This window comes from Sedimentibacter saalensis (assembly GCF_007830175.1).
GTDB classification, from domain to species: domain Bacteria; phylum Bacillota; class Clostridia; order Tissierellales; family Sedimentibacteraceae; genus Sedimentibacter; species Sedimentibacter saalensis.
The window spans coordinates 519,043-576,713 of record NZ_VLKH01000001.1; the positions used below are offsets into that span (position 1 = coordinate 519,043).

Annotated in this window: 55 protein-coding genes, 3 tRNA genes and 1 riboswitch (2 of these 59 only partly in view); of the genes, 11 read left to right on the plus strand and 47 right to left on the minus strand. The window is 37.2% G+C overall.

The genetic code is table 11. The annotated features are described in order from the left end of the window. On the minus strand, positions 1 to 1,509 hold the 5' portion of the coding sequence (locus LY60_RS02345) for a putative polysaccharide biosynthesis protein (RefSeq protein ID WP_145079433.1). 87 nt of this gene lie to the left of the window's left edge; only the first 1,509 of its 1,596 coding nucleotides appear in the window; its start codon is at positions 1,507 to 1,509; its stop codon lies beyond the left edge, outside the window. A 238-nt stretch (positions 1,510 to 1,747) separates the two neighbouring features. On the opposite strand from LY60_RS02345, the gene recD2 reads away from it, so the two are divergent. Further along, positions 1,748 to 3,994: an SF1B family DNA helicase RecD2 gene (recD2, locus tag LY60_RS02350; protein WP_145079436.1), complete on the plus strand. Its 2,247-nt coding sequence runs from the start codon at positions 1,748 to 1,750 to the stop codon at positions 3,992 to 3,994. Between the two features lie 2 nt (positions 3,995 to 3,996). After that, entirely contained in the window at positions 3,997 to 4,716 is a 720-nt protein-coding gene (locus LY60_RS02355) for a ComFC family protein (RefSeq protein WP_145079439.1), read from the plus strand. 318 nt (positions 4,717 to 5,034) lie between these two features. On the opposite strand, the gene LY60_RS02360 is transcribed toward LY60_RS02355, so the two are convergent. Genes LY60_RS02360 through LY60_RS02370 form a run of 3 tightly spaced genes read right to left on the minus strand, consistent with a single transcriptional unit; the run spans position 5,035 to position 7,619 of the window. Continuing rightward, a complete protein-coding gene (locus LY60_RS02360) occupies positions 5,035 to 5,607 on the minus strand; it encodes a 5-formyltetrahydrofolate cyclo-ligase (protein ID WP_145079442.1) in 573 nt (190 codons plus the stop codon). 7 nt (positions 5,608 to 5,614) lie between these two features. Then, positions 5,615 to 6,232: a site-2 protease family protein gene (locus LY60_RS02365; protein ID WP_019229232.1), complete on the minus strand. Its 618-nt coding sequence runs from the start codon at positions 6,230 to 6,232 to the stop codon at positions 5,615 to 5,617. Positions 6,233 to 6,284: 52 nt separating this feature from the next. Further along, positions 6,285 to 7,619: a hemolysin family protein gene (locus tag LY60_RS02370; RefSeq protein WP_019229231.1), complete on the minus strand. Its 1,335-nt coding sequence runs from the start codon at positions 7,617 to 7,619 to the stop codon at positions 6,285 to 6,287. 168 nt (positions 7,620 to 7,787) lie between these two features. On the opposite strand from LY60_RS02370, the gene LY60_RS02375 reads away from it, so the two are divergent. After that, positions 7,788 to 8,366 carry a DUF5317 family protein gene (locus tag LY60_RS02375; protein ID WP_145079445.1) on the plus strand — a complete coding sequence of 193 codons (579 nt, stop codon included), beginning with the start codon at positions 7,788 to 7,790 and terminating at the stop codon, positions 8,364 to 8,366. Between the two features lie 38 nt (positions 8,367 to 8,404). On the opposite strand, the gene LY60_RS02380 is transcribed toward LY60_RS02375, so the two are convergent. The 10 genes from LY60_RS02380 to LY60_RS02425 form a co-directional block, all read right to left on the minus strand. After that, positions 8,405 to 9,328: an SPFH domain-containing protein gene (locus LY60_RS02380; protein WP_145079447.1), complete on the minus strand. Its 924-nt coding sequence runs from the start codon at positions 9,326 to 9,328 to the stop codon at positions 8,405 to 8,407. A gap of 9 nt (positions 9,329 to 9,337) precedes the next feature. Then, entirely contained in the window at positions 9,338 to 9,769 is a 432-nt protein-coding gene (locus LY60_RS02385) for an NfeD family protein (protein ID WP_019229228.1), read from the minus strand. Between the two features lie 64 nt (positions 9,770 to 9,833). Further along, positions 9,834 to 11,402 carry a M23 family metallopeptidase gene (locus LY60_RS02390; RefSeq protein WP_170226080.1) on the minus strand — a complete coding sequence of 523 codons (1,569 nt, stop codon included), beginning with the start codon at positions 11,400 to 11,402 and terminating at the stop codon, positions 9,834 to 9,836. Between the two features lie 83 nt (positions 11,403 to 11,485). After that, positions 11,486 to 12,295 carry an RMD1 family protein gene (locus tag LY60_RS02395; RefSeq protein WP_145079453.1) on the minus strand — a complete coding sequence of 270 codons (810 nt, stop codon included), beginning with the start codon at positions 12,293 to 12,295 and terminating at the stop codon, positions 11,486 to 11,488. 7 nt (positions 12,296 to 12,302) lie between these two features. After that, a complete protein-coding gene (locus LY60_RS02400) occupies positions 12,303 to 13,127 on the minus strand; it encodes an RMD1 family protein (RefSeq protein WP_145079456.1) in 825 nt (274 codons plus the stop codon). A 139-nt stretch (positions 13,128 to 13,266) separates the two neighbouring features. Then, positions 13,267 to 14,223 carry an ABC transporter permease gene (locus tag LY60_RS02405; RefSeq protein WP_145079459.1) on the minus strand — a complete coding sequence of 319 codons (957 nt, stop codon included), beginning with the start codon at positions 14,221 to 14,223 and terminating at the stop codon, positions 13,267 to 13,269. After that, on the minus strand, positions 14,223 to 15,317 hold the full coding sequence (locus LY60_RS02410) for an ABC transporter permease (RefSeq protein ID WP_145079462.1): 1,095 nt from the start codon (positions 15,315 to 15,317) through the stop codon (positions 14,223 to 14,225). Before LY60_RS02410 ends, LY60_RS02405 begins: the two co-directional genes overlap by 1 nt. After that, positions 15,310 to 16,845: an ABC transporter ATP-binding protein gene (locus LY60_RS02415; protein WP_145079465.1), complete on the minus strand. Its 1,536-nt coding sequence runs from the start codon at positions 16,843 to 16,845 to the stop codon at positions 15,310 to 15,312. The genes LY60_RS02410 and LY60_RS02415 overlap by 8 nt, the downstream gene beginning before the upstream one ends. Before the next feature lie 88 nt (positions 16,846 to 16,933). Beyond that, the gene (locus LY60_RS02420) at positions 16,934 to 18,118 is read right to left on the minus strand and encodes a BMP family ABC transporter substrate-binding protein (RefSeq protein ID WP_145079468.1); all 1,185 of its coding nucleotides are present in this window, start codon (positions 18,116 to 18,118) and stop codon (positions 16,934 to 16,936) included. 202 nt (positions 18,119 to 18,320) lie between these two features. Continuing rightward, positions 18,321 to 18,422: riboswitch (purine riboswitch) on the minus strand. Between the two features lie 129 nt (positions 18,423 to 18,551). Continuing rightward, a complete protein-coding gene (locus LY60_RS02425; protein WP_145079471.1) occupies positions 18,552 to 19,304 on the minus strand; it encodes an exodeoxyribonuclease III in 753 nt (250 codons plus the stop codon). 135 nt (positions 19,305 to 19,439) lie between these two features. On the opposite strand from LY60_RS02425, the gene LY60_RS02430 reads away from it, so the two are divergent. Continuing rightward, positions 19,440 to 20,711, plus strand: coding sequence for a DUF1576 domain-containing protein (locus tag LY60_RS02430; RefSeq protein ID WP_246145346.1), 1,272 nt, complete (start codon positions 19,440 to 19,442; stop codon positions 20,709 to 20,711). 2 nt (positions 20,712 to 20,713) lie between these two features. Then, a complete protein-coding gene (locus LY60_RS02435; RefSeq protein ID WP_145079474.1) occupies positions 20,714 to 21,058 on the plus strand; it encodes a hypothetical protein in 345 nt (114 codons plus the stop codon). Between the two features lie 313 nt (positions 21,059 to 21,371). On the opposite strand, the gene LY60_RS02440 is transcribed toward LY60_RS02435, so the two are convergent. The 4 genes from LY60_RS02440 to tadA all read right to left on the minus strand — a co-directional run bounded on the left by LY60_RS02440 (position 21,372) and on the right by tadA (position 24,859). Further along, positions 21,372 to 21,560 (minus strand): 4-oxalocrotonate tautomerase, encoded by a 189-nt coding sequence (locus LY60_RS02440; protein WP_019229217.1) that lies wholly within the window; start codon positions 21,558 to 21,560, stop codon positions 21,372 to 21,374. 39 nt (positions 21,561 to 21,599) lie between these two features. Further along, positions 21,600 to 22,688 (minus strand): alanine racemase, encoded by a 1,089-nt coding sequence (locus LY60_RS02445; RefSeq protein WP_145079477.1) that lies wholly within the window; start codon positions 22,686 to 22,688, stop codon positions 21,600 to 21,602. A gap of 230 nt (positions 22,689 to 22,918) precedes the next feature. After that, a complete protein-coding gene (locus LY60_RS02450) occupies positions 22,919 to 24,175 on the minus strand; it encodes a TRAP transporter substrate-binding protein (RefSeq protein WP_212633440.1) in 1,257 nt (418 codons plus the stop codon). A 225-nt stretch (positions 24,176 to 24,400) separates the two neighbouring features. Then, on the minus strand, positions 24,401 to 24,859 hold the full coding sequence (tadA, locus tag LY60_RS02455) for a tRNA adenosine(34) deaminase TadA (RefSeq protein WP_145079483.1): 459 nt from the start codon (positions 24,857 to 24,859) through the stop codon (positions 24,401 to 24,403). Positions 24,860 to 25,049: 190 nt separating this feature from the next. On the opposite strand from tadA, the gene LY60_RS02460 reads away from it, so the two are divergent. Beyond that, the gene (locus LY60_RS02460) at positions 25,050 to 26,117 is read left to right on the plus strand and encodes an S-layer homology domain-containing protein (RefSeq protein WP_145079486.1); all 1,068 of its coding nucleotides are present in this window, start codon (positions 25,050 to 25,052) and stop codon (positions 26,115 to 26,117) included. Positions 26,118 to 26,268: 151 nt separating this feature from the next. Here LY60_RS02460 and LY60_RS02465 read toward each other — a convergent pair whose 3' ends face one another. From LY60_RS02465 to LY60_RS02545, 17 genes are all read right to left on the minus strand, one after another. Beyond that, a complete protein-coding gene (locus LY60_RS02465) occupies positions 26,269 to 27,039 on the minus strand; it encodes an ABC transporter permease (protein ID WP_145079489.1) in 771 nt (256 codons plus the stop codon). Continuing rightward, on the minus strand, positions 27,040 to 27,798 hold the full coding sequence (locus LY60_RS02470) for an ABC transporter ATP-binding protein (protein WP_145079492.1): 759 nt from the start codon (positions 27,796 to 27,798) through the stop codon (positions 27,040 to 27,042). Positions 27,799 to 27,813: 15 nt separating this feature from the next. Next, positions 27,814 to 28,164 carry a DUF1048 domain-containing protein gene (locus LY60_RS02475; protein ID WP_019229210.1) on the minus strand — a complete coding sequence of 117 codons (351 nt, stop codon included), beginning with the start codon at positions 28,162 to 28,164 and terminating at the stop codon, positions 27,814 to 27,816. Positions 28,165 to 28,173: 9 nt separating this feature from the next. Further along, positions 28,174 to 28,521, minus strand: coding sequence for a DUF1048 domain-containing protein (locus tag LY60_RS02480; RefSeq protein WP_145079495.1), 348 nt, complete (start codon positions 28,519 to 28,521; stop codon positions 28,174 to 28,176). Next, complete coding sequence (locus LY60_RS02485) at positions 28,521 to 28,826, minus strand: PadR family transcriptional regulator (RefSeq protein WP_281291811.1); 306 nt, start codon at positions 28,824 to 28,826, stop codon at positions 28,521 to 28,523. Before LY60_RS02485 ends, LY60_RS02480 begins: the two co-directional genes overlap by 1 nt. Before the next feature lie 367 nt (positions 28,827 to 29,193). After that, positions 29,194 to 30,930 carry a hypothetical protein gene (locus tag LY60_RS02490; RefSeq protein WP_145079501.1) on the minus strand — a complete coding sequence of 579 codons (1,737 nt, stop codon included), beginning with the start codon at positions 30,928 to 30,930 and terminating at the stop codon, positions 29,194 to 29,196. Beyond that, positions 30,911 to 31,807: an ABC transporter ATP-binding protein gene (locus LY60_RS02495; RefSeq protein ID WP_170226082.1), complete on the minus strand. Its 897-nt coding sequence runs from the start codon at positions 31,805 to 31,807 to the stop codon at positions 30,911 to 30,913. The genes LY60_RS02490 and LY60_RS02495 overlap by 20 nt, the downstream gene beginning before the upstream one ends. Positions 31,808 to 31,817: 10 nt before the next feature. Next, the gene (locus LY60_RS02500; RefSeq protein ID WP_145079507.1) at positions 31,818 to 32,189 is read right to left on the minus strand and encodes a GntR family transcriptional regulator; all 372 of its coding nucleotides are present in this window, start codon (positions 32,187 to 32,189) and stop codon (positions 31,818 to 31,820) included. A 328-nt stretch (positions 32,190 to 32,517) separates the two neighbouring features. Beyond that, positions 32,518 to 33,441, minus strand: coding sequence for an AEC family transporter (locus LY60_RS02505; protein WP_145079510.1), 924 nt, complete (start codon positions 33,439 to 33,441; stop codon positions 32,518 to 32,520). A 351-nt stretch (positions 33,442 to 33,792) separates the two neighbouring features. Next, positions 33,793 to 34,728, minus strand: coding sequence for an ATP-binding cassette domain-containing protein (locus LY60_RS02510; protein ID WP_145079513.1), 936 nt, complete (start codon positions 34,726 to 34,728; stop codon positions 33,793 to 33,795). Next, entirely contained in the window at positions 34,721 to 35,791 is a 1,071-nt protein-coding gene (locus LY60_RS02515) for an ABC transporter ATP-binding protein (protein ID WP_019229202.1), read from the minus strand. The genes LY60_RS02510 and LY60_RS02515 overlap by 8 nt, the downstream gene beginning before the upstream one ends. An 8-nt stretch (positions 35,792 to 35,799) precedes the next feature. Further along, positions 35,800 to 36,768, minus strand: coding sequence for an ABC transporter permease (locus LY60_RS02520; protein ID WP_145079516.1), 969 nt, complete (start codon positions 36,766 to 36,768; stop codon positions 35,800 to 35,802). Continuing rightward, positions 36,768 to 37,709, minus strand: coding sequence for an ABC transporter permease (locus tag LY60_RS02525; protein WP_145079519.1), 942 nt, complete (start codon positions 37,707 to 37,709; stop codon positions 36,768 to 36,770). The genes LY60_RS02520 and LY60_RS02525 overlap by 1 nt, the downstream gene beginning before the upstream one ends. Positions 37,710 to 37,783: 74 nt before the next feature. Then, positions 37,784 to 39,685, minus strand: a complete 1,902-nt coding sequence (locus LY60_RS02530; protein WP_145079522.1) for a peptide ABC transporter substrate-binding protein — start codon at positions 39,683 to 39,685, stop codon at positions 37,784 to 37,786. A 78-nt stretch (positions 39,686 to 39,763) separates the two neighbouring features. Beyond that, positions 39,764 to 39,840 (minus strand) — tRNA-Arg (locus LY60_RS02535). Positions 39,841 to 40,134: 294 nt separating this feature from the next. After that, positions 40,135 to 41,295, minus strand: a complete 1,161-nt coding sequence (locus tag LY60_RS02540; RefSeq protein WP_145079526.1) for a D-alanyl-D-alanine carboxypeptidase family protein — start codon at positions 41,293 to 41,295, stop codon at positions 40,135 to 40,137. Between the two features lie 152 nt (positions 41,296 to 41,447). Beyond that, positions 41,448 to 42,386 (minus strand): alpha/beta fold hydrolase, encoded by a 939-nt coding sequence (locus tag LY60_RS02545; RefSeq protein ID WP_145079528.1) that lies wholly within the window; start codon positions 42,384 to 42,386, stop codon positions 41,448 to 41,450. Positions 42,387 to 42,618: 232 nt separating this feature from the next. Between LY60_RS02545 and rsgA the strand changes: the two genes are divergently transcribed. Next, entirely contained in the window at positions 42,619 to 43,695 is a 1,077-nt protein-coding gene (rsgA, locus tag LY60_RS02550) for a ribosome small subunit-dependent GTPase A (protein WP_145079531.1), read from the plus strand. Between the two features lie 320 nt (positions 43,696 to 44,015). Here rsgA and LY60_RS02555 read toward each other — a convergent pair whose 3' ends face one another. The 3 genes from LY60_RS02555 to LY60_RS02565 form a co-directional block, all read right to left on the minus strand. Further along, positions 44,016 to 44,849, minus strand: coding sequence for a deoxyribonuclease IV (locus LY60_RS02555; RefSeq protein ID WP_145079534.1), 834 nt, complete (start codon positions 44,847 to 44,849; stop codon positions 44,016 to 44,018). A gap of 100 nt (positions 44,850 to 44,949) precedes the next feature. After that, on the minus strand, positions 44,950 to 45,366 hold the full coding sequence (locus LY60_RS02560; protein ID WP_145079537.1) for a VOC family protein: 417 nt from the start codon (positions 45,364 to 45,366) through the stop codon (positions 44,950 to 44,952). 88 nt (positions 45,367 to 45,454) lie between these two features. Continuing rightward, positions 45,455 to 46,003, minus strand: coding sequence for a gamma carbonic anhydrase family protein (locus LY60_RS02565; protein WP_145079540.1), 549 nt, complete (start codon positions 46,001 to 46,003; stop codon positions 45,455 to 45,457). Positions 46,004 to 46,143: 140 nt separating this feature from the next. Between LY60_RS02565 and LY60_RS02570 the strand changes: the two genes are divergently transcribed. Continuing rightward, positions 46,144 to 46,731, plus strand: coding sequence for a DUF2238 domain-containing protein (locus LY60_RS02570; RefSeq protein WP_145079543.1), 588 nt, complete (start codon positions 46,144 to 46,146; stop codon positions 46,729 to 46,731). 1 nt (position 46,732) lies between these two features. Here the strand turns inward: LY60_RS02570 and LY60_RS02575 are convergent, their stop codons facing one another. The 3 genes from LY60_RS02575 to LY60_RS02585 form a co-directional block, all read right to left on the minus strand. Beyond that, entirely contained in the window at positions 46,733 to 47,284 is a 552-nt protein-coding gene (locus LY60_RS02575) for a prolyl-tRNA synthetase associated domain-containing protein (protein ID WP_145079546.1), read from the minus strand. Beyond that, on the minus strand, positions 47,281 to 48,552 hold the full coding sequence (gene serS / locus LY60_RS02580; RefSeq protein WP_145079549.1) for a serine--tRNA ligase: 1,272 nt from the start codon (positions 48,550 to 48,552) through the stop codon (positions 47,281 to 47,283). Before serS ends, LY60_RS02575 begins: the two co-directional genes overlap by 4 nt. Positions 48,553 to 48,772: 220 nt before the next feature. Beyond that, positions 48,773 to 49,327: a helix-turn-helix domain-containing protein gene (locus LY60_RS02585; protein ID WP_145079552.1), complete on the minus strand. Its 555-nt coding sequence runs from the start codon at positions 49,325 to 49,327 to the stop codon at positions 48,773 to 48,775. A 307-nt stretch (positions 49,328 to 49,634) separates the two neighbouring features. Here LY60_RS02585 and LY60_RS02590 point away from each other — a divergent pair, with 307 nt between their 5' ends. Continuing rightward, the gene (locus LY60_RS02590; RefSeq protein ID WP_145079555.1) at positions 49,635 to 51,869 is read left to right on the plus strand and encodes a HelD family protein; all 2,235 of its coding nucleotides are present in this window, start codon (positions 49,635 to 49,637) and stop codon (positions 51,867 to 51,869) included. A gap of 84 nt (positions 51,870 to 51,953) precedes the next feature. Beyond that, positions 51,954 to 52,024: transfer RNA gene (locus tag LY60_RS02595), tRNA-Gly, on the plus strand. 34 nt (positions 52,025 to 52,058) lie between these two features. Here the strand turns inward: LY60_RS02595 and LY60_RS02600 are convergent. Next, positions 52,059 to 54,404, minus strand: a complete 2,346-nt coding sequence (locus LY60_RS02600; RefSeq protein ID WP_212633441.1) for a PAS domain-containing sensor histidine kinase — start codon at positions 54,402 to 54,404, stop codon at positions 52,059 to 52,061. Between the two features lie 102 nt (positions 54,405 to 54,506). Further along, positions 54,507 to 54,579 (minus strand) — tRNA-Thr (locus tag LY60_RS02605). A 158-nt stretch (positions 54,580 to 54,737) separates the two neighbouring features. Here LY60_RS02605 and LY60_RS02610 point away from each other — a divergent pair. Next, complete coding sequence (locus LY60_RS02610; protein WP_145079561.1) at positions 54,738 to 55,061, plus strand: hypothetical protein; 324 nt, start codon at positions 54,738 to 54,740, stop codon at positions 55,059 to 55,061. Positions 55,062 to 55,102: 41 nt separating this feature from the next. Here LY60_RS02610 and pyrE read toward each other — a convergent pair whose 3' ends face one another. From pyrE to pyrF, 4 genes are all read right to left on the minus strand, one after another. Next, the gene (gene pyrE, locus LY60_RS02615; protein ID WP_145079785.1) at positions 55,103 to 55,669 is read right to left on the minus strand and encodes an orotate phosphoribosyltransferase; all 567 of its coding nucleotides are present in this window, start codon (positions 55,667 to 55,669) and stop codon (positions 55,103 to 55,105) included. 76 nt (positions 55,670 to 55,745) lie between these two features. Further along, positions 55,746 to 56,648, minus strand: a complete 903-nt coding sequence (locus LY60_RS02620) for a dihydroorotate dehydrogenase (protein ID WP_145079564.1) — start codon at positions 56,646 to 56,648, stop codon at positions 55,746 to 55,748. Further along, on the minus strand, positions 56,648 to 57,385 hold the full coding sequence (locus LY60_RS02625) for a dihydroorotate dehydrogenase electron transfer subunit (protein ID WP_145079567.1): 738 nt from the start codon (positions 57,383 to 57,385) through the stop codon (positions 56,648 to 56,650). Before LY60_RS02625 ends, LY60_RS02620 begins: the two co-directional genes overlap by 1 nt. An 8-nt stretch (positions 57,386 to 57,393) precedes the next feature. Then, a protein-coding gene (gene pyrF, locus LY60_RS02630; RefSeq protein ID WP_145079571.1) for an orotidine-5'-phosphate decarboxylase crosses the window boundary here: on the minus strand, positions 57,394 to 57,671 show its 3' end. 586 nt of this gene lie beyond the right edge of the window; only the last 278 of its 864 coding nucleotides appear in the window; its start codon lies beyond the right edge, outside the window — the gene reads right to left on this strand; it ends in the stop codon at positions 57,394 to 57,396.

Sequence of the window (57,671 nt, forward strand, 5' to 3'; positions counted from 1 at the left end):
CACAACATAGACTACCACTGCTGCTCCTATTGATCCTAATGTAGCAAGATTCTGGCTTCCTAAAACTGACCTTAAAATTCTGAAAGATATGCTAACTGCTGCTGCCATAGCTGCTGCTGAAAGAAGAGGCCTTGCTGAAACTTTTATTAAACTTATCTTTATTTTCGTGCTTCTGTTTATATCCCACCAGTTTAAGAGTGCTACAACCAGGTATGATATGGTTGTGCTTATGGCAGCTCCTCTTATGTTAATTGACGGCATTCCTATTAGTATGTAAGAAAAAACAACTTTTACAACCAATCCCACAGCCAGGTTCTTCACAGGATGGAACTGTTTGTTCACAGACTGCAAAATTGCCGTAAACGACTGAACCAATGTGAGGAATATTACGCTTATTGCCATTATTTCAAGAAGAGCTCCTGAGCTTGCATGCTTTGCAGGTCCGATTGATGGATACAACAGTGCTATTATTGGCTCTGCGAGCATAAAAAGACCAATGCCGCAAGGAAGCCCTATGATCATGGATATTTTAACGCCTGCATTTGCAGTGTCATTTAGTTTCTCATACTGTTTTCTGGTGAATGTTTCTGTTATAACAGGCACAAGGCTCATTGCAACTGCAGTTGAAAAAACCTGCGGAAAGTTGATGAGCGTCTGTGCTGTCCCGCTCAGTTCGCCGTACATGTCAACAATTTCTAAGCTTGTGTACCCGATTGCACCAAGTCTGTTTGATACTATGTATGAATCTATCATTCCCATGAGAGGAGCAATGGATGCACCTATGGTAATTGGCACCGCTATGTACAAAAGACCCTTTACCACATTCCACACAGGTTCTTGTTTATTGTTAGATGAAAGTTTGATTTCTTCCTTGATGCTTTTCCTGCTCAGGAAAAACATGACATAAATCAATACCAGTGCTGCCAGTCCGCCTGCAGATGCTCCAAATGTTGCTCCGGCTGCTGCTTCTTCCAGTCCTCTGCCCACAAGGGTATAAGCAAGGTACAGACCTACAGAAACTCTGAAAACCTGTTCTATTATTTGTGACAGAGCTATTGGCATCATGTTTTGTGATCCCTGGAAGAACCCCCTGTACGCCGATAAAAGAGGAACGGCAAACAACGCAGGAACAAGAGCTATCATTGAATAGTATGAACCAGGAAATCCAAGGAATGTTACAAGACTTCTTGCAAACACAAGAACAACAACCGATGAAACAAGTCCTATTAAAAAGAGTCCCCATCTTGATACCTTGTATACCTGGTAAGCTCCTTCATAATTCTGAAGAGCTCTTTTTTCTGAAACCATTTTTGCTATTGCTGTTGGAAAACCTGACAAAGACACAACCAGCAGCAGGTTATAAATGTTGTAGGCAGGCTGGTAATAGCCTATTCCTTCTGTTCCTATTAAATTAGTGAGGGGAATTCTGTATACAGCTCCCAAAATTTTTACCAACAGCCCTGCAACACTAAGTATTGCAGCGCCCTTAACAAAATTTTCTTTAGACATAACAATTCCTTTCCTGCAAATATATTTATACTTTAATATATTATTGCACACAAATGTTTATTTTTCCTAAATTTTATAATATTTTAATCTTATGCTGAAATTTAGTTTACCACAGTTTTACTGCCTTTTAAAGAGAAATTTGTTGAATCCATCATTTTATAGGATTGACATTAATTTTGTTTTTTATATCATTAGTTTGTGATATAATTTTGTAAGGTTAAACATAAAGGAGCAATTGATGGAAACACTGAAAGGTACAATCATTGAAACAATTTTCCGCAATAGTGAAAACGGCTATACTGTTGCGTTAATGGAGGCTGACAATGACATTATAACAGTGACCGGGGTTTTTACTGCCGATGTTACAAGTGAAACCATAGAAGTTTACGGCAAAAAGGTGAAGCATCCCAAGTATGGCGAGCAGTTTCAGGTGGACATGTACAACACCGTCCTTCCATCAAGTCTCGTCCAAATTGAAAACTACCTTTCCTCAGGACTCATTAAAGGAATAGGAAAATATACAGCAAAAAAAATAGTGGAGGTCTTCAAGGAAGACACATTCAGCATAATTCAAAAAAATCCTGAAAGGCTCACTGAAGTTGAAGGTATAGGCGAAAAAAAGGCCGATATGATTGCCAAAAGCTTTGCAGAACAATCAGACATCAAGGAAATCATGATATTCCTTCAGAGCCATGACATAAGCACAAGCTACAGCGTAAAAATCTACAAGGAATACGGCAAAAATACAATAAATAAGATTGCTGAGAATCCATACAGATTAACTGAAGACATTTACGGCATTGGATTTAAGCTTGCAGATAAAATTGCAGCTTCTCTGGGTGTTGAAAAAACTTCTCCTTACAGAATATCCTCAGGAGTCAAGTATGTTCTCAAGGATTTCGCCTCAAGAGGAAATACATATGTACCATACGAAATTCTTTTAAACAGCACACTGGCGCTTCTTGAAACAAACGGTGAAGGCATAGAGGATGAAATAAGGAACATGGCTTTTAACGGCGGCATTCACATTGAAAAAATTTACGACGAACAGGTTGTTTATTATGTCCCTTACCACACAGCAGAAGTAAATGTATGCAGAGACCTTATAAACCTTGCGCGCACGGATTTTGGCATGTCTGAGGAAGACATACTGCCTTTTCTTGATGCAGCACAGGAAGAATCTTCAATTGTTCTTACGGATATGCAAAAAGAAGCAGTACTGCAGTCAATTTTAAACGGCGTCACTGTCATTACAGGAGGACCGGGAACAGGTAAGACAACTATAATACTATCTATACTAAGGATTTTTGAAAAAATGGGAAAAAAGGTGTTTCTTTGCGCACCAACAGGCAGAGCAGCCAAGAGAATCACAGAATCCTCTGGAAGAGAAGCACGAACAATTCACCGCATGCTTGAGTATGCTTACGGCGAAGATGACAGCAACCTTTCGTTCAACAAAAATGAAGAATCACCTCTGGAATGCGATGCAGTGATAGTTGATGAGGTATCCATGGTTGACATACTGCTCATGAACAACCTATTAAGAGCTATAAAACGAGGAACAAGGCTTATTCTGGTTGGAGACGTGGATCAGCTTCCATCAGTTGGAGCAGGAAATGTGCTATCAGACATTATTAATTCAAGCACCATTAAAACCATACGACTGGACACAATATTCAGGCAGTCAGCAGGAAGCATGATTGTACAAAATGCCCATCTCATAAACAAAGGGGCAATGCCTTTGTACAACAAGAAGGACTGTGACTTTTTCTTCATGAGGGAAGGCCGCAGCGACGACCTGACGGACCTGGTAGTGGATCTATATGAAAACCGCCTTCCATTGAAGTATGGCTTCAACCCCTTAAAGGACATACAGGTTCTTTCCCCCATGAAAAAAGGAGATGCAGGTGTGATTGAACTCAACAAGAAACTTCAGGCTGCAGTTAATCCTCCTTCAAAAATAAAAAAAGAAAAATTGTACGGCAAGTACACATTCCGGGTAGGCGACAAAGTCATGCAGATTAAAAATAACTATCAGGCTGAATGGAAAATAACCCACAAGGATGGTACCACCATAACAGGAGAAGGAATTTACAACGGAGACATAGGATATGTAATTTTCATAGATGAAACAGAACAGCAGCTGTTTGTGCAGTTTGAAGAAGAAAAAGAAGTTGCATATCCTTTCAGCCAGCTTGATGAACTGATACTTGCATATGCCACCACTGTCCACAAAAGCCAGGGAAGTGAGTTTCCCGTTGTAATAATGCCAATTGTGTGGGGACCACCCATGCTTCTTACAAGAAACTTGTTTTACACTGCCATAACAAGGGCAAAAAAACTTGTTGTTCTTGTGGGAATTGAAAAGTACATGCGCGACATGGTCAACAACAACAAAATCGATAAGCGCTACTCTGCTCTTGATTACAGGCTGCGCTCGGCAGTTGAAACATATGCAATGCTGTCCGAGGGCTTTATGGAGTAATTATGAAAGATTATGTTGAATCGTTTCTGGAGCTTTTGTACCCCGAAAAAAACACATGTTTCTTTTGTGAAACTCATGATGAAGCAATATGTGACAGGTATATCTGCAAAGACTGCGAAAGAACAATGAAAAAGATTGTTCCTCCCATATGCATAAAGTGTTCAAAGCCCATTGACCTGAATTCTCATGAAGAACTTTGTTCTGACTGCAGAAAACATGATCACAGCTTTGAAATGTCAAGGTCTGTCTTTTTCTATGAGGGCACTGTGAAAAAGGGAATATATTTGTTTAAATATTACAACAAGCCATATTTCTACAGGTTTTTCGGAAAGTGCCTCGTTGATTTCATGGAGGATACAAGCTATGGTAGATTTAATCTTGTTGTTCCTGTCCCCCTTCACCGCTCGAAACTGAGGAAAAGAGGATACAACCAATCGGAACTTCTGGCCAGGTACATTTCAAATAAAACAGACATGCCTTATGGGGATGTATTAAAAAGAATAAAGAAAACGCCTAAGCAAAGTCAGGTGACAAAAGAAGACAGAAGAAAAAACCTTATTAATGCATTTGATGTCAAAAAAAGCATGGCTGGACTGCTCACAGGAAAGAATGTACTTTTAGTTGATGATGTGTTCACAACAGGCTCCACAGCAGATGAATGCTCCAAGACTCTCATAAAAAACGGCGCATCCAAAGTATATGTAATCACAATAGCAAGATAATAAAAAATCAGGCGCAAGCCTGATTGGTCCATGACAAATTTATATTTGGATGTTGTCATTCTGAGAGCTTGCTCGAAGAATCTCATGTTTTCAACAAAGATGAGATCCCGCAGTTTCGCACACAAATTTATTAATTCGCTAACGCTCACATAAATTTGGTGCTCATTGCGAATAACCTACCGCTATTTTTCAGAAAAACACCTGAAAAATAGGGTTAGGGCAACTTTCACTATCGTTCAGGATGACAGCGTCAAAGTTTGTCAATATTCTAAATCAGGCGCAAGCCTGATTTTACATTTAATTCTTAATTCTTCATTCTTAATTTTTATACATGTTCTTTTCTGTAATTATCATATCCATCTTAATATCGTGCTCTTCCGATGGAACTTCGTCAAGCACCTGAAAATCATATGCTACTGCAACTGCCTTTGCACCATCTTTCAAGCTGCACAATATGCGGTCATAATATCCCTTTCCAAAACCAATGCGGTTTAAATTCTTGTCAAAAACAACTCCAGGTACAACAACAAGGTCAAACTCCTCCGGCTTCACCGGCAGAATTTTATCTTTTGCAGGCTCATAATAACCAAACTTGCTTTTAACCAGATCTTCCTCTACGCTTTTAAGCTCTGATGGAATAATGGCTGTATTAACAGTGTCCGTGTAAGGAATCACTACTCTCTTTTTTTCCTGAAGCATTTTCTTAATGAGAGTCATTGTTTCCACTTCATTATTAAAAGCCATGTATACAAACACTACCCGGGCTTTTTCGTATATGTCCAATGCAGTTAACTTTTCTATTATCACAGCGCTTTTTTCTGAAGAATCATCCTTTTCCATGTTGTTTCTGATGTTAAGCATTTTCTTTCTCAAATCGCTTTTATTTTCCATGGCTCTCCTAAAAAATCAATGTTATCAGCATATTGTAGACAAAATTTATTCCAGGGCTTATGATGAGGCTCACACCGTTGAATACAATCAAAAGAAGCATTGCAAATCTCAGGTGATCGTAATATTTGTAGTAGAAGTTCCACACCTTTGCTCCCCCAATGCTCCCCAAAATATGGTGGCCGTCAAGAGGCGGTATTGGAATCAGGTTAAACATCATGAGAACAAGATTTATGATAACAGTGTTCTGCAAAACTTCCCAGATTATTTGTCCAAGCTGGTTGTAAGGCAGGTAATTGTCTGCAAGTTTAAGAAAAAACACAAACAGTGCTGCTGTCAACAGGTTTGCCAGAGGTCCTGCTATGGACACAATGGCGTCATCTCTTCTGGGATTCTTAAAATTTCTTGAATTGATCATAACAGGCTTGGCCCATCCAAATCCAAAAAGCAAGAGGCATAAAAAACCCATGGGGTCAATGTGATGTATTGGATTTAATGTGAGTCTCCCTTGAATTCGCGGGGTATCATCCCCCATTTTTACGGCGGCATAGCCATGAGAAAATTCATGAATTGAAATTCCAAGCAAAATCCCAGGCAATACCAATAATTTATTTATTAAATAGTTCATAGTTCCTCCTTGTATTATAATAATACAAGATTTAACTTAAATATATCTGAAATTAATCAACATAATCAGTCGGATCTTGATTTTTATAAACAATGGCTGTTTCCAGCCTTCTTCCCTTTATTTCAGTAATTTTGATTTTAAGTCCGTACTCATCCATCTCCATTGTGCTTCCGTCTTCCGGAATGATTCCCAGAACTCCGAAAACAAGACCTCCAAATGTGTCAAAGTCCTCATCAGGCAACGGGATGCCCAGCTGTTTTGATACATCGTCAAGATAAGCAGAACCCTTTATTTTCCACGTGTCTTCATCAATTTTTTCTATTGTTGGTTCTTCCGGTGTGAGGTAATCATCGTCGAAGCTTCCCACTATTTGTTCAATCAAATCGTCCATTGTGATGACACCGCTCATTCCGCCGTATTCATCAAACACAACTGCAAAATGATTCCTTGTTTTTTTCATGTTTTGAAACATTACATCTGTTCTGACTGTTTCAGGAACATAATATGCAGGCTTCACAGCTTTGTCCAATACGTTTTGTCTTGATTTGTCCTTGAGTCTGAAATAATCCTTCACATTCAAAACACCAATTACATTGTCAGCGCTTCCGTCGCACAGAGGATATCTTGAGTGTCTGCTTTCAGTAATTTTCTGCTCCCATTCTTCATCGGTTTCATCAAGCCACAAAATGTTCACTTCAGTCCTGTGAGTCATTACTTCTTCAGCGGTCTTGTTATCAAATTCAAAAATATTCTGTATCATTTCCTTTTCGCTGACATTGATGGAACCCTTTTCACTTCCCACATCAACCATCATTCTTATGTCTTCTTCTGTAACTTCTTCATCTTCCGAGTTGGGGTCAATTCCAATGAGTCTCAATATGCCGTTTGTGGATGCAGTCAAAAGCCATACAAGCGGTTTAAATACCTTTGATATGAAATAGAGCATTCCGGACATAAAAAGTGCCATTTTTTCAGCATTTTTCATGGCGACTCTCTTTGGAACAAGCTCTCCGAACACTAGAGTAAAATATGACAATATCAGTGTTATAACAATGACAGAAATAGTATTCAATGTTGAAGCAGGAATGTTAAGACCTGTTTCTATGAGAAAATCCGTGAGTTTGCTGGCAAAATTGTCCGCAGCAAAAGCACTTCCGAAAAATCCGGCAAGAGTTATTCCAACCTGGATTATTGATAGAAATTGCGACGGCTGCAGCGTAAGCCTGCTGAGTTTTATGGCGCGTTTGTCCCCTTCTGCTGCCATTTTTGCCATTCTGTTATCATTCATTGAAATGACGGCAATTTCTGCAGAAGCAAACACCGCGTTGACAGAAATAAGTATTACCTGTAAAATAAGTGGACCCAATATGGAGCCTTCTTCTAACAAAGTAAAAACCTCCTAAGTTTAACTAAATATTAAAAAAATAATAACATATATATTATAACCAGTCAATATTCATTTATAATAGCCCTATTTTTCAATTTTATTAAATAAAAGTTGATATATACTGTTTAATATTGTAAAATTATAGTATCTGATTACATGGAGGCAAACATGTTTTTTGAAGCTTTGATTTTAGGAACAGTAATAGGATTAATAAGAAGAGGAAAAATATCACGACTGGCATACGTTCATTTCTCCGGACGGCCGCTCATTTTTATTTCTGCTGTCTTGTATCTTGGAATAATTATTATGAATCTTGGTCTTTATGACTACAGCTCATTTCTTTATTCGGGATTTCTGCTTGCTTCATTTGTTTTAACACTTATATTCTTAATATTGAACATAAGCATGAAGTTCATGTTCATTCCACTTGGGGGATTGTTCTTAAACCTTCTGGTATTCCTGGTAAACGGCCTTAAATTTCCCCTTGAGGCAGAAGCTGCTTCAAGAATTTACGGTGCTGAAATTTATGACTTGTTAAACAACGGAAAAATTTTATTTTTCGTCTCCGCAGAAAATGCACGTTTGAGCTTTCTCGGCAATGTCATTCCTGTAGGCAGCTTGTTTGTAGCAAGCATAGGTGACATAATAGCCGCCATAGGAGTAACACTGGTTGTGCAGGCTATAGTATCTGACAAGTTCATTCAAAACAGAAGCAGGATCACATTTTCAAAAAATATATTTCGTTAATAAAATAAAAACAATGCGCCGGTCCGGCGCATTTATTTTTATTTTTCTTTCATTGTTTCAGAAAGTGCCGTTGCAAGTCCTGCAAGTCCCTGCAGTTCAGACGGTATGATAATTTTTGTTGCCTGGCCGTTTGCAGCCTTTTCAAATGCTTCAAAGCTCTTCAATGTAAGTACTTCCTTGTTCGGCATTGCTTCTCTTATCATTACAATACCATCTGCAGTTGCCTTCTGGATGCTTAATATTGCTTCAGCCTCTCCTTCTGCTTCTCTTATAGAAGCTTCCTTCTTAGCTTCAGCTCTTAATATTGCAGCTTGTTTTTCTGCTTCAGCTTCAAGAATGAGAGATTCCTTTTTACCTTGTGAAACAAGTATTGCAGCATTTTTCTGACCTTCTGCAATAAGAATAGACTCTCTTTTTTCTCTTTCGGCCTTCATTTGTTTTTCCATTGCATTTTGAATTTCTTTAGGCGGTATGATGTTTTTAACTTCAACACGATTTATTTTAATACCCCATGGGTCAGTTGCTTCATCAAGTACAATTCTCATTTTAGTGTTTATTATTTCTCTTGAAGTAAGTGTCTGGTCAAGCTCCAGGTCACCTATGATGTTTCTCAGCGTTGTGGCAGAAAGATTTTCAATTGCTGCCATTGGTCTGTCAACGCCGTATGCGTAAAACTTAGGATCTGTTATCTGAAAAAATATAACTGTGTCTATCTGCATTGTTACATTATCCTTTGTGATAACCGGCTGAGGCGGAAAATCCACTACCTGTTCTTTCAGAAGAACCTTCTTTGCTATCTTGTCTACGAGCGGAAGTTTCACATGAATTCCAACTCCCCATGTTGCCTGATATGCCCCAAGACGTTCAATAACATATGCATTTGCCTGTGGAACAACTCTTATGTTTGTTGCCACCAGCACAATCAAAACGAACAATAAAAATATAAAACCTATATAACCCATAATTCCCTCCTATTTTCTTTCAACTATGAGCTTTACGCCCACAATTTTCTTTATAACAACCATTTCACCTTCTGCTATTACTTCATCGTTCAATGAACGAGCAGACCACACCTGACCTCCGACCTTCACTGTACCCTCATTGTTTATGTTGTTGATTTCAGTTACGACCTTAACATATTCTCCAATAAGGCTTTCAGCATTGGTCCTTGTTTTTCCCACCTTAAGCTTTTCAACAAAAAATGGCCTTGTAAGAAACAAACATAATATAGATACCAGAAGGAACACAACTATCTGTATTTCTATGCCTGCCCCGGCAAAATATACAACCCACGCAGCCACCCCTCCAATGGCAAACCAGATTGTGGTGAGACCCATTGTAAAAGCTTCAATTGCCAAACACGCAGCTATTATCAGAAGCCACGCCCAACTAATATATTCCATAACATTCCTCCTCTGCCTATATTATATACCACATTTCAATGAAGGTAAACATTTTTAACCGTTATTAATCAATTATACCGCTCAATGTCTGATAAGGATTTACATAAGAGTTATAAATACTCACTGCATAATGAAGGTGCGGCCCTGTAGAAAATCCTGTTGTGCCTACAGTTCCAATGACATCTCCTTTTTTAACCTCTTGACCCTTTAACACATCTATGGTGTCCAAATGGTAGTATGAAGTGAAAAGACCCATGCCGTGATCTATTACAACAGTGTTTCCGGGAGACAAAAGACCTTCCATTGCAAATGTTACAATACCGTTGTTTGGGGCAGAAACTTCTGTTCCCTTGGGTGCTGCAATATCTAGGCCTGAGTGCCTTGAAGATGACTTTTCATTATTTACATATCGTATTTCAGCGAAATCTGTTGTGAGTTCTCCTTCAACAGGCATTGCAAATGTGCCTTCCCATAGCTTTTTGTCTGATGACACAGTCCTTGCCGGCTTAACCAGTTCAGCAAATTCAAGGATGGCAGCACTGTCGTTGTTTGACTGGTTAAGATTTTCATCCACAGTAAGATACTGAGTTTTGAAGGACTTTTCTTTTACAATCAATGTTTTTTCGATTTCATATTCTACAGCTTTGTCCTTCATTACTTTAGCCGAGAGCTTGTATTCTCCTGCAGCTGTATTTAAGTCAATGGGACTTATGTACACATTTTTATCTTTATAAAGATAATTTTTAATATCAACCTTTACAGCATCTGTCTGAATTGAAACTGTCTCATCTGCATTTAAGTTATTAACCTGGACTATCAAAATATTGCCCGGGTAATTTTCTCTGGTGACTATGGAAACATCCACATTCTTGTCAACAGTGGCAGTGAAGCTTGATGTGCTGCTGCCGTAAAAATCTGAATTCTGCTTCATGAACCACTGTGCCTGGCACTCTATGTAATACTCTCCGTCTGATGCTGCCTTTTGCAGAACTTCTTCAACTGATGAACCTGCAGCCACAAGATTTCCCTCAGAGAAAAGCCTTATTACCTGGCTGTCTGGATTTGTCTCATATTTAAATTCAATGAGGTCAGCATCATGAATTAAAAGTTTCCCTCCATTGATTTGTGAAGTCTTAAGGATCCCTTGTTTCTTCACAAAACGGCCTTCTATGTTTTTATATGTCCAGTCGTACTTAATGTCCGGAGTAACATTTTCGCCGTTTAGTACAACGTGTGAGTCATAAATTGTATTGTCAACATATATATATGAAAATATTTCATTCAAAAAAAGCAGATGTGCTTCCTTATCCCTGATTTTATACAATTCATCATTCTTAGTTACATATGCAGCCTGATTTTTCATGTCAAAATACAATGTGTGCACATCTTTGTCAGAGCCTGAAATAAGGTTGATTTCAAAAGGAAAATAACCAGTTGTATCCTTTTCGGTTTTTTCTGCTTTATTCAGGGCATCCATGATGGATTTTGCATCCACGCTGTCTTTTTCAATCAAAGTGCTCTCATTTGTAACAGTGTTCACAGCTTCTATCCGGTCTATGTTTGAAAGGGATAGCTTACAGCTTGCTGCAAACAAAGCGGAAAACAGAAGCAAAATTAAAATTATTTTTTTCATAATACCTCCTTTTCCGTTAGTTTTTGATATAAACAGTGTTTTATACATTATATTTTGTGAGCTGAATTTTATTCATTTGATTGTTATTTAAACAAATGCATGAGAGGAAACAGCCCCAACAATATTATTTCAATTTTCAATACCCTCATGTAAGCCTGATTGTCGCCAAAGTCGAAATACTCTCCTGTTATGGAATCAAGCACGTCTGTACGGCTTGAAAACGACGAGTATCTTTCATTCAACTCATAAAAATTGCTCATTTTTTCGAATATACGCCTGGATTCAATTGTATTGCCGAATTCAGAAGGTCTGTCGAGAATTCTGGCACTTTCAACTGTCATGTACTTAAATCTAATGCACTTTGCAATTGTGGGAATAACTTTTTTCCTGTCTGTCCTCATCCTTCCCTTGTTAAGATGAATAATAAAATTGTCAGCTTCATCCAGCACTGTTGACAGTTCAGATTCAATTTTGCTCAACTCCGTTGATTTTGCAAGTATACTTGCAACTATATCATCAATGATTTTGTTGTACTGGACTTTTTCTTCGTCATCCTCCCACAAAGCTGCATAACCGTCATCACCCACAATAATAGTATGGGTTTCATAAAAGCGCGTCAACAATTCCATGCGGGTATCTGTAAGTTTGTTGAGGTACTCCATGAACACATGTGATTCGTTTATGTCAAAATTTAAAAATGTAATGCATCCGTATCTGTAAAGGTAAACTGCCTTATTTGGAGAAGCGTACTTAAGAACTTTTTCAACTTCATTGCTGCCGATTTTTACGAATTCCCTCCATCCCGCATCCTGCTTTATGTTGAAATAAGTAGCCAGCTGCATTATGGGAAGCTTCTTGCCTGCTTTGAATGAATAAAAACTTAATGTCTTCATATTTCACCTACTTGAACAAATCAAGGACCATTAAAACAACTTCTATAACAATCAATATTACTACAATCCACTCCATGAACAATCCCCTCATAGAATGGCTTATGGCTCCAAGACCATCCACAATGCTTTTCAATATTTCAGTCTTGCTCTTAATTACTTCATAGCGGTCATTCAGCTCAAAAAATTCAGACATTTTTTCATAAAAATGTGCGGCTTCGCTGTTTGTCCACGTAATATCAGGTTTATCAAGTATCATTATGTATGCTATGGTGTTGTATTCATGTCGTACAATCCTGGATGTTGTCTTTGCAAGTTCCTTGTTTCCAATATTTAGTTTTCCCTTTTCCAGGTTATCTATTTTTCCTTCTATGTTATCAAGAATTTTTACAAGCTGATGCTCGATTCTTTCCAATGCCACAGATTTTGCAATTATAATTGAAATGAGTTCAGCATAAAATAGTTCCTTGTCCGGTATCTGAACATAGCTGTCAGTAAACTCCATTTCCTCGCCTTCTGTAAAGTGGAGGTTGTAATCATCCTTGAACGTATTGTAGTGCTCTATGTCAATTTCCGGTTTAATGCTCTTAAGGTATTTCATCAATATTTCAGTGTGCTTCTGATTTGAATTTACAAAAACAATGCTTCCAAATGAAAACACCAGCACCTTCTCATCTTCACCGGGACTTTCACCTATTATTTTTCCAAGAACGGCATCCTGAAGTATCAAGGGCTCCTCCCATGTATACTTTTTCTTGATTCCGCACTCCACAGCAATTTTGTTAAGATCGATTTCATTAGTTATGGCATAGGTTTTAAACTCTAAATTGTTCATAATGCACCTCTTTCTATCGGTATCAATATTATATATACCCCGATTTTTGTTAACTATAACATTACTTCCATATAATTCATTTTAATTCAATTTTGAAATATATGCAACAGGAACCTGGCATATGCCAGGTTCCTGAATGTTATCTTTCTTCTCTGAAATAATTGACGCCACAGCTTGCAGGCTGTGAGTTTTCCTTTGATTTTCTTATTGATGTTATTACAAGCACCAGAGCAGTGATTACGAAGGGCAGCATGTCATAAAACGCACTTGGTATTGTAATCCATGTCTTTGGAAAATAATATTTTAAAATGTTGAAGGCTCCGAATATAAATGAACCGAAAATTGCCTTTGTAGGACTCCAGGAAGCAAATATTACAAGGGCCACAGCAATCCATCCAAGACCATTTACTGAGTTGCTCATCCATACTCCTCCGCAGATTATCATGGAGCTGTAAGCTCCTCCTATTCCGCAGATGCCTCCTCCAAGGAGGATGTTAATATACTTTATTTTTGTTACTTTTATTCCGGCTGCATCGGCTGCTGCCGGGTTTTCTCCAATGGCCCTTAAATTAAGTCCCATTTTTGTATGGTTGAGATAAATTCCGCAAAGTATTGCCGCCAGAATTCCAAGATACACAAAAGGGTTGTACTGGAAAAACAGCTGTCCCACAACCGGTATGCTGCTTAATCCTGGAATGTTTATGTTGCTTATGGTAGCAGTAATCTTTTCCGGAAGCTTCAACGAGCTGCTTGCTGAATTCACAAGCATGTATTCTCCCACAAAATTTGAAAGACCTGTTCCAAATATAGTAAGGGTAAGACCTGTAACGTTCTGATCAGCCATGAATGTCACCGTAAGAACTGCATATATTAACGCTCCAAGCATTCCTGCAGCAAAAGCTGCAATTAAGGCAAAAATGAAGCTGTCAGTCAGCAGCCCTGCCATGAAGCCTGCACAGGCACCCATAGCCATCATGCCTTCAACACCAAGGTTTAAATGGCCAGCCTTTTCGCTCATTATTTCGCCCAGAGTTCCGAACAACAGAGGTGTTCCTGCAAATACTGCAGCTATTAAGAAGTTTAAAAACATGTTCATTAACGGGCACCTCCTTTTCCTCTTACAATGAATCTATATCGGATGAAGAATTCACATCCAAGTATGAAAAACAATATTATTCCCTGAAGTACAGCAGCAGAGTATGTTGAAACGCCATATGTTGACTGCATTACGCTGCTTCCTTTTTCAAGCACGCTGAACAAAAATGATACCCAGAGTATGCTTACGGGATTTAAGTTTGCAAGCCATGCCACAATGATTGCTGTAAATCCTACGCCTCCTGCAACTGAAGAAGCCAGCGTCATGTCAGAACCTGCTGACTGTATCATCCCTGTTATGCCGGCAATTCCTCCGCTTAAAATCATGGTGCGCAGAATTATTTTCTTAACGTTCATACCTGCATATTTTGCAGTGGACTGACTTTCACCAACAACGCTTATTTCATAGCCGTGTTTTGTATATTTTAAATACACATACACAACAATCACCAGTATAATTGCAATAATCCATCCGAACTGCACCCCCAGAACCTTGTCGATCTGAGCATTAGCTTGAAAACGTGCAATTTTAGGAAATCCTGAAGAACCCGGGTCCTTCCAGGGGCCATCCCTGAGAAATGATATTATATGAAGCGCTATATAGTTGAGCATCAGTGTGAACAAAGTTTCATTTGTTTCAAATTTTGATTTGAAGTATGCAGGCAATAATCCCCACAAACCTCCTCCGATAAATCCTGCTGTAAACATTACTGCAAGCAGCAGGGCATGAGGCCAGTCGCTGTGAAACAGAGCAAAATATGATGAACATATTGCTCCCATAATAATCTGTCCTTCGGCTCCTATGTTCCAGAAGCGCATTTTAAATGCCAGCGTAACTCCAAGAGATGATATCAAAAGCGGTATCATAAATTTTACTGTTGCCTGTATTGCCATTTTGCTTCTGAATGCACCCGATATAATAGTTCCGTAAAGTTCTACCGGATTAAATCCTATTAACAGTATGAACAGACCTCCTGCAAGAAGAGCCAACGCAAAAGCAATTATTCTAAGCTTCATTGTTTCCCTTTTTGAACGTTCTGCAATTTTGACAGTACGAATAAGGGGTTCTTTTGTTCTTTTCATTTTCTCACTCATCCTGATCCACCCCTTCCATGCTCTTTCCTGTCATCATGAGTCCTATTTCTTCTTTTGATGTTGATTTTGCATCAACAATTCCTTTGACTTCACCGTGGCATAGAACCATTATTCTGTCTGAAAGCTCCAAAAGAACATCAAGGTCTTCTCCTATGAACAATATTGCAACTCCCTTTTTCTTTTGTTCGTTAAGCAGGTCATAAATAACGTAAGATGAATTGATATCAAGCCCTCTAACAGGATATGCAGTAATGAGCACGTTGGGGTTTGATTCAATTTCTCTTCCCAGAAGGACTTTCTGAACATTTCCTCCTGACATCATTCTTACAGGAGTGTCAACATTTGGTGTTACTATTTCCAGCTTCTTTTTCAATTCTTCCGACAGTTTTCTGGAAGGTTTCTTGTCTATAAAAAATCCTTTGTTATTTTTGTATGATTTGAGCATCATATTTTCCACCATGCCCATGGAGCCTACTAGTCCCATGCCAAGGCGGTCTTCAGGCACAAAGCTCATGCTTATGCCCAGATTTATAATTTCATCGGGGGTCTTGCCTATTATGTTTTCCTTGTTGCATAGCACTGCCCCTTCCTTTACTTTCATTAGTCCTGCAATTGATTCGCAGAGTTCTTTTTGGCCGCTTCCTGCTATTCCTGCCACTCCAAGAATTTCTCCGCTTTTAAGCTTGAAGTTTACATTTCTTAATGCATAGGTTCCGTCATCATTCATTACTGATAAATCAACTGCCTTAAGAACTGTGTGTTTTTTTTCAATTTCCGGTCTTTCGATTTTTAAGCTTACAGTCCTGCCCACCATGAGTTCAGTCAGCTGTTTTTCATTTGTTTCTTTAGTCACAACCGTATCAATGAGTTCGCCTTTTCTGAGTATTGATACGCGGTCGCTAATAGCCATAACTTCATTGAGTTTATGGGTGATTATTATGATTGCGCTTCCTTGTTCCTTCATTTTTCGTAGTATTGCAAATAATTTTTCAATTTCCTGGGGAGTGAGAACAGCTGTGGGCTCGTCCAGAATTAAAATCTGAGCTCCTCTGTACAGCACTTTCAAAATTTCAACTGTTTGTTTTTCACTTACAGACATGTTGTATATTTTTTTCTCCGGCTCAACTTCCAGTCCGAATTTGCTGCTGATGTTTTGAATTTTTTCCTTCAATGCCTTTGGTTTAAGATATTTTTCCTTTGTGCCCAGCACAATGTTGTCCATTGCGTTTAAAACTTCCACAAGCTTAAAATGCTGATGAATCATGCCAATTCCAAAATCAATTGCTTCTGTTGGAGAGCTTATTGCAACTTCTTCTCCTGCTACGGAAATTGTGCCGTTGTCAGGGTAGTAGATGCCTGACAGCATATTCATCAATGTAGTCTTGCCAGAGCCGTTTTCTCCAAGCAAAGCAAGAATTTCGCCATATTTGATTGTAAGGTTTATGTTGTTGTTTGCAACCACGCTTCCGAAGGTTTTAGTAATTCCCTTCAGCTCAATCGCATATTTTGTTTCATTTGATTTTGACATAATAACTCCTTATCCTATATTACATTATGCATTTAAAGAAACAAAGGGGTTAAAATTAACCCCTTGCTGTATGTGCTATTTAACTAAACTATTTTACTGTTACTGTCTTGTAATACCATTTAATATTTCCTGTAATTGTTGCATCGTCAAGAGTCTTTCCTTCTTCTCCAACTGTCTTACCGTCATTTGTTTCAATAACGCCGTCAAATACGTTGAAGCTTCCATCAAGCATTGATGCTCTTGCTGCTTCTATTGCTTCTTTTGTTCCTTCTGCTACTATGCTTTCATTGAGAGGTGCTATGTCAACAAGTCCTTCTTTCATTCCGCCGTAGTAGTTTTCGCCTGTCCAAGTTCCGTTTATAGCATGCTCAACAGCCCATGTATAATATGCTGACCAGTTCCATACTGCAGATGTCAATGTAGCTTTAGGAGCATCTTTAGACATGTCTGAGTTGTAGCCTACACCAAAAGCTCCTGCTTTTTCAGCTTCAAGCTGTGGGTTAGGTGTGTCACAGTGCTGTGCTATTACGTCGCAGCCTTCTGCCAGCAATGCTTTTGCAGCATTTGTTTCTTCTTCTGGTGAGAACCAGCTGTTAGTTACTTTTACGTAAACTTTAGCATCCGGATTTACAGAATTAACTCCCATTGCAAAGGCATTTACGCCTCCTGTAACTTCTGAGTTATCCTGTCCCATAGCAGCAACATAACCTATGAGGTTAGATTTTGTTTTTAAACCTGCTGCAATACCTGAAAGGTATCTTGCCTGATAAATTCTTCCGAAATAGTTGTTAAAGTTTGCATTATTTCCTTTGTAGCCTGTGCCGTGTGAAAATATAACCTCAGGATATTCTTCTGCCAATGCTTCCATTGTGTCCATGTATCCCCAGCTTGTACCGAAAATTATGTTTGCTCCTTCTTCTATACATTCAAGGATTGCTGTTTCTGTTGCAGTTGGGTCTGTATCATTTACGTTGTTCTTGCGGATTATCTGGCTGTCATCAAGTCCCAATGCTTTCTGCATTCCAACTATGCCTTGATCATGTGCAAATGTGTATCCAGAACCATCTGCAGGATTTCCTATGTGGATAACTCCGATTTTAATATCTTCTTTTGCAATTGCAGGTAAGACACCTGTTGCTTCAGCAGGTTTTTCTGCTGCCGGCGCTTCTGCCGCCGGTTCTTGTTTAGCAGGTTCCTCAGTCTTTGATGAACATGCTGTAAAAAGAGAAAGAGTCAATAAAAGTGTTAACAAAATGCTGATAAATTTTTTCATTCTTGTCCTCCATAAATTTTTTAATAAAACATATTTTATATGAGAAATGGCGCCGCCCTTTCGCATAATTCGATAAAATACGCCGCTTTCATAAAATATGCACATACGAAATGTGCGCGGCTGTTACAAGATGAATTCAGCATCCAAATTTCTTTCGGAGCATATAAAAAGCGAATAGCATAATATCTATCCGCATCATTATAATAGAAAATAGCTCTTCAATAGTCAAACAATTTACGGTCGTTCGGTAGAAACTTTGGATCCATATCATCCACATTATATTGATGCTGTTTATTTAATTATTAATTTCAATTACTATTATAACTCATGAAACAGGAATAAGCAATAACATTTTTGCAAATAATTTTCGTATTATTGAATAATATGTTCGTTATATTTCAATTATATTTCGTCTTTCAAACTAAAACAAGGATTATTTTGTAATAATTCCCACAGGACAATGGTCACTTCCGAAGATTTCGGAACAAATAAATGCATCTACAAGCTCATCTTCAAAAGATTTAGATGTGATAAAATAATCTATTCTCCATCCTATGTTTCTTTCTCTTGACTTTGCAAAGTTTGACCACCAGGAATATGCTTCTTCTTTATCCGGATAAAAATGTCTGAATGTGTCAATGAATCCGGACTCTGTGAGAACAGTCATCTTTTCTCTTTCCTGGTCCGTAAAACCGGCACTCTTCCTGTTTGTTTTAGGATTTTTCAAATCTATTTCCTTGTGAGCAACATTCAGGTCTCCGCACATTACAACAGACTTCTTTTCATCAAGCTTAAGAAGGTAGTTTCTGAAGTCATCTTCCCACTTCATTCTGTAATCAAGCCTTTCTAATTCTCTTTTTGAATTGGGAGTATACACATTCACAAGATAAAACTTGTCGTACTCAAGAGTTATGACTCTTCCTTCCTTGTCGTGTTCTTCAATTCCAAGCCCGTAGGAAACAGACATCGGCTCTTGTTTTGAGAAAACAGCAGTGCCTGAATATCCTTTCTTTTCAGCATAGTTCCAGTATTCGTGGTATCCTTCCATGTCCAGTTCGATCTGTCCTGACTGCAGTTTTGTTTCCTGAAGGCAGAAAATATCTGCATCAAGCATCTTGAATGCATCCATAAACCCTTTGTTTACGCATGCCCTCAATCCATTTACATTCCATGATACTAACTTCATACAAATCTCCTTAAATGTAATTTAATCACTTTATAAAAACTGTATTTACAATACAATATACCATATGGTATTATTTTTTCAAATAAAAATATTGCAAATGATTTTATATTTATTATACAGAAAGGAGTCTGCTTATTGCAAAGAGAATTTGGTAAAAAAGGTTTAAATTACATATTCAGAAATGATACCTTAATAAGAATACTAATGGTCTTTCCCACAGTACTTCTTATTTTCGCCTTTATTTATGATTCACCTACGTATATTTTTTCAGGTATTCATAAGATAGTTGTGTCCCCGGACATACTTCTCACTGACTATCTTGAAACCGGAGGTTTGGGAGCTGCATTTCTTAATGCTTCGCTGCTTACTTTCGCCAATATTTTAATCATTTATAAGCTTAAGGCTAAAATAAACGGTCCGATCATAGCTGCCTTGTTAACAATAACAGGGTTTTCATTCTTCGGCAAAAACATATTCAATGTATGGCCCATATACTTGGGTGGAATTCTTTACTCCAGATACCGAAAGACAGAATTCAAAAACATTCTGATAGTCATGATGTTTTCAACAGCACTGGCCCCTATTGTGACAGAGCTGTCCTTCGGGCTGCACCTTACCCCTTATTTAAGACTCCCTATAGGAATTGTGACCGGCATACTGTCCGGATTTGTTGCAACTCCCTTGTCAGCTAACATGAACAAGCTTCACGACGGCTACAACCTGTACAACATGGGATTCACCGCAGGTCTCATAGGAACAATATTCAACTCCCTCTTAAAAAGTTTTAACATAAACATAGCTCAGCAGAAAATTTTGTCCACAGAGTACGATGCTACCTTAAAATTAATCTTGCTGTTCTTTTTCTTGTTTTTGATTGTTCTTGGATTTTTGGGCAACGGCAGAAGCTTTAATGGATATGAAAGAATTTTGAAGCGTTCAGGAAGACTGGTAACTGACTTCACCCAACATGATGGATATTCCCTTACTTTTTTGAACATGGGAATCATGGGGCTTTTATCTATGTTGTTTGTTATAATATTAGGAGGAGTATTTAACGGCCCTGTATTTGGAAGCGTGCTTACGGTATCAGGTTTTTCAGCATTTGGCAAGCATCCCAAAAACACAATTCCAATAATGGCAGGTGTTTTCCTTGCTGGAGCTCTTAAAATATGGGACCTAAATGCAACTGGCGTTATTATAGCAGGGCTCTTTGGAACTACTCTGGCTCCAATAGCCGGTAAGTACGGTTTCCTTGCAGGAGTGGTTGCAGGATTTTTGCACTTGTCAGTAGTCATGAATGTCGGAATAATTCACGGCGGCATCAATTTGTACAACAATGGATTTTCCGGAGGCATTGTTGCTTCACTTATGTTCCCGGTTCTTGAAGCATTAAAAAAAGGAGAGTAAAAATGAAGTACGAAATACAGAAAATTACAAGAATAATTGATGTTATTGTTGATTTTTACATGAGTCACCAGGCTAAAAAGCTCAGCATGTCCATAGAGGATACAGAGGATACGTACATATTGATTTTTGAGGCAGAACAAATAGTCTGCTCCGAAAAAACTGCCAATGGACTTAATAAACTTTTAAGTGCCGGTAGACAACCGGAGGTTGAAGAGGTGTACTGGCAGCTTGGCAGCAATGATGTTGAAGGTGATGAAATAAATCTTGTGGGAATGATGGTTGATGAAGTAAAAATTGATTACAATTGTCCTCATCTTAAAATAACCTTAGTGAGAAATAAAAAATAAGAGGCACAGCCTCTTTAGACTATTGACAAACCTAATTTTCCACATTCGTAGGGGCGGATCTTGTAGAGACCACTGAAAAAGTCTATTTTGTCATCCTGAACGTTTAGTGAAGGATCTCATCTTTTATTGAAAACATGAGATTCTTCGAGCAAGCTCTCAGAATGACAGCGAATAAATGTATAGTTTTTCAGTGACGTCATCTTGTATCCGCCCGTTTTATTAATTCAATAATATTGTTATCTTCGAGAGTACAGTAGTCCTCCCCTACAATATTGAACAACTTTGGCAGCAAGTTGAGAGGCGCAGCCTCTTATTATTTTTCATCACACTTAAGTACTCCGCCTTGAGAGTAATTTTCAAATTCCATTTCTCTTATAATAATCTTAACAGCTTCTTTAGGACAGTTTGCTGTTTCAACAACAGCCTGAGTAACCTTTTCAGCTAAGGCTCTTTTTTGTTCCAGTGTTCTTCCCTTTAACATTTCAACTTGAATTATTGGCATTTGTGCCTCCTATGATTTATATTTTCATTATAAATGAATTCAGTTTATTATTTTTTTAGCTATAAAATCAGACAGCGATGTAAAAAGCATTGCCTGGTACAATACATTGAATTCAACAATGTCTCCCAGTTTGTAACTTTTCTGGCTGTCGTGAATGTCAAGAATTGTGTGATCGCTGCTTGCTCCAAGCACTTTTATTCCCTTGTCCCTTGGTACAAGCTTTGATGAATCTCCTACATCCTGATTTCCAAGTGCAACAATTGCTCTTTTTCTAATTCCCCTGTCTTCGTAATGGGCATGTTCTCCAAATGCATTGACCATGAGTTCACCAATGGGGTGTGTTGGTTTTTCATTTATTTCAATTATTTGAGCCTTTAAAACAAATGTATCTGCATCAAGGCCTTCAATATATGTATCCCAATAAAGCGGTAGATCCTGAGTGTTTGCTATTCCTTCGCCTATTCTTAAATGATTGATTTTTTCAGGAACTCCTCCTCTCATTAACAGAGGCAAAGTTGTTGTTCCTCCTCCTGAAACAATGTTCAATTTTCTATTAATTTTCTTCTCTATTTCAACTGCAGCTTCACTAAGTTCTGTAAGGTTTTTTGTTGTGGGAGCAACAGAACCGTAGCAGCTTAAGTTTGCACCTATTCCTTCAAGCTCCATGTTGTGAAGCTCATATTCCGTAAACTGGGCAAGGTCAAGAAGCTCCTCTCTTGTAAACACACCTTCTCGAAGGTCCCCAAGGTCATACATGAGTATTGCCTTATATTTTTTGTTTTGGATTTTTGCTTCTTTATCAAGCATAACCAGTGTTTCTTTTTCTGAAACAAGGCACATGTCGCTGTATCTGACAACCTCTTGGATTTCGCAAGCCATTGGTATTCTCACAAGCAACATGGGAGTTTTCATCCCCTTGTCCTTCAATGCCTTTAATTGCTCTATTCTGGAGCTGCCTATCTGGACACACCCTCCTTCAGCCATTTCAAATGCTCCTTCTATTATTCCTCCGAAGCCTTTTATTATGCCTGCAACGCTTATTCCGCTTTTTGCACAAACTTGAGTAACTATTTTAGTATTGGCGCGAAGCCTTTTCAAATCAACTTCCAGCACAGGATATTTTTCCATACTTCCCCCTACTAATTCTTTGTGTTTTAATTTACCCGTAAAGAACTCCTAATGGCAAATTTGATTTTGAAGAAAACAAATCCACCAGGCAAAGTAATTACATTAATATGATACCACATAAATAGGTTTCTTTATAGATTTTTTTTGTATAACATGAAGAATTTGAAAACATATGTGCAAAAATAACTTAATTTTGAAGTCCAGATTTTATGTCCTCGGTACAAATTAAATTATTGCTCTAATAATACGCTCTCATTTCCAACATATAAATTTATTAAATCGTCATCATTAACTAACTCCCTTATTCTTTCATACACCGGCAAAGCTTTCACTCTCATTTCTTTTTTTGTTTCGTCCGGCAGTTCAAGTATTGTCATGCCCTTGTCAACAAGTGATTGTTTTCTTTGCTGAAGACTTTCATCTGCTCCTTCACGTACGTATGCCGTTGCATTAGCAGCAGCTTCTTCTATTATTGCTTTTTCAGCTGCACTCAGGCTGTTGTAGTATTTATTGCTCGTTATTAAATTTACTAAATGCGGCAGGTGTCTGGTTCTTACAAGATATTTTTGCTGTTCATACAACTTCAAAGCAATTATATTTTCATATGGATTGTCTGCAGAATCTATAAATCCAAGCTGTATTGACGAATATATTTCACCCACAGGCAGAGGAACTAATTTAGCCCCAAGAAGCCTCCAAAATTCTTCATGGTTTTTATTTTGAATGGTTCGTATACTTATTCCATTGAAATCATCTATATTTTGTATTTCCTTGTTTGTTGTAAGCTGTCTGAACAATGGATCAGAAAATCCCAAAAGTTTGTAGCCGCCGTCTTTGTAAACATCACTGATTTTTTCATAAAATTCAGCATTGTTAATTGCTTTTCTTAATTCATTTTCATCTGCATGAACCATGGGCATGTCAAAAACAGACAATTGTGGCATGAAATCTACCTGTGGCGGTGTAGTTTGAACTATTAAATCAATATTGTCTTCATACAGAATGTTTTGAAGCATTTCCCTGTCTGTTCCCAGTTTCGCATCAGTATTTATATCTATTTTTATTTTTCCGCTGCTTAAATTATTTACTTCTTCGGCAAATCTCTCAGCATAAATGTAAGATGGTGAACCCACTGGGGTTACCATACCCAGTGTCATGGTAAGTTCCCTTATTTCATCCTCAGGCAATTCTGATCCGGTTGGGAAAACTTGAATGTCTTTATATAGTGGATGATGATCAGCCCTTAGTCTTTGATCTTCCAATGCCAATGGAATTAAGCTGATATTTAATTTGTTCACACAACCCGGATAAAATTGTACCCTATTGATTTGAGTTGGAAAATATCCCAATGCATCAATGCTTATGCTGTATTCATTGTTTCCATTAGGTGAAATTACCCTTATTTTTGCATTGTCTACTGGTGAACCCTCGCATGTGAATATCTTCAAATGTAAAATTCCCTTTTGATTTTTGTTTTTATTAAACATATCAAGACTTAATATAAAAGCACTATCCTTTGAATACATGTAATCGCAGTAATACAATAATAACACTTCCTTTTGTTATATTTAACTCATATTTCATAATATTCGCATGGATGTAAATTGATATAAAAAGTATCATTTAATTATTTTGTATTAACTTTATATACAACATGTGAGCTGTTAGATAAAAAAAATGGCTAACTGTTTATTCAGCAAGCCATTTGTAAACTATTTACTTTTTTGTTTCCTGAGTTCTGAAAAAAAATCCTTTATTATTGCTGTACACTCTTCCTCCAGTATTCCAAGACGAACATCTATCTGATGATTGAGTTTTTCCATCTGAACAATATTCAATACAGAGCCGCAGGCTCCGGTCTTTAAGTCTCTTGTTCCCACAACAAGTTTCTCAATACGGGCATTTACCAGTGCACCGGCGCACATGGCGCAAGGTTCCAGCGTAACATACATTGTGCAGCCCGGCAGACGCCACCCTCCAAGATTTTTGCATGCATCCTTTATGGCTGAAATTTCAGCATGTAGAGTTGCATCTTTCAGAGTTTCTTTCTGATTGTATCCTCTGCCTACAATTTCCCCATTTCTCACTATTACTGCCCCTATTGGAACTTCGTTTATTTCATATGCTTTATACGCCTCATTCAAGGCTTCTTTCATAAATAATTCGTCCATTGTTATTCCTTATTTTTAATATATCCAATTATAGTTTAATTCTTCGCCATTAGTCAATACATAAGTAATTATTACCTATTTACTTTTACATTCAAAAAAACTATAATATTTAAGAACTAAGTATGATTTGATGGAACAAAACGGCTTGAATTTGAGTCTAATATAAAGACATGCAATAAAGGAGGACAATTTGAAAAATATTATAAAGAAAATATCAGTCCTGGGACTGTGCATAGGCATTACAATAAACATGAATGGCATAACATACGCAAGCGTACTTGATGCAATAACTAATGAACCTGACTTCACAGAAGTACAAGTTCAGGAAAATAAAAATACAGAAGAAGTCAATAATACAACAACAGAAAATAAGGATGCTGCGGTGAGCACTTTAAATTCAACTGCAAAAAGCTCTTCCTTTTCAGATATTTCAAACCACTGGGCAAAAAACTGGATTGAAGAGGCTGTTAAGCTTGGCTTTGTTTCAGGTTATGAAGACGGAACATTCAAGCCGGATCGTACTGTTACAAGAGCAGAATTTTCAAAGCTTTTAAACAGCGCGTTGCACACAGAAAACAAAGTAGACTTAACATTCACAGATGTAAAAAAAGCTGACTGGTTTTATGCTGAAGTACAAAAATCAGTTGCTTCAGGATTTTTCTCGGGTTATGAAAACAACACCTTCAAACCAAACAATCCAATCAAGCGTGAAGAAGTTGCAAAAGTTGTAAGCTGCACCATAACCACAGGAGACATTGACGGAGAAGGAGCAACCCTTCTGAAAGATTACAGCACCATACAGGAATGGGCCAAGCCAAGCGTTAATACTGTTTACAACAAGGGCTACATACTCGGATACCCAACAGGTGTGTACATGCCTGCTAAAGCCCTCACAAGGGCAGAAGCTGTAAAAATAATCTGCGACATAGTAGAAAATGAAAATATAGAGCGCGGATTCAACATCACAAATTACAACGAGTCATATTACAGTGCTGTTGTTGTAGGAAATCTGAACATCCTCGATTCCGTAGGAACAGGAAATGTGTATATAAAAAATGTTGTTGTGCTTGGGGACATTGTAATATCAGCTTCAAAGGTAAACACAGTAAATCTTTCAGATGTAAAAGCAAGAAACATAATTGTTAAAGATCAAAACAACCCGGTTAAAATAGTGTTAAACGATAATGTTACAATTGCAAAAACACAGCTGCCGTCAGTTGCACTCATACAAAGACTTGGAACAAACATAAACATATAAGAAATTTGATGTTGGACAATACAACTTTGTAAGAGGTTCAACTAATATCATATAATGTTATTAAACAAGAACAAATGCCGGACTTCTTAAGTCTGGCATTTCTTTGTATACAGAAAACTACTTCAGTGGCTGTTTGAGAAACCCTCAAACATTAATCTTCTTTCCTTTTATAAGCCTTCATTGCGAAAATATATGCAACAACAAGAATACCAAGACACCATGCCAAAGCAATCCATATATCATTGCCTACAGTCTGACCCTCAAGCAGTGCACGGATGGCATCCACTATGGAAGTAACCGGCTGGTTTTCAGCAAAGGCACGAACCATTGGCGGCATGGAATCAGTAGGAACAAAAGCCGAACTGGTAAATGGAAGGAAGATAAGAGGGTAGGAAAAGGCTCCTACACCATCCACCGATTTTGCAGACAGTCCGGCAATGGCTGCAATCCATGTCAAAGCCAGCGTAAACAACGCAATTATCCCGGCTACAGCAAGCCATGATAGTACTCCAGCCGATGAACGGAAGCCCATAATGAATGCTGCAAGAACAATTACGACAACGGAAATTGCATTGGATACCATTGAGGTCAGCACATGACCCCACAGTGCTGCTGAACGAGCAATCGGCATGGAATGGAATCGTTCAAAGATCCCGCTTTTTATATCCATAAAAAGACGGTAAGCCGTATAGGATATACCACTTGCTACTGAAATAAGCATGATACCTGGCAGCAGATAATTCACATAGTTATCCGTGCCGGTTTGAATAGCTCCACCTAACACATATACAAACAGCAGCATCATGGCAATCGGAGTGATACAAACCGTGATAATTGTATCCATGCTGCGGGAAACATGGCTCATAGAACGCCAAGCCATAACGCTAATATCGCTGAAAAAATGTTTCTTTAAGGTTTCCATTTACATTTCCTCCCTCTTGTCTATTATTGTGAGGAATATTTCCTCCAATGTGGGCTGTTTTTCCACATACTCCTCTTTAGCAGGCGGGAACAGCTTTTTTAGTTCATCAAGAGTGCCGTTTGCGATAATCTTTCCTTCATGCAGAATGGCGATTCGATCAGCAAGCTGCTCGGCTTCCTCCAAATATTGCGTTGTCAGGAACACTGTTGTGCCGCTATCAACTAGCTCTTTTACAGTATTCCAAACCTCTATACGTCCCTCTGGATCAAGTCCGGTTGTCGGTTCGTCAAGGAAGATAAGCTGTGGATTTCCTATAAGGCTCATGGCAATGTCCAGTCTGCGGCGCATACCGCCCGAATATGTGGAAACCCTTCTGTCAGCAGCATGATACAGTCCTAGACGGTTAAGCAGATCAACAGCAACCTGACGAGGATTGGAAACGTGGCGAAGCTTAGCTATCATCATGAGATTTTCCCTCCCAGTCAATATCTCGTCTACAGCGGCGAATTGCCCTGTTAAGCTGATTGACTGGCGAACATAGTCAGGCTTTGCCGATACATCGAAGCCGTTTATTGTGGCAGTTCCGCTGTCCTGTTTAAGCAGCGTTGTGAGAATTTTTATAATCGTTGTCTTTCCTGCTCCGTTAGAGCCTAGAAGAGCAAAAATACTTCCATTTTCCACCTCAAAGTCAACACCTTTCAAGACATGAAGACCTTTATAGGATTTTTGCAGCCCTTTTACCTGAATTGCTTTTTCCAATTTCAATTTCCCCCTTTAATTTGTTTTATCCTTCTCCTTTTTTATAGCCTTGTAAACTTCCTGATCAACTGATTCCTGATATATGTCAGCGTAAGTTTTTGAATCTTTAATCAGTTCGTCGCAAAATGACGCTACATCATTGCCCGTCACTTCCAGCACCCCTTTTCCCAAGGCCGCACCACCTTCAAATAGATCGACTATCCCTGACAGCAGACCAAATCCTTCTGAAAGCTCTACAGGTCCTACTTTGTAGAGATATTTTTGAATTTCATCATAAACAATCTGATAATCCTTCGGCAATGCTTTGACACGTGCCATGTGCGCACGCCACTCTTTTTTTCCTTCAATGATATCCTGTATTCTCATTTTATCCCCCTATTTACCTAATTTTCTTGCAATATTATTGTTTAGCTGCTGACGCCACTTGTCACGAAAAGAATTTGCTCCTTCATCACCAACCAGTGCTGAACAGAATCCTTTAATATCGTCTCCCAATACTTCTTGTGCACTCTGACCTTCTGCTGACGTTTCTTCGAGCAGTTCAAGCACACCATTTATAATTGGCATGAGGTTGCGACCGGTAAAATCTGTGTGCTCCCAAATATATAAATTAATTTTTTCCCATGCTGCTTGATAATCAGACGGCAGTTTTTTGGCTCTCAATTCAAAATTTTTATATTCTTTTGCCATGTCACTGCCCGTAATTTTTTCAAAAAAATTCATTATTTCTTCTCCTTTAATTGATTTATTTTTGATGAAACAAATTCCCACTTTTCCCAAAACCGGGAAAGTTCTTCACGCCCACCATCGTTAAGCCTATAAAACTTACGGGGCGGTCCCATATCCGATGGTTTTTTTTCTATGTCCACAAGTTTATTTTTCTCAAGTCGAACTAAAATAGTGTAAACCGTTCCTTCCACAACATCTGTAAAGCCTAGAGCATTCAGTCTTCGTGTGATTTCGTAGCCGTATGTTTCTCCGCGGCTAATAATTTCAAGGACACAGCCCTCAAGCACGCCTTTGAGCATTTCAGTTAGATTTTCCACATTAATCACTCCTTACTATTCTGTATTACTGGTATTCAGTATTACTTATTACAGGTACATAGTAACACTTAATAGCATAGTTGTCAAGAGGTATTTTTTTAAAATACCATAAAAGTTTTCATGCAAAAAAAGAGCCTTTTCAGGCTCCTATACTATTGACAAACCGTAGGGACGGACCTCTGTCCGCCCGGGGCTATTAATTAAAGTTGTTATCTGCGGGAGAGCACAAGGCTCTCCCCTACGAACTTAGATTTCAAGTTCACGACAATTGCCAATATTAATTAATTTAATGACTTTGTCATCAATCTGAGAGCCTTTTCAGGCTCTTCGGGTATTTCTATTATAATCATTATTTTAATTTCAGGTAGTCAAGAGTATTTTCAAATCCTGTAAGGTTTATTACATCTACTCCCCGGTCTTCTTTTTCTCCCTGAATCCTCTTGTCAATTATCTGAAGAGTATACCCACTGTAGAACTTCTTGTCAATTGCATAATCATAGTAATAAAATACAATTGCATTGAAGGCATTTTCAACGTCTATGGACTGATTGTCAACATCCTTTATGAGATATTCCCTGATTTCATCAAAGTCAACATTGTCAGCTGCAATTCCTTCCTTGTCTGTATATGTTACATAGCAGTACAGATTTTCTGAGTTGTAGTTTTCTTCATCATAAAGATAAAAATATTTGTTTCTTTTCATTTCTTCAGAACTAATTATGTCATAGGCAAGATTATCCTTTGTTTCATTGTCTGCGCCGTCACTGTCAGTAATATTGTAATCTCTTATTACTACACTTCCGTCATCCATGAGATATGAAATTACTATGTTGTTCATGTAGTAGTCCCCGTAATCGTAATCACGGCCTTTTATTAATTCTCTGTGAAGATCTGCAATATTTTCAATTGATTCTTTATCAGTGAACAATATTAATCCTCTTTCCTTCTGCCATTTCAGGAATTTATCACGGTTGTTTAAAATGTCTTCATCCAAGTCGTCAATGTAGTTGAAAACATATCTGTCATTGCCCACATAGGCCATCTTCACATTTTCTATGTCTGGCACAACACCCTTGTACTGGTTTGCAAGCATTATTGTTGCTCCTGTAGCAGCAGTAAATATTACAAAACTCACTGCAAAAACCTTTAAGGACAACCTTGATATTTTGAAAGTTTTTTCGATTATTGCAACTATTATATAATAAGAAAGCAATGCCATTAATATTGATACTGTAATTTTGCTCAGTACGTTGTTGTCATAGGACATTACCGAAAAAGCTGCCGGAACAATGAGGCTTGCAAGAACTGATACAAAATATTTGTAACCGTCAAACACAATAAGGTTTCCTGTGTTTTCATTCTTCCTTTTTCTAAGAAACTTGAATATGAGCAATGTTATTCCTAAGAGTATTGTTCCAAGAAGCAATATATATATGAAATCAACAGGGTCTTCCGAATATTTAATGAAATATATATATTCCATATTGTAAAATTTGTTTACGAAATATTCCATGAGCACACTGGAGCTGAAACCCGGAACTATGTTTTCAAGTATTGAGAAAACAAACATTATTACAAGGTAAATTATCAGAGGCAGGCAAAAGTTGAATATTGTCATTGTACCGGCCATTATTGTGTTACCTGCCAGTATGGAAGACAATGAAACAAGAAGCACACCGGCTGCAAGCCAAGGAATTATAAATTTAAACACCTCTAGCATTTCAATTCTGAGACCCTGAAACACAACCGACAATATAATCAAGAATAAAAGGTATGTTGTAAAAATAATGTCCGCAACTATATTTATGCTCATTTGCTCCGCAATTGGAACGGGTTTAGACTTATAATAAGCAAGCTTTGAATCGTTGTGAAGAAAATTATTGTCTACAAGACAATTTATAAAAACCAGTACAAATAGTTCAAATATTCCGAAAAATATGAAAAATTCCTCATCTGCCTTTAAAATATATGGTATTAGCATTGTTGTAACAAATATGATGGTTGTTGATAACAGGAACCATCCTTTTTTGGATTTAAGAGAATTAATGAGCAAATTAAAAAATGTGTTATTTTTCTTCAGATCCATATCCGGCACCTCCCAGTTCTGTTATGAATAATTCTTCAAGGCTCATTGACAGTCTGTCAAAAAGTAAAACATTGAAGTCTTTTTTCAATTGTTTTTCAAATTCCTCTGCATCGCCTGCAAGAGTACAAATGTTTATGCTTCCTATTTTCAATGTTTTTAATATATTAAATTTACTGTAATCAGATGGGTTAAATTCCCCTTCAACTGCAAACTGAACCCTTTTTATGTCAACCTTCATTTTTTCAAGGTTTTCTTCTTTAAGTATTTTCCCCTCATGCATTATACCAACTTTGTCGCATATGTTATCTAATTCCTTCAGGTCATGGGATGATATGATGACAGTCATTTCATTGTCCATTACTTCCTGTATGAGTACATCCCAAAATTTTCTTTTTATTACTGCATCCAGTCCGTCAACTATTTCATCCAGAAGCAAAACTCTTGGCTGTACAGATATGGCCAGCACGAAAGCTGCCTGCTTTTTCTGTCCTTTAGACATCTTGTTCAGGTTCTTATTTACATCTATATTGAAATAATGAACAAGCTTGTTAAACTTTTCTTCTGATATGTTTTTGTACATGAGCTTTTCATAAAGGAATAATTTCTTCAAAGAATACTGATATGGAAAAAACAAACTGTCCTGAACAAAATAAAAATCCTTTATTGCTTCTGATTCTTCCACAACCTTATTGTCATTAAAATAAACATTTCCTTCATCCTGACTGTAAATAGACATTATATGTTTCAGCAGAGTTGTTTTGCCGCAGCCATTTGAACCAACCAGACCATAAATCTGGCCTGTCTCGGCATTTATGCTCACATTGCTCAATACTTTAAAATCTCCGAATTTCTTGCTTAAATTTTCTACCCTCAGCATAATGTCCTCCTTATTTATTGCCTTCATTCAATATATTCTTAACCAGCCTTATTACTTCTTCATCTTCAAGTCCAAGTTCTTTTAATGATCTAATGGTGCTGTTCAATTGTTCTTCCATGGTCTTTATGTGCACGCTCCTTATTTCATCTGCATTTTTAACAAAATTTCCTTTACCCTTCACCGTGTAAATATAATTGTATTCCTCCAAGCTTTTGTAAGCCTTTTGAATTGTATTGGGGTTTATTTTGATCATGGCCGCAAGTTCTCTTACAGATGGCATCTTTTCATCAGGTTTAAGAGCTTTTGACAGAATAAGCCTTGTCATCTCATCGTATATTTGTTCATAAATAGCCTTTGAACTATTGTTGTCAATTTTTATCATTTTACACCTCCTGTCGGAATAATACTATCTGTATTAGTACACTTAGTACAGTAACTGTATTATATGTTATAGTACAGTAATTGTCAACATGAATATATCTATTATTTCAGCCAATAATTGACAACAAAAAAGTTGCTCCGCAACTCCGCTAGGGGGACCTATGTCCCCTTCGGCGCAAAAAATACTAACGTATTTTTTGCTGAGCACCCCCCTTGACGGCAAGGGCGTCCCGCCCTTTGCAATCGCCGTTTTTTATATACTAGGAAAGAGAACTTTCCTCGTATACAAAAAAGACTTGTACAAATGCACAAGTCACTTACTCTTTATATTAAATTACAGTGTATAGCCAGAAAAACAGCGGTATTGTCACAAGGGAGAACAAATGGGTTATAACAACAATTTTAGAACCAAATACACCATCAGAACCATACCTTTGTGCTAAAATCGGCATTAATGTTGCAACCGGCAGGGCTGCATAGATTACAAATATCTGCTCGATCATAGGCTCAAAATTTATAAACTTGAATATTAAAATCATAATTAACGGAGAAAGAACTAGCCTGAAAAATGTGGCATAATAAGCTTGTCTGTTTACAAGTGATTCTCTCACTCCCATGGTCTTAATTTTGCTTCCTATAATAATCATTGCTAAAACCGTAGTGACATTGTTGAGCAAATCCATAAGATTTGTTGCAAACATCGGCAGTTTAATCTGTGTTATGTACAAGAACAGCCCCACATAAATCCCTATCATTCCGGGATTTAATAATATATCTTTCACATTACTCTTGCCCTTGTCCTTTCCAATCATAATAGCCATTCCGTATGTCCACATAAGTATGATGTTTGGAGTTTGAAACATTGTTGCATAAAACATTGCTCCGTTTCCATAAAGCTGATTGACAAGAGGAAATCCCATGAATCCGCAGTTCATCATAGGAACTGTAAACTTAAACATTTTTTTCTTTTCTTCATCCTTTGTGCCGATTGTGCCCAAGTTACCAAGCGCCACTAAAATAATATGAAATATAATAGCTATGCCAAGCAAGGATACACCTGTTTTAACCTGTTCAAAAGAAAATTTAATGTACATTGCCTTTATAACCATGGCTGGAATTGTGATGTTCACAAGTATAAAAGATAAGGAATTTTCTGCATCATCATTTAAAATACTCTTACTTCTTAAGTAGTACCCAACAGCCATCAATATGGCCATCAGGATTATGCTGTTCATGAGTGTTTCTAATATCATATGTATTTAAGCTCCTTTTCATTATGTCCAATTCACAAAAGAATACCATTAAACCTTTCAACTTTCAAGAAAATTTTACAAACGTTTTCTAAAATTATATTCAAATTTATACCATGATTTTTGATTTCCATACTTAACGGTGTAAATGTACGCCTATGGCAATCGGCTTAGAATTTTCAAGAAAAAACAGCACTTTCGTGCTGTCAGTTTGATGATAAAGTATTTAGGACGTTGTCATTCTGAGAGCTTGCTCGAAGAATCTCATGTTTTCAGTAAAGATGAGATCCTTCACTACCGTTCAGGATGACAGCGTCAGGGTTTGTCAATAGTCTGAACAGCACTTTCGTGCTGTTAATCTAGCTGTTTTCTGTATTCTGAAACTTCTCTTTCATTTCCCAGAATAAAATGTCCCGGTACTATTTCAACCCAGGAAGGAGGATTTTTGTCATAATCAAAATGAGAACTTCCCGGATCATATGATTCAATTTTTTTATTTCTTTCAACTCTTGGGTTAGGAGTCGGTATTGCAGACAATAAAGACCGCGTATAGGGATGCAGAGGACAATCAAAAAGCATTTCTGTTTCTGCAAGCTCCACAATTTTTCCCTTGTGAATAACAGCAATTCTGTCTGAAATAAAGCGAACAACAGACAAATCATGGGCAATGAACAAATATGTGAGTCCTTTTTGCTTTTGAAGTTCAGACAAAAGGTTTATAACCTGGGCCCTTATTGAAACATCAAGTGCAGATATGGGCTCATCGGCAATAATAAGCTCAGGCTCCATTACCAAAGCTCTTGCTATTCCTATACGCTGCCTTTGTCCACCGGAAAATTCGTGTGGAAATCGGCTTGCAAATTCAGGAAGAAGTCCAACATCCAGCAGTGCCTGCTCAACTATTTTTTTTCTGTTTTCTTCAGTACCGTAGTTTTTCAGATTGTACAAACCTTCCGAAACAATGTAGTCAACTTTTGCTCTTTCATTTAATGATGCCATTGGGTCCTGGAATATCATCTGTATTTTTTTTGTAAGAGCCCTGTCTGTGTCAGAGTCAATTTTACCGCTTATTTTCTTGCCGCTGTAAATTATTTCTCCGCCGGCAGCTGGATTTATTCTTATTATAGCCCTTCCGATGGTTGTTTTTCCCGAACCTGATTCTCCTACAAGGCCGAACGTTTCTCCCTTGTATATATTGAAGTTTACATCATTTACTGCAACAAACTTATTATTTTTGTTTCCGAACTCAACCCTTAAATTTTTAACTTCCAGCAGTTTTTCCTTATTCATTTAAGGCACCCCACTTTTCTCTCATTTTTTGAATCATCAAAGGAGGTTCAACCTTTGGTGCTCTTGGATCCAAAAGCCAGGTGCGGGCCTTGTGTGTAGGGCTTACTTCAAAATAAGGAGGCCTTTGTTCAAAGTCTATTTTAAGTGCTCTTGGGTTTCTGGGAGCAAAAGCATCTCCTACAATTTCCTTGAACAGATTTGGTGGTGTACCTTTTATTGAATACAAAGGTTCCCCCTTTATGCCAAGCTGAGGCAGAGATGACAAAAGTGCCCATGTGTACGGATGCTTTGGATCAAAAAATACTTCTTCAGCAGTTCCAAGCTCCACAATGTCTCCCGCATACATGACTGCTATTCGGTCTGCGACATTTGCAACAACTCCCAGGTCATGGGTGATATAAATTATTGTGAGGTCGTATTTCTGCTGCAAATTCTTCAACAACTGCAGTATCTGAGCCTGTATTGTAACATCCAGAGCTGTTGTAGGCTCATCGCATATCAATATGTTTGGGTTGCATGCCACTGCAATGGCTATTACAACTCTTTGCCTCATTCCCCCTGAAAATTCGTGAGGATATTGCCTGTATCTTCTTTCAGGATCTGTAATTCCCACATCATTTAAAATTTCTATGGTCAATCGTCTTGCTTCTTCTCCCTTTAAACCCTGATGAAGCTCAATGGATTCCTGAACTTGTTTGCCTACGGTTTTCAAAGGATTGAGACTTGTCATTGGATCCTGAAATACCATGGCAATTTCCTTACCTCTGATTTTTATCCAATCATCTTCAGTCTTGTACCTGGCCATGTCCTGGTTTTTATACATAATTTTCCCGGACTCTATTCTTCCGTTAGCATCTAAAAGGCCCATAAATGATTTTGTGAACACTGACTTGCCTGAACCTGATTCTCCAACTATGGCAAGGCTCTCGCCCTTATGAAGGTCAAGGGATGCTCCCCTTATGGCAGTAAGTTCCTGGCCTCTTAAATTGAATTTTATTACTACATCTTCAGCTGATAATATTACTTCACCATTTAATATTTCTTCAATTGATTTCTGTGCCATACGCCCTCCTACACATGATTTCTGGGGTCAGCAGAATCTGCAAACACGTTTCCGATTACATAAAATGATACTGTTACAAGTGATATTACAGCAGCAGGGAAAAACAGCTGATACCTTGAACTTGGAACCATCATCAGAGCCCTTCCTTCATTGATCAGATTGCCCAGTGAAGGTATATCAAGAGGAAGTCCCATTCCTATATAAGAAAGGAATACTTCATTTCCTATGGCTGCAGGTATGGCAAGTGCCATTCTGAGCATTATAACAGAAACAAGGTACGGAAGAAGGTTTTTGGTTATTATTCTCTTTGTAGGAGTGCCAAGACATCTTGATGCCAGGTTGTATTCTCTGTCTCTTATGATTATTATGAGATTGCGCACAAATCTTGCCATCTGCAGCCATCCGGTCATACACATTGCAAAAATTATTGTAGGAATACTTGGTTTCATAATATATGTTAAAATTATCAATACCACCGTTGTGGGTATGTTGTCCCACACGTTGTAAATTTCAGTTATTATGGCATCAAGTTTTCTCACGTAACCCCAAAGAGCCCCTATTGTAATGCCAACAATTGCTTCAAACAATCCAACGGCAAAACCTATGAAAATTGATGTCCTTGTTCCGCTCCAAACCCTGGACCACAAGTCCTGACCTATGGAATTAGAGCCAAACAAAAACTCCTCTCCCGGCGGAACATTGCGATATTGCAATCCTGTAGCAGGATCTATATATATTTGTGTAGGGCTTTTTTGATTTGGTAAATACGGCTGTAACAAAGTGAACACCACAATAACCGCCACTATTATCAAAAATGCCACTGCTGTTTTGTTTTTCATGAATACCTGCAGTGTTGATCTCCAGAAAGAATAATTTGAATATCCGGTCAGTTCAGATTTTGATTCATCATATTCTGCAAATTCAAACATTGAAGGATCTATGTTGTCTGCCAGTTTCTTAATTGTCTTGCTGCCCATTATCTTGATCCTCCTTCACCGCTTAATTTAATCCTTGGGTCAAATGATGCCATTAGAATATCTCCAAGCATCAGACCTATTATTCCTATTGAAGAGTACAACAAAGACAATGCCTGTACCAATGTGTTGTCCTGTCTTTGAATTGCAGTTACCAGCAATCCCCCTGTTCCCGGAATTGAAAACAATGATTCAACGTAAATGGAACCGGCCACTGTGTAAAGTATTGATGCCGGAAGATATTGAGCCATTGGAACAAAAGCATTTCTCATTACGTGTCTAACCATAATTTCCTTGTTTCTTAAACCTTTTGCCCTTGCCAGTCTTACATAATCTTTATTTAATTCATCAACCATGTATCTTCTTATCCACATTGCATAATATGCTATGTTTACAAGTGACAAGCACATTACAGGAAGTATCCAGCTCTTTGGGTTACTTTTATCGAACAACAGCGGAAGCTTAAACCACTGTGTGAAAAATACCTGTATGAGAAGATAATATATTACTGCAGGAACTGCATTAGCTCCCACAACGTAGCCTGTACCCAGTTTGTCCCAAAACTTACCTTTAAACCTTGCCATGAGAATACCCAGACTTAATCCAAGCACCAATGAAACAATGAGTGATGCCAGACCAAATTTCAGGGAAATCATGAGCTTTTCTCCCAATATATCTGAAATTTGTGCCTTGGGCCTGTATGTTATGGACTGACCAAAATCTCCTTTCAGCACATCTGTGTAAAAGTCTTTCAGCTGAATATACCATGGATCTAAAAGCCCGAGATTTTCTAGTTTAGCCATTTTTTGTGCTTCATCGAGCTTGTCATAGTTAGAACCGAAGTATCCTTCAACAGGCATTAAGCGCATCAGCAAAAACACAACTGTAACTACTATTATCAATGTAACAAATGACCTAAACAGCCTGCTTATATAATATTTCATGCGTTGCCTCTCCTTCTGCATTTTTTTGCTGCTAAAATAAATCAGGGGCTAGATAGCCCCCAATCCATTACAGTTTATTTTGCTGCATCTTTTATAGCTGCATCACGTGCTGCCTGCCATTCTGTTTGAGCTGCGTTGAATTCTTCTGTATTTAATGGTTTAGCCAATAGTCTTTGTCCTTTCCACCTGTTGGAGGAAATTCCAAATGCAGAGTAAGGAGTTTCAAAAGGATGAACCTGTGATGCAACGTAACCATCACCGCCGCTTACGTTGTAAGGAATTACAAATGCATTGTCAATAAGCATTGCTTCAGCATTTGCAAACAGTTCATAACGTTTTGTCAAATCAGTGTATTCAGTCTTAGCTTCATTTACTATAGCTTCATATGCATCAAAGAAATTCTTTCCATCAGCAGTAACTTCAGTTGTATACTCTGGGAAGTTGTAATTTCCTTCTCTTCTGAATGGGTCTGTATATGTCTGTGGATCTGCATAGTCAGGACCCCAGTTGCATTTCATTATTGCATAGTTACCTGCACGTCTTGTTCCATCAAGGAAGCCTGTAGGAGCATGAGGAAGCAGTGTTATTTCAATAAAGTCTGAACCAAGCAATGTTTCAAGCTGTTGTTTAACAACCTGAGCTTCATTAGCCCATGAAGTTGAGTTTGTGTTGTACGGCATCAATACTTTAATTGGGAATGTAGCACCGGATGCAGTCAATTCTTCTTTAGCCTTGTCTCTTAAAGCTACAGCTTCTTTTTCATTGAAGAATTCTCTTGCTGTAACTGCTGCTAAGTTTCCTGTCTGAGTAAAGTCTACACCATTTTCTGATGCAAAGTTTGGAGGTGTAATAGTGTTTATTATTCTGTATTCTGGATTGTATGGATCTTCAGTCTTCATGGAAGCAATTCTGTTGAATCCTGCAACTACAGCTTTTCTGAAATTGGAGTTATTAACTGCCAGTTTCCAGTTTTCAGGTTCATATTCAGCATCAAATGTAGGTTTAAAGTTAAATGCGTAGAAATATGTGTATGTTCCTAATCTGCTAGGTCTTACCTGATCCTTAAGAACAGGGTCTTTCATCCATTCATCAAGGCTTGCAGGAGGAATTATTACATCTGATATTTCTCCACGTTTGTACATTTCACCTGCCAGTGCAGTTGCTTCTTTGTTGTATTTGTAGTTAAGTTCTGTTATGAATATATTTGCAGCATCCCAGTATGTTGGATTCTTTTTAAGAATTCTCTGCATCTGAGGTTCAAATTCTGACAATAAATATGATCCGTTGTAAAGAAGAGCAGAGTTTGATGTTCCAAACATATCTGCCATTTCATCAAGGAATGGTCCGTATGCAGGGAAGAAGCAAACATATGTAAGCATTGATTCAAAATATGGTATTGGTTCTTTCAATGTATAAACTAATGTATAATCATCTTCTGCCTTAACTCCTACCTGGGCAAAATCTGTAATTTCTTTATTAAAATATGCTTCAGCGTTTTTAATTACACTGTAGAAAATATTTGCTGTTTCTGACTCGTTTGCAGGATCTAAAAGATACTGTGCAGCGCTTACAAAATCGTTTGCTGTTGTTTCAGCAACTTCATTTCCTTCATAGTCAACCCATTTTACGCCTTTTCTCAAATGAAATGTCCATGTGAGTCCATCATCTGATGATTCCCATGATTCTGCCAAAGCAGGCTGGATTATTCCATACATGTCGTAGTCAACCAATGTGTCAACCAGGTTTGCTGCCAGAGCAAAGTCAACGTTTGTTGCAGTGGTCAAATAGTTTATGCTTGTTACTTCTTCAGCATAAACAGTCTTGTAAACCTGCTCTTCTGCATATTTTCCGCCTTCTGTAATGTCTGCAGGTTGTTCTGATGCTGCAGGTTCTTTGGCAGGCTCTGTTGTTGTTCCGCTTGAACAAGCTGTCAGTATCATTGTCAATACTAACAATAATGATAATATTTTTTTCATTTTTCCCTCCTCAAAATTATAAATAAATTGGCTTCAGCCAATATATTACTAGCATACGTTTTCATAGCGAAATAAAAATGGTGCACCTGAGAGGAATCGAACCCCCGGCACATGCCTTAGGAGGGCACTGCTCTATCCTACTGAGCTACAGATGCACATTTATTTATCTATTATTGAATATTACACTAATTTTTGATTTTTGTCAATACGCTTATTGGGTACTTGGCCTTGTGAATTTTATAATTATGCTTTTCGCGCTTTATTTAATAAATTCTTTAAAGCGTTTATTGTTAATTATATTATGAAATTTCAACGTACGACATATTTTCACATTTTTTTCGGAGTTTTGCTGCAGAAATATTTATGCAAACGTTATTTTTAATTAATTGAAATATAATCATTATGCTGAATACATTTACGTTTTATACTCAGCATAATGACTTTTTACCTTATTCAAATAAAGAGCTGAAAAACCTTAAAATCCTCACAAAGATATTTGCTTTTTCAATATTTTCATTTACTGTTGCATCAACTTGTCCTACTTCCTCATCATTTACAAGTATGCTTATGGTTCCAATCTTGTCGCCCTTCGATAATGGAGCCTTCACTTCCTGGTTGTATGTTATTTTAGTTCTTACAATGTCTTCCTTGTTAACAAGTTTCGAGTAGTCCTGAGCAGGAAATATGTCAACTTTTCCTAATTTTGAATTTGTAATATAAACACTGTCCATGGACTGCGATGTATCAGCCAGTTTTTCCATAGTGAAGTTATTTTTGCCGTATTCAAGAAGCAATTTTGTTTTTTCCAGTCTTTCTTCGGCAGTTGCGCTGCCCATGAGAATTGCTACAAGCCTGTAGTCCTGTCCGTTGCCTTTTACCGGCATTGTAGACACCAGACACAAACCTGCCTTGTCCGTATAACCTGTCTTAAGACCGTCAGCACCTTCAACTATTCCAAGTATGGGATTTGTTGCTGTCTTGCTGTAATTTCTTTCGGGCACAACAAGCTGAGGCTCTTTTGTTACTTCCAGCATTTGTGGATATGTCAGAAGGATGTGCCTTACAAGTTTGTATATGTCTGAAACTGACATGTGGTTCTGACCTGTTTCATTGTCATCAATTGGAAGTCCATGAGGATTTACAAAGCTTGCAGATAAAAGCCCCAGCTCTGAGGCTTTGGAATTCATCATGATTACAAAATTGTCCTCAGTTTTTCCAACATGCTCTGCAATAGCAGTTGCACAGTCATTGCCGGACACTATGAGCATGCCTTTAACTAGAAGGCTAAGCTTCACTGTTTCGCCAGACAATATTCCAAAGTTGCTTCCTTCAGTGGCAGCAGCATGTCCACTTATTACAACATCGTCGTCAAGGGATATCTCCCCTTTTGATACTGCATCCATCATGACAAGGTATGTCATTATCTTTGTGACACTGGCCATGGCCAGCTGTTCATTTATATTGTATTCATATAAAACTTCACCAGTTTCCAGATCACCCAGCAACGCACCCTTTATATTTTCATTAATATTAATTTCGCCAAATGCAATTGTATTGGTGAGCATAATAATAACAAGGCAAAGCGAAAGCAGTTTTCTGATATTTTTCATTTGTTTCCTCCAATCTGTAATATATCAATTATATAATAGATAAAGAAGAAATGCATTATTAAATTTGAAAAACTTGCTGTCAATTATTAACTCTAGCCCAATACCCGTAGACATTAACTTTATTTCCACGGAAATAATAGCGCTGCAATAAATTACTTAATCTTTGCAATTCTTAAAATCCACTTTTCAATATCACGGTACACAATGTCTCGGTCTGTTTCATTCAATATTTCATGCCTGTCATCTTCATATATTTTTATGTCCAGGTTTTTCATCCCCATTTCCTTAAAGTCATCATAAACCTTCTTCACATCTTTACCGAAGTTTCCCACAGGATCTTTTGCTCCGGACAAGAAAATCACAGGAAGTTCCTTGTTCATATTATGAAGGTTATTCTTGTTGTACAAACTTTCCATTCCTTTGAACATGTTATAAAATGCATTCAAAGTGAAAACAAAATCAATTCTTTTATCCCTTATATAATCATCCACTCTTTTTTCATCCTTGCTGAGCCAGTCAACACTTGTCCTGGCAGGTTCAAACTTTTTATTGTTATTACCTATGGCAAGTTTGTTCACAAAGCTGCTTCTGTACCTCCAACCCTTGAACAAGGCTATTAGTCTTGTAATAATAATTCCTGACTTCAAAAGTGCATAAGGCTGATTTCCCGTTCCCATGATTATGGCTCCATGAAGTCCTTCATTGTAAATTGTTATATATTGTCTCAGAAGAAATGAACCCATGCTATGTCCTAAGAAGAAATATGGCTTATGTTTAAATTCAGTTTCTATAATCTTTCTAAGCTTATGCATATCCTCTATGACAGTCTTGTTTCCGTTGTCCCGGCAAAAATATCCCCTGTTTTCTTCATTGGTAAGTGAATATCCATGGCCTAAGTGATCATTGCCTGCTACAAGTATACCATTTGAAGCAAGGTAGACGGCAAATTCGTTATACCTGTCCATGTGTTCAAGCATTCCATGTGAAATCTGAAGAATTCCTTTTACTTCTCCATCCGGAATCCACTTTACCCCATGAATTTTTGTTGTTTTGTCTGACGAGTCATAATAAAATTCTTCTTTTTTAACCATATTATCCTGCCTTCATATATTATTTGTATTAATAATATTGTTATTTTGCAAAATAGTCAACATCGTGAACATTGTCATTGAAATAATTGTTATAATAATATAGAATGAAAATACAAATCTTGGAACTCGAAAGGAGTGTTGCATTATGTTAATTGTAAATTATGAAATAAACAGCAATCCGGAGGTATATAAATACTAAGATATGCCTCCATTTAAAAACAGGAGGATTTAATTGAACAAAATTGATATGAAAGAATATGGCCTCAATGAAAGGTTTATGAATGAGGCAGTCTTATATGAAGGTCTTGCTGCAGGAAGGATAATTTCCCAGTTCAAAGACCTGTACAAGGCTGTCACTGAAGACGGCGAAATAACGGCACAGGTGTCAGGCAAATTCAGGTATAACGCAGCAACTATTTCAGATTTTCCAGCTGTAGGTGATTTTGTCATGCTTGATAAAAAGGTTATGGATGGAAATTCTATTATACACCATGTTCTCACCAGAAAAAGCGCATTCGTTAGAAAAGCTTCCGGAACAGGAAACGATGAGCAGATTGTTGCAGCCAACATAGATACGGTGTTTATATGCATGTCCTTAAACAATGATTTTAATTTGAGGAGGCTTGAGCGCTATATTGGAATAGGCTGGGACAGCGGAGCAGTTCCTGTTGTTGTTCTTACAAAAGCAGATCTTTGTAAAAATCTTGATGAAAGACTTTCTGAGCTTGAAGAAGTGTGTCTGGGGTTGGATGTTATAATAACATCCAGCATGAGCGAAGACGGATATTTATGTGTTACAAAATATATTGAACATGGCAAGACAGTTGCTTTCATTGGTTCTTCAGGAGTAGGAAAAACAACATTGATCAATAGGCTTTTAGGTGAAGATGTCTATGAAACAAAGGGACTTCGCAATGACGATAAGGGAAGGCACACCACAACACGAAGAGAGCTCATAATGCTTCCCGGAAGAGGTGTTGTAATTGATACTCCGGGCATGAGAGAACTTGGCATTGAAAGTGCCGACCTGGAAAAGACTTTTTCCGACATTGATGCATTGTCCGAAGACTGCAGGTTCAGGGACTGCACCCACACAAATGAACCAGGATGTGCCGTGAAAAATGCAATTGAAAATGGAAGTTTGTCAGAAGAAAGGCTTTTAAGCTATCATAAGCTCAAAAAAGAAGCAGGATACGAAGGCTTGAATTCAAGGCAGATAGAATCAAAGAAAATAAATGAAATGTTCAAGAGCGTAGGGGGCATGAAAAACGCCCGCAAAATGATAAAAGAAAAAAATAAAAACAAATAGTTGTCAACAAGTATTTAAAAATTCATAAAAGTTGTCAACAATTTATTAAGTTATGAACAAAAAGTAAAACTTTCCTTAGGTTGATGACATTGCCGCTATGTAGGGGAGGGTTTCGTTGACGTCACTGAAAAAGTCTTTCCTGTCATCCTGAACGACAGTGAAGGATCTCATCTTTGTTGAAAACATGAGATTCTTACGTATCGCCTCAGAATGACAGAGAATAAATGTATAGTTTTTCAGCGGACTCGTATCGTGCCCTCCCGCTAGTGATTAAATTTAAATATATTTTTCAATATTCTGGCTAAAGTATCTTTCCTTTTTTAATGTTTATAAAGTTCTTTTAACTTTTTGATTTCCTCCCCATGGCCATCAAGCTCATTTGGAGTTTCAAGGAAGAAAGGAAGATCATATAATTTTGGATGGTTGATTATCCTTGAAATTGCTTCTATTCCTAAACTTCCCTCTCCTATGGTTTCATGTCGGTCCTTATGGCTGTTGAATGGATTTTTGCTGTCATTAAGGTGAATGGCATAAAGATTTTCGAGCCCAATAATTTTGTCAAACTCATCTAGAACACCATCCAGGTCGTTGACAATGTCGTAACCTGCATCATATACGTGGCATGTGTCAAGGCATACTCCAATTTTTTCTCTTAACTCAATTTTATCCATAATGAGTTTCAATTCTTCAAATGTACTTCCTATTTCAGTTCCCTTTCCTGCCATGGTTTCAAGAAGCACAACGGTCGTCTGCTCAGCCTTAAGAACTTTGTTCAACAAATCAGTTATGTACCTTATTCCTTCATCTATACCCTGCTTTAAGTGGCTTCCCGGATGAAAGTTATAATAATTGTACGGAATGTATTCCATCCTTTTCAAATCATCCTCAAGCACTTCTGCAGCAAACTCCCTTGTCTTTACATCTGCCGAGCAAATATTCAATGTGTACGGCGCATGTCCTATGAGCTTTCCAAAGTTATTTTCTTCAAGCAGTTTTCTTAATTTTTCAGCATCAAGCGGATCAATATCCTTTGCCTTGCTTCCTCTGGGATTACGAGTGAAAAACTGAAATGTGTTGGCTCCAATTTTTAGAGCATCTTTTCCCATTGCTTCATATCCGCCAGAGACAGATAAATGACATCCTATTTTAAACATTTTTCCTCCAATTAAAAAGTTGCTGAGCAATCCCCGTTTTTAATATACTAGGAAAGAGAACTTTTCTCGTATATTAAAAAGCCGCATTGCTGCGGTTATGTTATTGCTCTGTGCAGCTGAACAGCCATGGAACTCCGAACTTGTCGGTCAGCGAGCCGTACAACTTGCTCCAGAATGTTTGCTGCAAATCCATTTCAACTGTCCCTCCAACTTTCATCTTATCAAACCATGTTCTAATTTTTTCAGTGTCGCTTTCCAGAATTGCTATATTAATGTTGTTACCTGTCTTAAATGGCATTCCCGGAAATGTATCAGAAAACATTATTTTCATACCGCTTATGTTGAGATAAGTGTGCATGATTAAATTTTCCGCTTCCTTTGGAAGGGGGTTTTCCGGATTTTGCGGGCCTTCCTTGAAAGTCATTACTTCATTTTTTTCAACATTAAAAACATCTGCATAAAAATCAACTGCTTCTCTGCAGTTTCCGTTAAAATTCAAATATAAACTTACAGCCATAATTTCTCCTTTACAATTTACAATTTACATTTATGCTTATCATATACCAAAAAATTATTACTCTAATCATATATATTTGTAAAAAAGATTATATTATTTGTTCTCCCTTGTAAGTTTCTCCGCCGGCATTTGGCATAATGCCATATTTTTCTGACCACAATGTTTTGTATTTAACTGCCTGCGAATGAATTTTATCTGTTTCCTCAGGAATAGTCCTCATAATTTTAGCCGGAACTCCTGCTACAAGTGAAAACGGCGGTACAACCTGGTTTTCCTTGACCACGGCTCCTGCTGCAACAATGCTTCCTCTTCCTATGACAGCATTGTTCAATACAATAGCTCCCATCCCTATGAGGCAGTGGTCTTCAATTGTGCAGCCGTGAATTATTGCTCTGTGTCCTACAGTGACAAAATCCCCGATTACAGTAGGGCAGTCATCTGCAACATGGACTACGCTTCCGTCTTGAATATTTGTGTACTTTCCTATCTTAATGCTGTTAACATCTCCTCGTGCAACGCAGTTGTACCAGAGACTTGAGTATTCCTCCATTGTGACAGCTCCTATTACATAAGATCCGTCTGCTATGTATGTTTTTTCGTCAATAGTAGGCATTATGCCTGCAAATTCTTTAATCATATTAACACCTTTCTAATATTGTTGCTTAAAATTTAACTAAAATTATAATTACATTACCATATTATGATAATTTGTCAATGAGTTTATATAAATAGCCCTTATTGCATATAATAAATTAAGACTGAACCTAAAGGAGAATTATGTACAACAAATACAGCACCAGAGCACTTCTTGCAACATTAATTTTTGAAGTAGTAATCATTTATACAGGAGCAAAAAGCTATATGGCCGGGCAGGAGAAAATTTTCAAGCTGTCCATTGCTGCTGTTTTTTGCCTGTTAGTTCCCTTTCTTTTAACCCATGCTGCAAACAAGAAAAAGTTAACTTTGCCTAAGAGTTTTCAGATGATTTTTTCCCTCTTTATCTTTTCATCCCTATATCTTGGAGAAATTAACAAATTTTACAGCAAATTCTGGTGGTTTGATCTGTTTCTTCACTTTGTGTCCGGATGGTATGCTGTTGTATCATTTCTTTTTCTCATTAAGAAATCAATCAAAAATGAACAAGGGACATCCCAAAAAAGGTTTGAGTTTATTAAATCCCTAAGCGCCTTTTCCTTTTCTGTTTCACTGGGAACATTGTGGGAAATGTATGAATTTTCCGGAGATTACTTGTTTGGTACGGAAATGGTAAAAGGAGGTCTTGATGATACTGCAACAGACCTCTTGATTATGATTGCTGCTGCGACTGCTACCTCTATTTATTATTACTTTAAAAACAGAAAATAATTTATAGTTCAACAACCTTGTATTCATGTCCAGTATATGGCAGGAAAATATTAAGTATGTCTGATGTTTTAACTTTTATGGTTGATGTATTTATTAATGGATGGCAACCAAAATATTCCTGCTCAGCAGTTTCCATGTCAATAACCAAGCTGACTTCCATTTGCTTATCGTTCATAAGACCTAAAATGCTCACTGAACCAGGTGTAATATTTAAAAGTTTTTCCATGTGCTCTCCTTCAGCAAAGGAAAGCCTGGAGCTTCCTATTTGTTTTGAAAGGTTTTTTGTGAGAAACTTTTTGTCTCCGGGCATAAGCAGCAAGTAAAACTTGGACTTTGATGCATTGCACAAAAACAAATTTTTACATATCCTAGTTCCAAGAACATCTTCAACGTTTTTTAAGTCCTCTATGGATGATGCTTCTCCATGATCTACTCTCTCAAACTGTATGCCAAGTTTTTCAAGAACTACGTATGCTTCCATTTCTTTCTCTAGCCTTCCTGCAGGATCAGGAATGGTTGAGTAAAGTGTTTTGTCTATGTAAATTTCGCTCATATAATTATTTCCATTCCTCTCATGTAGGGCCTTAAGACTTCCGGTATTGTCACAGTGCCGTCATCATTCTGATAGTTTTCAAGTATTGCAGCAAATGTCCTTCCCACAGCCAGTCCTGAACCGTTGAGTGTGTGAATGTACTCAACTTTTTTGTTGTCGCTTCTCCTGTATCTAATGTTTGCGCGTCTGGCCTGAAAATCTTCGAAATTTGAGCATGAGGAAATTTCAACATAACGACCGTAGCTGGGCATCCATACTTCCAGGTCATAAGTCTTGGCAGAACTAAATCCCAGGTCACCGGTGCAAAGTTCAACAACCCTGTAGGGGAGTTTTAAATCTTTTAGAATTTCTTCAGCAAAAATTGTTAATATTTCAAGCTGCCTGTATGAATCCTCAGGAGTTGAATACATGACCATTTCAACCTTGTCAAACTGATGGTTTCTTATGAGTCCTCTTGTATCTCTTCCGGCTGAACCTGCTTCAGCCCTGAAGCATGGGGTATATGCAGTCATGTACATGGGTAATTTTGCTCCGTCAAGCACTTCATCTCTGAAAATGTTTGTTACCGGAACTTCAGCTGTTGGTATGAGGTAGTAATCTTTGCTTTTTAACTTGAACATGTCATCTTCAAATTTGGGAAGCTGTCCTGTACCTATCATGCTTTCTTTGTTTACCATGAAAGGTGGTGCAATTTCTGTGAACCCGTGGTCAACAGTGTGCTTGTCAAGCATGTAGGATATTATTGATCTTTCCAGGAGTGCCCCCAATCCTTTGAACATTGAAAAACGTGGTCCTGCTATTTTAACAGCCCTTTCGAAATCAAGAATATTCAATTTTGTTCCAATGTCCCAGTGAGCCATGGGCTCAAAATCAAAATTTCTGCTCTCGCCCCATCGCCTTACTTCCATGTTGTCTCTATCAGTCTTTCCTACTGCAATTTGAGGGTTAGGTACATTAGGAATTTTTAATAGCTCTTCTTCAATTCTTATATCAAGACATTTGATTTCATCATCAATTATTCTTATTTTATCAGCAATATCCTTCATTTCCTTCAATGTGTCTGAAACATCCAAACCTTGTTTTTTCATGGAAGGCACCTGCTTAGACGCCTTGTTCTGCTCTGATTTCATGTTTTCTGATTCCACAAGCCTTTTTCTTCTTTCAGTGTCAAGTTCAAGTAAACAGCCAATGCTTAGATTTGGATTTCTTCTTTTTAAAAGACTTTCAACTTCTTCATGATTATATCTGATTCTTTTGATGTCTAACATTTAATACCTCCATAGAACAAGTACATGATTAGGAAAATTCTCTTTCCTAGTATAAAAAAATCCCGTCTCATAGAGACGAGAGATACTCGCGGTGCACTCAAAATTATACCTCTAATGATTAAAATTAATGACCTAGATAGCTGATTACATCTGTATCTTTAATAAATCATTCCGTCATCACAATTGGATAATACCGCAGCAGTTAAAATTTGTCAAGATTTTAGTGGACTGCCGGTGTTAATATGCAAAGCGCTTCTGCTTCTTCATCATAATTGTTGTAAATCGTGTGTCCGTTGTTTTCCGGAACACATATGCTGTCCCCCTTTGACACTGTATACACCTTTTCCCCTACTTTGCAGTCAATTTTTCCTTTGAAAACATAAATGTATTCTTTTGCATCATTAATAATTTTGTTTTCGCTAACTGAGGTTTTAGGTTTAAGCTTGAATAAAAAGGCTTCCATACCTGCATTTTTCTCACCCTTATTTGTCACAGGAGTAATATATTCAAGTTCAATGTTTATATTTCCGAATTTCACTTTTGTTCTTTCATCTTCATGCATCTTAACCACGTTTTCATCACTGTCTTCCATAAACAGAACAGACAACGGAATTTCAAGCGCCTGTGACAACCTCTTCAATACTGACAGCGAAGGAGAAATCAAATCTCTTTCTATTTGCGAAATATAGCCTGAGGTTACATCTATTTTCTCAGACAACTCCACTATTGTTAAATTTTTGCTCTTTCTAATATTCCTAATCTTTTCTCCAATCAATTTAGTACCCTCGTCATTGTAATACTGTTACAACCATTATACACCAAAAAATTTGTATGTCACGTAAATGTTTTAATAAATATTAAAATTTTCCTAACAAGCTATATAATACAAGAAGCATTTTCCACTATTTCACTTAAGCATTATTTGTTAATATTTGCGCACTATAGCAGCATAAATCAACTTTTTATATTTAGCAAGTACTTTTAATTTTTTCTTTTCATATAATGCACAATATGATATAATTATCTATTAAATATTTATTTTAATTAATTAATATTTGTGCAGTTTTAAAAGGGGAAATATTATGATTGAATATAACGACAAACACTTAGAAGAAATTCAATACCTTGAAGAAATAATAAACTTATTGAAATATAAATTGGACATTGAAACAAGCAATCTTGAAGAACAAAAGATAGATCTTATTGCTGCGAGAAAAGAAATGTGGGAAAATACAACCCATTCATCAGCGGATTTTGACAAACTTTCAGACCTAAACCAGTATTTAAGTGCATTGCAGGCACAAACTTTCACATATACGGAACTGGCCAAGAGAATCTCCAAGTATGAAAAGATGCTTGACAGCCCTTATTTTGCAAGGATTGATTTCACTGAGCAAGGTTATGATGACACTGATAAAATATATATAGGACTTTTCAACTTGATGGATGAAGAAACCCATGACATAAAAGTCTATGATTGGCGTGCTCCAATTTCAAGCGTATATTACAGAAATGAACTAGGTCCAGTTGAATACAAAGCTCCTGCCGGAATAATCAAAGGGACAATTACTCTAAAAAGACAGTACAAAATAACAAAAGGTGAAATGGAATATTTTTTCGACAGCAACATCAACATACTTGATGAAATGCTCATGGAAGCACTGTCACAAAACATGACTTCCAAAATGAAAACAATTGTTGAAACTATTCAAAAGCAACAGGACCTTATAATAAGAGATTTGGAAAATGATCTTCTTGTTGTTCAAGGAGTGGCAGGAAGCGGAAAATCATCTGTTGCACTGCACAGAATAGCATTTTTGATGTATCAGGGACTTAATTACAAGTTAAGCGCCAACAACATCATTGTAATTTCACCTAATCCCCTGTTTTCAAAGTATATCTCCAATGTTCTTCCAGAGTTAGGAGAAGACAACATCAACGAATTCACATTTGAAAACATCTTCTTTAAACTTTATGAAAGCAGGCTGTCTGTTAAAACTAAAAGCGAAAACTTTGAAAATATAATATGTGCTGCTACAGAAGAAGAACGAAACTTCTTAAGATCCTACAACGAGTTCAAGGGATCTAAAACTTTTAAGGAAATATTGGACCGTTTTGTGTATTATTTTGAGCACAAAATGATAAAATTTGAAGATGTGTATTTTAACGGTGAATTTCTGGAAACAAAACAGCTTTTAAAGTCGTTCTTATTAAGCGGAAAGCTCAATATGCCAACTGCAAAAAAATTAAAAATAATGGAAAACAGAATTATAGAAAAGCTCCATGAAAGGAAATTGTCAAGACGAAGCAAAATTGAAAAGGCTGTTGTGAAACTGAACCAACATGAATTTGAGTCCAAATCATTTACGAGAATGTTGGCTGCCAAAGAAACTGCTTCTTTTATTAAAAATTTGCACAATTTCACGGAATTTGACTGTTTTGAACTTTACAAGACACTTTTTGAAAACCGCAAAATTTTCAATGCAGTATCAAAAGGACTGATTCTTCCTGAAAATATTGAAAAAATAATTAATTACACAAATCAGAGCCTTCAGGATAGGTACAATATTCCCTATGCAGACGGTATGGGCCTAGTTTATCTGAAGATAAAAGCTGAAGGTTGTGACTTGTTCAGAGACATCAAGCAAGTTGTGGTTGATGAGGCTCAGGATTATTACCCTCTTCATTACCACATATTAAAAAATCTATACAGAGATGCGCGTTTCACTGTGGTTGGCGATGTAAATCAGTCCGTTGAAAAGAAAAGCGACGTTTCAATTTATGATGATATAATTGAAATATTCGGTTTTGAAAAAAACAACAAAGTATTCCTGAACAAGAGCTACAGAAGCTCTTATGAAATCAGCAAATTCAGCTCAAAACTCCTTGAGGAAGGTACGTATACTGAGTACTTCAAAAGAAATGAGGAAGAACCTGAAATCATTCAGTGCAAAACAACAGATGAGCTTGACAACAAGCTTATTAAGGATATTGAAAATTATAAATCACAGGGATTAAACACAGTGGCTATAATCTGCAAGAACAGAAAGACTGCTGCTGATTTATATTTCAGAATAGCAGGGCGTACAAAGGTTAAGCTAGTAGATTACCTTGAAGAACAAAGCATAACAGGTACAATCATAGTTCCCGTATACCTTGCAAAAGGACTTGAATTTGATGCTGTAATGGTTTACGGAACCGACAACAAAACTTACAATACAGATTATGACAAGAAGCTCCTTTACATTGCTTGTACAAGAGCCCTTCACAGGCTGTCTCTGTACTACACAGGAAAAATAACCAGGTATTTAAAGTAGACAAAAGCCGCTATGCGGCGGCTTTTGTTATTATAACTCTTGATTTTTAGTCAATATTGTCATATAATTTAAATGATTAGTTTTGCGGGTGTAGCTTAGTGGCAGAGTTCCGGCTTCCCAAGCCGGCTGTGTGGGTTCGATTCCCATCACCCGCTCTTGCAGAAAATGTGCTGTTATAACAGCACATTTTTATATTGAATATATATCCGAAAATTCTATGTTAATTTTTTCAGATTTGTTATCCATGAACATGATAAAATTCTTATTTTCTGTTTCATCGATCAGTCTTGCCGGAAGAATTATTTTAAATGTACTTCCTTCTCCCAACATGCTTTCAACTCTTATTTCACCTCCATGCATTTCCACCAGTGATTTTACCAGAGCCAAACCAATGCCGCTGCCTTCTGCATTTCTTGAAAGTGTTTTGTCTATCTGATGGAACCTTTCAAATATCACATCCAGATATTCTTTTTCCATTCCAACTCCATTGTCTTTGATATCTATCTCAACAAAATCTCCTTCATCCTGCACAGTTACTGTTATTTCATTGCTTTTATCGGAAAATTTAATTGCATTGGATATAAGATTTAAAATGATTCTTTCAATTTTATATGAATCCACTGCCATTATCTTTTCTTCTGTATTGGTGTCGAAAATCACATTCAGCCCCTTACCTTCAATATAATGATATATTGATTGCACAATGTCTTCAACAATTTCTACAATATTCACATTTTGAAGATTTAAATCCAAATGACCTGACTCAATTTTAGACAGGTCCACTATGTTATTAACAAGTTTTGTAAGCCTGTAGCAGTTTTGTTTGATTATTTTCATATTTCTTTCAAATGATACAGTGTTTTTTTCATTCAAACCTTCCGACAGCTGCATGCTCATGAGCTGGTTTGCGCTGAAAATTACATTTAATGGAGTTTTAAGTTCATGGGTTATATTTATAAAGAATTCTTCTTCCATTTCTAATGATTTTTTTGCCAGATTTCTTTCAGTAACTTCATTTGTTACATCAATGCACATTACTGCAAGTTCTGCAACTTCATTGTTTAACTTGAAAACAGGCTGAAAAATAACCCTGTAATGCTTATCTTCCCCGGAAATTGAAAGCTGCTTTGTATATGAATAATTGAACATTTTATTGCACATTCTTGACTCATCATTGAGCATATTCATAAGATAATCGATGTTAACTGACTTTTCATCAAAGCACTCATAAATACTTTTCCCGGCAATTTCATTCATGTGAGGCAACTCAGGAAATACTTCCTTTAAAATTTCATAAAACATTCTGTTTATACCAACTACTTTTAACAGTGGATAAGATACCCTCAAAAAACCCATATTCATACTGTTTATAATGCTGTTCAACGTATCATACTGAGTCTGGAAATATAAATTTTCTTCATATTTTATCCTTTCTGTGACATCACTGAGCAGCACTATGGACTTTTCAACATTTCCGTTCTCACCATATATGGGCGACCCATTAGCACTGAAATGATGCTCTCCATAAGGGCTTTTACTTGAAAAAATAAAATCCTTAACTACCTCACCATTTTGTATTCGCGGCAGGGGCATTTTTTCAAGTTTTATTTCCTTGCCATCCAAATCAAAATATTTTGTGTGAACAAGTGTGTCTCCAAGCTTTTTCACTAAATCTGCCTTATATATTATTTCCTTGGCTTTTTTATTCATTTTTACATAGTTGTTTTCATTATCTATTATAAACAGCCCATCTGACATATTTTCAAATATTGCTTCTAACTGCTTGTTTCTTTGTTCTATTTCTTTCCTCTGAACTACTCTCTTAGTCACTTCCAAAATGGACATCAAAATATATTTATTGTCATTTTCATCAGGCATAGTAACCAGTGATATGTTCCAGAAAGATGTTCCCCTTTTCATGTTAACAACTTCATATTCTTCTTCAAAATAAGGCGTATCGGTTGAAATAACTATGTTAAAGAATGTTTTTATTTTACTGTTTTCAAAATCCGGAACAATTTCACTTATCTTTTTTCCCAGAATTGTTTCTATATTGTTGTAAGGTTCGTCCAATGTCTTGATAAATTCTTCATTTACCTTAAGAACTCTCAAATCGGGGCAGCTCATTACAATAAACCCAGTGTTTTTATCTGTGCTGAGCTTTTCAATTACGCTGAAGCTTTTGTTGAACTTATAGTCTTTATCTGCTTCAAAAATATACAGACTTTTCTCTTTTTCCAAATCTATGCATCTTATGGCTACTTCAATAGGTTCAAGCAACTTACTAAATATATATGAACATACACTTTTATTTCCGACTTCATGTATAAACTGAAAATCAGTTTTTAATTTTTTTTCTATATGCTTGATTGAACATCCTGTAATTTCTTCATTGCAATATCCAGTAAGTGATGTAAATTCGGCGCTTGTTTCCATAACAACGCCTTCTCTTACCAACAAAAACGGCTTGTCTGAAAAATTTTTCATTTCTGCATAATCACCCCTTGTCTGATAGTTTATATTATTATAGCACACAATATTTAAGTATATTTTTCTTTTCTGTTAAGATTCTATTAAAAATACATTAGTACAAATAAAAAAGGATGCCAAAAGACATCCTGCATAACAATATGTATAAGCTGCCGACGGGAATCGAACCCACGACCTACGCATTACGAGTGCGTCGCTCTACCTGCTGAGCCACGGCAGCACATATATATAATTTAATACTTTTTGAAAGATTTGTAAACATTAATTTCAAATATTTGGGTATTATTTAATTTGATATTTCCTAGGAAATAATGTCGTAACACCTCGAAATTTGCTTCATATATTATAGTAAATAATTTAAAATAAAGGAGAGTCAAAATGGACAAAAATAAAAAAAATAATATTCAGAATGAGAATGGTATAAATGATAACATTGAACCTGACATGAATAACAACAGCATGTATTATATGGATAGTATGAACAATATAAACAACAATGTTTATTCTAACCGTTATAACAATGATAGATATGACAGCAACTGGCGTTATGATAACTATTATGATTATAACAGAAGAAATGACAGGCGTTATGACAGAGATTATTATAACAGAATGAGATACTATCAATATCCTTACTGCGACAGATACGGCAGATGTGAAAACCCTATATGGTGGATGTTCTGGCCGTTATTCTTCCTATAAAAATGAAACAAAAAAACTTAGGCTTACCTAAGTTTTTTTGTTTAAAATTTTCTGCTTCCTGGTTTAACAGGTGCTGAGCCGTCTTTGCACAACGGACAACTGCCTTCATTGTACGTTTCAAATTCAAGTTCTACAGCACTGAAAATTGGAAGTGATATTTCACTTGCTTTTCTGTCAACTATACAGCCAAGCCCTATAATCTCTCCTCCGAGATTTTCTAAAACTCTTGCAGTTTCCATGGACGATTTTCCAGTTGTAACTACATCTTCCATAATTAAAATTCTCTCACCGGGCTTTATTTCAAAACCACGCCTCAATGTCATCAGATTGTTTTCTCTTTCAGTGAATATAGCTCTTTTTCCAAGCTGTCTACCAAGCTCATATGCAGCAGTAATCCCTCCCATGGCAGGTCCAACTACTACGTCTATGTCCAGGTCCCTTACTTTTTCTGCAACTATTGCTATTACTTTTTCTGTTTTGTCCGGGTACTGCATAAGCTTTGCACATTGGCAATATTTGTTGCTGTGTTTTCCTGAAGAAAGAAGAAAATGTCCTTCTAGAAGCGCTTCACATTCTTTTAATATTTCCACCACATTAATACTCATCATATCCTCCATAATTTTTTCAGCATTTTTATCTTTTATTATTTTCATTCTTAATTCTTAACTCTTCACTCTTAATTTATTAAATGATCCCTCTTATCTCATCAAGGGATTTAATACCTTCTCTGTCCATGTACTCTGATAGTCCGTTTATTATGTCTACGGCAATGTCGGGTTTTATGAAGTTGCCTGTACCTATTTGAACAAGCGTGGCACCTGCCATAATAAACTCAACAACATCCTCAGCGCTCATTATTCCTCCTAGCCCGCAAACCGGAATTTTAACGGATTTAGCTGCATCTCTGACCATTCGAAGAGCTATGGGTTTAACACATGGACCGGAAAGTCCTGCATAAATGTTGTCAAATACTGCCTTTCGCTTTTTTATGTCTATGGCAAGAGCCTGTACGGTGTTGATTAGTGATATTCCATCTGCTCCTGCAGCTTCGCAGGCTATGGACATTTCAGATATATTTTCCGCATTGGGGGAAAGCTTCACCATAAGCGGTTTTTTGCATATCTTTCTAAGCTTTGACACAATATCATATGCAACAGCTGACTTTATTCCAAATGCCATTCCTCCGCTCTTTACATTTGGACATGATATGTTCAGTTCAATAAGGTCTACATCTGTTTCATTTAACTTGTAAATACCTTCATAATAATCTTCATCGCAGTGTCCTCCAAGATTTGCTGCAATTATGGTGTTGTAGCTTTTCATTCTTGGAAGCTCCTGATGGATGAAACTGTCAACTCCCGGGTTTTGAAGCCCTATGCTGTTCATGAGACCCATGGGTGTTTCCCACAACCTAATGCCTGTGTTCCCGCTTCTGCCGTTCAGTGTAAGGCCTTTGCTGCAAATTCCTCCAAGAATTGAAACGTCATAAATTTCAGAAAATTCTTCTCCAAAGCCATATGTTCCTGATGCAGTCAAAACCGGGTTTTTAAATTCCAATCCCATTGCATTGATTTTTAAGTTTGCCATCATTCACCTCTTACCAGTTCATCGCTTGAAAACACCGGACCGTCTTTGCATGCCCTTTTATTTCCGTTTTTTGTCTCAACAGTGCAGCCAAGGCACACTCCCATGCCGCATGCCATTCTTCTTTCAAGAGATACATAGCATTTTACATTATTTTCCATACAATTATTTATTATTTTATTCATCATAATTTCAGGTCCGCATGTGAGAACCGTTCCATATTCCTTATAACTGATGAAATCTGTTACAAAACCTTTTTCACCCATACTTCCGTCTTCTGTAACTACAATTGTTCTGTCTGCGTACTTTTTAAATTCATTAACAACATATGAATTTTCTTCATCTTTGAAACCAAGAAAAACATCTGCATTTTTACCAAGTACTTTTACAAGGTACAAAAGAGGAGCTATGCCTATTCCACCTCCAACAACTGCCGTCTTTCCGCTTAAATTGTCAATGTCAAATCCATTTCCCAAGGGTCCGAAAAGCTGAATCTCATCATTTTCTCTCAAAGTGCTGATTTTAGTTGTTCCCTTTCCTTCAGTCCTGTAAAGAAACACAACTTTATTTTCACATAAATCGTGCACGCTTATAGGACGCGGCAGCAGGTAAGAATTATCAAGGGTTTTAAGCATAAAAAATTGTCCCGGTTTTATAATGCCTGCAAATTCGCAAGAAAGCCTGTATATATTTTTTGATACTTTTTCATTTTTTATAATTTTGCTTTTAACAACCTTCATTGTACCTCCTAAATGTGAGCTCTTATGTCGTCTCTCATCCTGATAGCTTCTCTTCGGGCACACATTGCAAAATCATGCTCCCCGTTTTCTTCATTTTTATATGCTAGCAGTATTCCTCTTGATGAATTTACTACAGCACCGTTTCCACAGATCAAATATGTTGCTATGTCTTCTGCTTTTCCCCCTTGTGCTCCGTACCCTGGTATGAGCAGAAAGACTGATTTCATCTTGTTTCTAAGAGCTAATCCTTCTTCGTTGTTCGTTGCTCCAACAACTGCACCAATTG

Excerpts from the sequence above, each read along its gene's own strand:
- LY60_RS02555 (WP_145079534.1), bottom strand. The coding sequence starts at position 44,849 with ATGTTTAAAATAGGATGTCATTTATCTGTCTCTGGCGGATATGAAGCA.
- LY60_RS02540 (WP_145079526.1), bottom strand. The coding sequence starts at position 41,295 with ATGAAAAATATCAGAAAACTGCTTTCGCTTTGCCTTGTTATTATTATG.
- LY60_RS02490 (WP_145079501.1), bottom strand. The coding sequence starts at position 30,930 with ATGGATCTGAAGAAAAATAACACATTTTTTAATTTGCTCATTAATTCT.
- LY60_RS02450 (WP_212633440.1), bottom strand. The coding sequence starts at position 24,175 with ATGTTTAATAAAAACAAAAATCAAAAGGGAATTTTACATTTGAAGATA.
- LY60_RS02410 (WP_145079462.1), bottom strand. The coding sequence starts at position 15,317 with ATGAGTGAGAAAATGAAAAGAACAAAAGAACCCCTTATTCGTACTGTC.
- recD2 (WP_145079436.1), top strand. The coding sequence starts at position 1,748 with ATGGAAACACTGAAAGGTACAATCATTGAAACAATTTTCCGCAATAGT.
- LY60_RS02405 (WP_145079459.1), bottom strand. The coding sequence starts at position 14,223 with ATGAACATGTTTTTAAACTTCTTAATAGCTGCAGTATTTGCAGGAACA.
- LY60_RS02575 (WP_145079546.1), bottom strand. The coding sequence starts at position 47,284 with ATGAGCGAAATTTACATAGACAAAACACTTTACTCAACCATTCCTGAT.
- LY60_RS02610 (WP_145079561.1), top strand. The coding sequence starts at position 54,738 with ATGGACAAAAATAAAAAAAATAATATTCAGAATGAGAATGGTATAAAT.
- LY60_RS02475 (WP_019229210.1), bottom strand. The coding sequence starts at position 28,164 with ATGAGAATACAGGATATCATTGAAGGAAAAAAAGAGTGGCGTGCGCAC.
- LY60_RS02565 (WP_145079540.1), bottom strand. The coding sequence starts at position 46,003 with ATGATTAAAGAATTTGCAGGCATAATGCCTACTATTGACGAAAAAACA.
- LY60_RS02525 (WP_145079519.1), bottom strand. The coding sequence starts at position 37,709 with ATGAAATATTATATAAGCAGGCTGTTTAGGTCATTTGTTACATTGATA.
- LY60_RS02515 (WP_019229202.1), bottom strand. The coding sequence starts at position 35,791 with ATGGCACAGAAATCAATTGAAGAAATATTAAATGGTGAAGTAATATTA.
- tadA (WP_145079483.1), bottom strand. The coding sequence starts at position 24,859 with ATGGACGAATTATTTATGAAAGAAGCCTTGAATGAGGCGTATAAAGCA.
- LY60_RS02390 (WP_170226080.1), bottom strand. The coding sequence starts at position 11,402 with ATGAAAAAAATAATTTTAATTTTGCTTCTGTTTTCCGCTTTGTTTGCA.
- LY60_RS02530 (WP_145079522.1), bottom strand. The coding sequence starts at position 39,685 with ATGAAAAAAATATTATCATTATTGTTAGTATTGACAATGATACTGACA.
- LY60_RS02360 (WP_145079442.1), bottom strand. The coding sequence starts at position 5,607 with ATGGAAAATAAAAGCGATTTGAGAAAGAAAATGCTTAACATCAGAAAC.
- LY60_RS02510 (WP_145079513.1), bottom strand. The coding sequence starts at position 34,728 with ATGAATAAGGAAAAACTGCTGGAAGTTAAAAATTTAAGGGTTGAGTTC.
- LY60_RS02415 (WP_145079465.1), bottom strand. The coding sequence starts at position 16,845 with ATGTCAAAATCAAATGAAACAAAATATGCGATTGAGCTGAAGGGAATT.
- LY60_RS02505 (WP_145079510.1), bottom strand. The coding sequence starts at position 33,441 with ATGATATTAGAAACACTCATGAACAGCATAATCCTGATGGCCATATTG.
- LY60_RS02500 (WP_145079507.1), bottom strand. The coding sequence starts at position 32,189 with ATGATAAAAATTGACAACAATAGTTCAAAGGCTATTTATGAACAAATA.
- LY60_RS02620 (WP_145079564.1), bottom strand. The coding sequence starts at position 56,648 with ATGGCAAACTTAAAAATCAATGCAATGGGATTGGAATTTAAAAACCCG.
- LY60_RS02365 (WP_019229232.1), bottom strand. The coding sequence starts at position 6,232 with ATGAACTATTTAATAAATAAATTATTGGTATTGCCTGGGATTTTGCTT.
- LY60_RS02520 (WP_145079516.1), bottom strand. The coding sequence starts at position 36,768 with ATGGGCAGCAAGACAATTAAGAAACTGGCAGACAACATAGATCCTTCA.
- LY60_RS02380 (WP_145079447.1), bottom strand. The coding sequence starts at position 9,328 with ATGGGTTATATAGGTTTTATATTTTTATTGTTCGTTTTGATTGTGCTG.
- serS (WP_145079549.1), bottom strand. The coding sequence starts at position 48,552 with ATGTTAGACATCAAAAGAATCAGATATAATCATGAAGAAGTTGAAAGT.
- LY60_RS02420 (WP_145079468.1), bottom strand. The coding sequence starts at position 18,118 with ATGAAAAAATTTATCAGCATTTTGTTAACACTTTTATTGACTCTTTCT.
- LY60_RS02590 (WP_145079555.1), top strand. The coding sequence starts at position 49,635 with ATGATTGAATATAACGACAAACACTTAGAAGAAATTCAATACCTTGAA.
- LY60_RS02570 (WP_145079543.1), top strand. The coding sequence starts at position 46,144 with ATGTACAACAAATACAGCACCAGAGCACTTCTTGCAACATTAATTTTT.
- LY60_RS02395 (WP_145079453.1), bottom strand. The coding sequence starts at position 12,295 with ATGAAGACATTAAGTTTTTATTCATTCAAAGCAGGCAAGAAGCTTCCC.
- LY60_RS02545 (WP_145079528.1), bottom strand. The coding sequence starts at position 42,386 with ATGGTTAAAAAAGAAGAATTTTATTATGACTCGTCAGACAAAACAACA.
- LY60_RS02400 (WP_145079456.1), bottom strand. The coding sequence starts at position 13,127 with ATGAACAATTTAGAGTTTAAAACCTATGCCATAACTAATGAAATCGAT.
- LY60_RS02625 (WP_145079567.1), bottom strand. The coding sequence starts at position 57,385 with ATGAAGGTTGTTAAAAGCAAAATTATAAAAAATGAAAAAGTATCAAAA.
- LY60_RS02495 (WP_170226082.1), bottom strand. The coding sequence starts at position 31,807 with ATGCTGAGGGTAGAAAATTTAAGCAAGAAATTCGGAGATTTTAAAGTA.
- LY60_RS02560 (WP_145079537.1), bottom strand. The coding sequence starts at position 45,366 with ATGGCTGTAAGTTTATATTTGAATTTTAACGGAAACTGCAGAGAAGCA.
- LY60_RS02385 (WP_019229228.1), bottom strand. The coding sequence starts at position 9,769 with ATGGAATATATTAGTTGGGCGTGGCTTCTGATAATAGCTGCGTGTTTG.
- LY60_RS02465 (WP_145079489.1), bottom strand. The coding sequence starts at position 27,039 with ATGGAAACCTTAAAGAAACATTTTTTCAGCGATATTAGCGTTATGGCT.
- LY60_RS02375 (WP_145079445.1), top strand. The coding sequence starts at position 7,788 with ATGTTTTTTGAAGCTTTGATTTTAGGAACAGTAATAGGATTAATAAGA.
- LY60_RS02445 (WP_145079477.1), bottom strand. The coding sequence starts at position 22,688 with ATGGAAAAATATCCTGTGCTGGAAGTTGATTTGAAAAGGCTTCGCGCC.
- LY60_RS02425 (WP_145079471.1), bottom strand. The coding sequence starts at position 19,304 with ATGAAGTTAGTATCATGGAATGTAAATGGATTGAGGGCATGCGTAAAC.
- LY60_RS02435 (WP_145079474.1), top strand. The coding sequence starts at position 20,714 with ATGAAGTACGAAATACAGAAAATTACAAGAATAATTGATGTTATTGTT.
- LY60_RS02485 (WP_281291811.1), bottom strand. The coding sequence starts at position 28,826 with ATGCTCAAAGGCGTGCTTGAGGGCTGTGTCCTTGAAATTATTAGCCGC.
- pyrE (WP_145079785.1), bottom strand. The coding sequence starts at position 55,669 with ATGATGAGTATTAATGTGGTGGAAATATTAAAAGAATGTGAAGCGCTT.
- LY60_RS02440 (WP_019229217.1), bottom strand. The coding sequence starts at position 21,560 with ATGCCAATAATTCAAGTTGAAATGTTAAAGGGAAGAACACTGGAACAA.
- LY60_RS02480 (WP_145079495.1), bottom strand. The coding sequence starts at position 28,521 with ATGAATTTTTTTGAAAAAATTACGGGCAGTGACATGGCAAAAGAATAT.
- LY60_RS02355 (WP_145079439.1), top strand. The coding sequence starts at position 3,997 with ATGAAAGATTATGTTGAATCGTTTCTGGAGCTTTTGTACCCCGAAAAA.